A 56,537-nucleotide genomic window follows, 5' to 3' on the forward strand; every position below is an offset into this window, starting at 1 on the left:
GTCCGGCTGGGCGTCGGTGGACACCTGGTCCGGGCGGTACGGTCCGTACGCCCAGATCGGGTTGACCGTGGCGATCGCCGACATCACCGCGACCACGCCGAAGACCAGGAAGAAGAAACCGCCCGCCTTGGCCATGTAGACCGGCATCAGCGGCATGCCCACCACGTTCTGGTTGGTGCGGCCGGGCCCGGCGAACTGGGTGTGCTTGTGGTAGAAGACCAGGATCAGGTGCCCCGCGAGCAGGCCCAGCATGATGCCCGGGATCAGCAGCACGTGGACGGTGAACAGCCGGGGAATGATGTCGGTGCCCGGGAACTCGCCGCCGAAGATGAAGAACTGCAGGTACGACCCGACGATCGGGATGGCCAGGATGGCGCCCTCCATGAAGCGGATGCCCGTCCCGGAGAGCAGGTCGTCCGGCAGCGAGTAGCCCATGAAGCCGTCGAACATGCCGAGGATCAGCAGCATCGCGCCGAAGACCCAGTTGATCTCGCGCGGCTTGCGGAACGCGCCGGTGAAGAAGACGCGCATCATGTGGGTCAGCATCGAGGCGACGAAGACGATCGCCGCCCAGTGGTGGATCTGGCGCATCAGCAGGCCGCCGCGCACGTCGAAGCTGATCCTCAGGGTCGAGGAGTAGGCCTCGGACATCGGGATGCCCCGGAGGGGGACGTACGTCCCGTCGTAGACGACCTCGCCCATGCTCGGCGTGAAGAACATGGTCAGCCAGACGCCGGTGAGGATGATGATGACGAAGGTGTAGAGCGCGATCTCGCCCAGCATGAAGGACCAGTGGTCGGGAAAGATCTTGCGCAGATTGGACTTGGCCAGGGAGTAGATGCCGAGCCGGCCGTCGGTCCAGTCGGCCAGCGCCTCGGCCGCGTTGGCGGGGTTGGCGCGCGTGGTGGTCACCGGTCCCGGCTGCGACTGCTGGTCGGTTCTCACGACGGGCTCCCCGGCGTCCTCGGCGTGCCGTGCTGGAGACCCGCCGGCGGGAACCCCGGCCGGCGAAGTGTTGTGATCATGGGACCTCTCGATACGGGCCCGCCGGCCGGACCGGCGCGCGGACCAGGTGTTCCGCTGGACCCGTTGCTCAGGGTGATGGAGCGCTTACTCTGTCATGCTGTCGGCAGGGGGCCGACTGTGCACGTCCATCGGCCCGTCCGGCCGTGCGTGTCGGGCCGGACGGGGGGCCCTGACGCCCGATCGGCTGGCCGCCGCTCGGCCCAACGGGTGCCGATGCTGCGGTCGAGTGCCACTGAGACGTTTCGGCGCGCGCCGCGTCCGGGGGTCGCACGGTCCGGGGCCTACGCTGCGCCAATGGTGGATCACCGTGAACTCTTCGAGGACGTCACCGAGGCCCTGGCCCGCGCCGGGTTCGACCTCGGACCGGGTCCCTCACCGCTGTGGATCGACCGTCACCCCGAGGGTGTGGTGGTCGGCTGGACGCCGGGCGCGGAGCCGGGCGGGCCGCCCTCCCGGGAGGCGCTGGCGGCGCTGAGCGGCGCGGCCGCGGTCGTGCTGCGCGAGTGCGGCTATCTCGTCGCCGGGACGGAGGGGGGCGATCTGCTGGTGCGCTGCGCCGAACCGGTGACGGTGCCGGAGTCGTCCGAGCCGGAGCCCGTACCGGAGCAGTGGTGGGGGTGAGCGGCGGCGGGCCCGGTGTCGTACGCACCGGGCCCGGTGTAGCGCGGACCGGGCCCGATGCTTCGGGTGCCGGGCCCGTACGCGCGCTCAGCCGTCGAGGGTGAAGCCGATCACCGCGCCGCCGCCGTCCCGGTTGGCGGCGAAGGCCGTTCCGCCGTGGGAGCGGGCCACCTCGTCCACGATGGCCAGGCCCAGCCCGGAACCGGGCAGACTGCGGGCGGCGGTGGCCCGGTAGAAGCGGTCGAAGACCCGGTCGAGGTCGGCCGCGTCGATGCCCGGGCCGCGGTCGCGCACCTCCACCCGCGGGCCGCGCACCACCACCTCGATCGGGCCGGTCCCGGCCGGGTCGAACTTGGCGGCGTTGTCCAGCAGATTGCCCACCGCGCGGGCCAGGGCGTCCGGCCGGGCGGTGACGACGGTCCCGTCCGCGTCCACCAGGACCTCGCGGCCGCTGCGCCGCCGGGCCTGGGCGGCGGCCTCCCGGACCAGGTCGGCGAGTACCACCTCGGTCGGCTGCTCGGCCGCCCTGCTGTCCGCCGCGAGCGCCACCAGCTCCTCCACCAGCTGGGTCAACTCCCGTGCCTCCTCGGCCAGATCGGCCATCAGCGCGGTGCGTTCGGCGGGCGGCAGCCGGTCCAGGCTGGGCAGCACCGAGAGGTTGGTGCGCAGGCTGGTCAGGGGGGTGCGCAGCTCGTGCCCGGCGTCCTGGGCGAGTCGGCGCTGGTTCTCCCTGGCGGTGGCCAGCCGGACCAGCATCCGGTCGAAGGCCCGGCCGAGGCGGCCCACCTCGTCCGTCCCGGCGGCGGGCACCTGGACGTCCAGCCTCCCGCTGGAGGCGACCAGTTCGGCCGCGTCGGTGAGCCGGACCAGCCGACCGGTGATCCGCCGGGCCAGCAGTCGGCCGGCCCCGCCGGCGAGCACCGCGACGACCGCCACCAGGGCCACCGTGCGGGTCCGCAGGGTGGCCAGCAGCTCCTCGGCGGGCCCGACCTGCTGGATGATCTGGACCGCGCCGCGCCGGCCGCCGAGCGAGACCACGCCGACCCGGTAGCCCTCGTCGCGCTGGTGGCGCAGCCCGATCGAGGTGCGGCCCGGCTGGTCGGCGTGGGCGAGTTCCTGGTCGGACGGGCTCGGTGGCAGGTCGAGCCGGGCGGTGCCGGGCAGCACCGCGCCGGCGGGGTCGAGCGACTGGGTGGTCACCCGGATCGGGCGGACCAGATCGGCGCTCAGGCCGCTCGGCCCGGCGAAGTCGCCGGGGAAGAGGGCCTCGCGCTGGACCTGCCGGCCGACGGAGTCGACGGCGGCGCCGAAGTCGGCGGTCTCGTCGTCCCGGATCAGCCGGGCGGCGGCGTGGTAGCCGAGCGCGCCGATCAGCACCGCGACCAGCGCGGCGATCGCGGCGAAGGCCAGCGCGAGGGTGGTGCGCAGGCCGGGGCGCGGCAGGCGCGGCAGGCGTGGTGGGCCGGGGAGGCGGCGGGCCGGGCCGGTCACGGCTCGCGCAGCGTGTAGCCGACGCCGCGGACGGTGTGGATCAGCGGCGCCAGGCCGGGGCGGTCGAGCTTGCGGCGCAGGTAGCCGATGAACACCGCGAGGTTCTTCGACCCGGGGCCGAAGTCGTAGCCCCAGATCCGCTCGTAGAGCGTGGCCTGGTCGAGGACGGCGCCGGCGTGCCGGGCGAGCAGCTCCAGCAGGTCGAACTCGGTGCGGGAGAGTTCGAGCTCCTGGGCGGCGCGCCAGGCGCGTCGGGCGGGCGGCTCGATCCGCAGGTCGGCGACGGTCAGCACCTCGCCGGTGGGCGCGGGCGGGTGGCGGCGCAGCAGGGCGCGCAGGCGGGCGAACAGCTCGTCCACGTCGAAGGGCTTGACCAGGTAGTCGTCGGCGCCGGCGTCGAGGCCGGCGATCCGGTCCGGTACCTCGACCCGGGCGGTGAGCATCAGCACGGGGGTGCGGTCGCCGGCCGCGCGCAGCCGTCTGCAGACCTCCAGGCCGTCCGGCTCGGGCATCATCACGTCGAGCACCAGGACGTCCGGGCGCTGTTCGGCGAGGACGGCCAGGGTCTGGGTGCCGTCGGCGGCGACCCGTACCCGGTAGCCCTCCAGCATCAGGGCCCGGGCGAGCGAGTCGCGGATGGCCCGGTCGTCCTCGGCGATCAGCACGGTGTGCGTCATGGCGGAGATTCTCCCTGGCGTGTCCACGACGGTTCGCGGCGGGGTCGGGGTGTCCGGGCCCGCTCCCGGCCGGTCCGCGACGGCCGCCGCTTTTGCGTGGTGCTTCGCGGGCGTACGGTGGCCGTACGGTGGCGCGCCGCCGGGTGGGCCGCCGGGTCCGAGTCGGCACGCCCTGCCGGAGGCCGCGATGGCAGACCGGATGGCTCCTTTCACCACCCCGCGCGCGGAGCGGGCGCGGCGGGACGCTCGGGAGCGGCTGGAGGACTGGCGGGAGGTGTACCGGCCGGGGGCTCTGCTGCCGGTGGTGGGCGGACAGGCGGGGCGGTGCATGGACTGCGGGCTGCCGTTCTGCCACAGCGCCTGTCCGCTGGGGAACCTGGTGCCGGAGTGGAACCGGCTGGTGGCGGAGTCGGGGACGGGTGAGGAAGCGGGGGCGGGGGCGGCGGGAGCCGACTGGCGGGCGGCCGCGGCGCGGCTGCTGGCGACCAACAACTTCCCGGAGTTCACCGGGCGGCTCTGCCCCGCGCCCTGCGAGAGCGCCTGCGTGCTGGCGATCGACGGCGCCGCGGTGACGATCAAGAACGTGGAGCTGGCGATCGCCGACCGGGCCTGGGAAGCGGGCTGGGACGCGCCCCGGCCGCCCGACCGCCCCGAGCGGGCCGGTGGGCGGCGGGTCGCGGTGATCGGCTCCGGCCCGGCCGGGCTGGCCGCCGCCCAGCAGCTCACCAGGGTCGGGCACGCCACCACGGTGTACGAGCGGGCCGATCGCGCGGGCGGACTGCTGCGGTACGGCATCCCGTCGTTCCGGCTGGAGAAGCACCGGCTGGAGCGCCGGCTGGACCAGCTGCGGGCCGAGGGCACGGCCTTCCGCACCGGGGTGTGGGTCGGCCGGGACCTCCCGGGCGAGGAGCTGCGGGCCGAGTACGACGCGGTGGTGGTCGCGGTGGGCGCGACGGCCTGCCGGGACCTGCCGCTGCCCGGGCGGGACCTGCCCGGGGTGCACCAGGCCATCGAGTACCTGACCTGGGCGAACCGGGTGGACGAGGGTGACTGCCCGGTCTCGCCGCTGTCCGCCGAGGGGCGGCACGTGGTGATCGTCGGCGGTGGGGACACGGCGGCCGACTGCCTGGGGACGGCGCTGCGCCAGCGGGCCGCCTCGGTCACCCAACTGGACATCAACCCGCGGCCGCCGCAGGGCCGGGCCTCCGGGCAGCCCTGGCCGGTGCACCCCAAGGTGTACCGGGAGACCACCTCGCACGAGGAGTCCGGTGCCGCGGCCGCCGGGCCCCGGGTGTTTGCGGCGGTCACCGTGGCCTTCGAGCCCGGCCCGGACGGCCGGCTGGCCGCCGTCCGCATCGCCGAGGCCGAGCCCGCCGACCGCAGCCCGCGGGCGGGCACCGAGGGCAGGCTCCCGGCCCAACTGGTGCTGCTCGCGCTGGGCTTCACCGGGCCGGAGCCGGACGGGCGGCTGTTCGCCCAACTCGGCCTCGCCACCGGGCCGGAGTCCACGTTGGTCAGGGACGACGGCTTCGCGACGGAGGCGGAGGGCGTGTTCGTCGCGGGGGACGCCGGGCGCGGGCAGTCGCTGATCGTCTGGGCGATCGCCGAGGGGCGGGCGGTGGCGGCGGCGGTGGACCGGTACCTGCGGGGGTGGACGGAGCTGCCGGCGCCGATCCGGGCCTCGGCGCGAGCGCTCACGGCGTGAGGCGGGCAGCGGCCCCGGCGGGGTGGTCGTGCGCCGAGGTGGTCGTGCGCCGGTGATCGGTCCGTGGGGAGGGGCAGGGGAGCGGCAGGCGGTGGAAGCCGAACTCCCCGGCGGCCGGCCCGGGGTGAGCCGACCGCAGGGCGTGGCGGTCGGTCAGCGGGTGGGTGTGCGACCGGCGGAAGAGCGCGGACGGGTGAGTCGGGTACGTACGGCCTTTGCTACGATCCGGCGACGTGGGTGTCAGGAGTCGGGCGTACGGGGGTCGGAAGACGTGGGCGTGAGTGAGCGTGAGTGGGCGGTGACGTCGGTCGAGGTCCGCTACACCCCGACGGCCGCCGACTTCCGGGAGGCCTTCGCCGTGCTGGCCCGGCACACGGCGCCCGGGCGCCGGTCGCGGAGCGCCAGGCGCACGGTGTCCGCCGGTGCGGCGGCGGGTGCCGGGCTGCTCGCCCTGGTCGGCGGGGCGGCGCTGCTGCCGGCCGCGCTGCTGCTGGTGTGCGCACTGTGGGCGCTGTTCGCACCGAGCCGGATCCAGGCGCGCCGGGTGGTGCGGAAGGTGGCGGACAAGGGTGAGTTCCGGGTCCTGCTGGACGAGTGCGGGGTGGTCGTGAGCCACGAGGCTTCGGACACCCTGCTCGGCTGGCCGGAGCAGCGGTACTTCCTGGAGACGCGTGAGCTGTTCCTGCTGCTGGCCGGTGCGGAGGAGCCGGGGGTGGTGACCGTGCTGCCCAAGCGCGGGGTCGAGGACGTCCGGGGGTTGGGGCAGCTGATCGGCCGGCATGCCGAGGCGCTCGTCCCGGACTGAGATCCGTCCCGGACTGAGATCGTCCTGGACTGAGCTTGTCCTGGACCGAGCTCGTCCTGGACCGAGCGGCCGTTCGCGGGGTGGCGCGTACAGGCTTGTCACGGGGTCGACTCCGGCAGGGCGGGCTCGGTGCGGGGCGCTCGCCGGTCGTAGCGCCAGAGGGCGGGGAGCGCGGCGGACAGCGCGGCCGAGCTGCCGAGGCAGAGCAGCCCGCCGGTGCGCAGGGCCGCCCGGATGCCCTGCCGGGCGGTGAGCCCGCCGGCCCGCAGGTCGCCCAGGGCCGGCCCGGCGGAGCCGATCAGTATCTCCGATCCGGCCGCACGGCCCCGGAGTTCGTCCGGAATGGACTGGTTCCAGATGGCGCTGCGGAAGGTGTCGCCGATCCAGTGCGCGCCGCCCGCGACGGTCAGGCAGAGCAGGACGGCCCACAGGCTCGGGGCGAACGCTGCCGCGGCCGTTGCCGCTCCGACCAGGGCGGCGGAGAGCAGTACCAGCCGGCCGTGTCGGTGCACCCGCTCCGCCCACCCGCCGGTCGCGGCCGCGATCAGGGCGCCGACCGCGCCGGCCGAGTAGAGCAGCCCGAGCGCCCAGGTGGCGTCCAACTCCGCGGCCAGGAACGGGAAGAGCGCGGTGGGCAGGGCGAACACGGTGGCGGCGAGGTCGGCCAGGTAGGTGCCGATCAGGTCGGGCCGCCGGGCCGCGTATCGGGCGCCGTCGAGGAACTCGGCGAGCCGCGGCGCCTCGGCGTCCCGCGCCGAGGGGACCGGCCGGACCTGGGCCAGCAGGGCGATCGAGAGCAGGAAGGTGCCGAGGTCGACCAGGTAGGCCGCGGGGACGCCGGCGGTGGCGATCAGCAGGCCGGCCGCCGCCGGGGCGGCCACGCCGCCGATGCTCCAGCGCAGCGAGAGCAGGGCCCCGGCCGCCACCAGCTGGTCCTGGGGCACCAATCGGGGGACCATCGCCTCGACCGAGGGCTGCTGGATGCCCTGGAGTGCCGCCGCCAGTCCGGCGGCGACGTAGAGCGGCCAGACGGCGGGGGTGCCGAGCAGCGCGTTGACCAGCAGCAGGGCGCTGAGCGCGGCCAGTGCGATCTCGGTGACCAGTGCGACGGTGCGGCGGTCGGCACGGTCGGCGAGGACGCCGCCGTAGAGGCCGAACAGGAGGGTGGGCACGAGCTCGACCGCGCCGACCGCGCCCACGGCCAGTGGTGAGCCGGTGAGGTCGGCGATCTGGAGCGGGATCGCCGTCATGGTGAAGATCGAGCCGAGCAGGGTGACCGTGCCGGAGGTCCAGGTCAGCCGGAAGTCCCTGGAGGACCGCCAGGGTGCGGTGTTCGGCAGCAGTCGGGACCAGAAGCGGTCCGTTCCTTGGGGTCGGGTCCGTTCCGGGAGTCGGGTTCGGTCCTGGGGTCGGGTTCGGTCCGGAGGTCATGAGGGGTGGGTCCCTTCGTGGCCGTCGGCGTCGCGGCGGTCGTCCTTATCGCTGATAAATTCCAGCTCGGGAACTTATCGGCGATAAGGTGGCCTGGCAAGCGGATAACCCGGGAGGTCGATCGGATGGCGCTGCAGCGCGACGAGGTGGTGCGCACGGCGCTGCGCCTGCTGAACGAGGAGGGCATCGACGGGCTGACCACCCGCCGGCTCGCCCGCGAACTCGGCGTCCAGTCACCGGCGTTGTACTGGCACTTCAAGAGCAAGCGGGAACTGCTCGACCTGATGGCGGAGGCGATGCTCGCCGAGGCCCTCCCGCCCGACCGCGAACCCGACCCGGCGCACTGGCCCGAGTGGATCGCCGCCGACGCCCGCGCCAAGCGGAACGCCCTGCTCGCCTACCGCGACGGCGCCCGGGTGCACGCCGGCACCCTGCCCACCGAGGACGAACTCCCGGCGGTCGAAGCCCAGTTGGGTGCCCTGTGTGGAGCCGGGCTGCGCCCGCGCACGGCACTGCGGCTGCTGCTGACCGTCGACCGGTACATCATGGGCTGGGTCACCGAGGAGCAGGCCTGGCGGCAGGATGCCGCGGACCGTGAGCGGCCGCCGTTCCCCGACGAGGCGCTGCGCGAACTCCCGTTGCTGCGTGAGGCGGTCGACGTGCTGCGGATGACCGACCACGACGCCGACTTCGAGTACGGGCTGCGGGTGCTGATCGAGGGGTTCCGGGCGGAGATCGCGCGGGAGGCGGGAGCCTGACGTCCGATGGGCTAGCGTGACGCCCATGACGACCTTTGACCCTCGCGGCACGGCCCTGGTCCTGATCGACCTGATGGACCGGATCGTCGCCAACCCGCTCGCGCCGCGCACCGGTTCGGAGGTGGTGGAGGTCTCACTGGAGCTGGCCCGGCGGTTCCGGGCGGTCGGCGCGCTCGTGGTCGCGGTGCGGGTCGAGCGGCCGAACGTCACCGAGCAGCCGCCCGGGAGCGGGCTGGTCGCGGAGGTCGCGGCGGCGGCCGACGAGGTCGTGGTGAAGCGCACCATCGGGGCCTTCCAGGGCACCGGCCTGGACGAGCTGCTCCGGGCGAGGGGTGTGGAGACCCTGGTGTTCACCGGGATCGCGACCAACCTCGGCGTGGAGTCGAGCGCCCGCGCGGCCGGCGACCACGGGTACCGGCTGGTATTGGTCGAGGACGCGATGGCCGCGCTCACGGCGGAGGAGCACCGGGCGTCGGTGGAGCTGGACTTTCCGCGCCTCGGCGAGGTCGTCGCGGCGGCGGACGTGCGGGTGGGGTGAGTCGGTGGACGTGCGGTCGGCGTGAGGTAGCGGCCGGGCGTTTGCGGAGGGTGCTGCCGCGGCCGGTCGTGGCAGGAGGGACGCTGCTACGCCCGGGCGTGGCGGGAGGGGCGCTGCTACGGCCGGGTGTGGCGGAGGGCTTCGCGCAGCCGTCCGTCCGAGGACTTGAGCAGGCGGGCGGCGGTGGGGGCGTCCACGTCCGCGAGCAGGGACAGGATCGCGTCCTTGGCCCGGCCGCCGGTCGCGGTCAGGGCGCGGTCGATCGCCGCCTCGTCGGCACCGGTCGCCTCGGCGACGATCCGTCGGGCGCGGTCGCGCAGCTTGTCGTTGGTGGCGCGGAGGTCGACCATCAGATTTCCGTACGTCCGGCCTAGTCGGACCATTACGGCCGTGGACAGCAGGTTGAGCACCAGCTTCTGCGCCGTGCCCGCCTTGAGCCGGGTCGATCCGGCCAACACCTCGGGGCCGACCTCCACTTCGACGCCCAACTCGGCCGCCGCCGCGAGCGCCGACCCTCGGTTGCACGCCAGCCCGACGGTCAGCGCCCCGGCCGCCCGCGCCGCCCGGACGGCGGCCAGCGGGTAGGGCGTACGGCCCGAGGCGGAGATGCCGACCACGGTGTCGGCGGGGGTGAGGGCGAGCGCGGCCACGTCGGCCTCGGCGAGGTCCGTGCGGTCCTCGGCGCCCTCGGCGGCCGCCGTGACCGCCGGACTCCCGCCCGCGATCAGACCGACGACCAGTGCCGGATCGGTGCCGAAGGTCGGCGGACACTCGACGGCGTCCAACACGCCGAGCCGCCCGGCCGTCCCCGCGCCGGCGTAGACCAGCCGACCGCCACGAGCCATCCGGGCGGCCACGGCGTCGACCACGGCGGCGATCCGCTCCAGCTGCCCGGCGACGGCGACGGGCACCGTGCGGTCCTCGGCGTTCATCAGGCGGAGCAGCTCGACCGTGGGCAGCTCGTCGATCGCGGCCCAGTCGGGGCGGATGGTCTCGGTCGCGGGTACGGTGATGAATCGCTCGTTTCGCTCACTCATGCGCCCGCCTCGTTTCGCTCACTCATGCGGCGAGCCTCCCCGGGTGCGGGGCGCCCGAATCCGGGCAAGCGTGGAGGGAGGGAGGTGGTGGTCGTGGAACCGACCGTTGCCGAACTGCTGGACCGGTTCGGCCGCACCTACGCGGAGGAGGCCGGGATCGCGCTGCGCGACAAGCCCTCGCCGCTCTACCGTCTGCTCGTCCTGACCGTGCTGTGCTCGGTGCGGATCAACGCCGGCACCGCCACGGCCGCGGCCCGGGAGCTGTCGGCCGCCGGGCTGCGGACCCCGCGCGCCATGGCCGACGCCAGGCGCGGGACGCTCATCGCGGCCCTGGGCCGGGCCCACTACGTGCGCTACGACGAGAGCACCGCCACCGCACTCGGCCAGGGGGCCGAGCTGCTGCTCGACCGCTGGCACGGTGACCTGCGGCGGCTGCGGGAGGAGGCCGGCGGCGAGTCGGAGCGGATCGGCGAGCTGCTCCGGGAGTTCCCCCGGATCGGGCCGGTCGGCGCCGGGATCTTCCGGCGCGAGGCGCAGGCGGTCTGGCCCTCGCTGCGGCCGTACTTCGACGAGCGGGTGCTGGCGGAGGCGAGGACGCTCGGGCTGCCCGGTGAGCCGGAGGGGCTGGCGGCGCTGGTCGGGCCGGGGGAGCCGGCCCGGCTGGCGGCGGCGCTGACCAGGGCGAGCCTGGCGCACGTCGGGGCCGGGTGAGGGGCGGGTGGGTCGGTCGTCCCGGGGTGTTGGCAGCCCGCGCGGAGGCGGCGTGCGGGGTCAGGCCATCCAGAAGAAGACCGCCGTCATCCGCCGCTCGACCAGCTCGGTGCCGTAGTAGCCGGTGGCGCTGTGGATCAGGTTGGCGTGGTAGAGGAGCAGTTGGTTGTAGCGGTTGGGGACGCGGACGTCCTCGGTGAAGTGGTCGGCCGGCACCCGGCGGGTGCCGAGCGCCTCGACCAGGTTGTTGTGCGGGGCGTCGACCAGGTTGCCGCCGAGGCGGCCGCCGGGGAACTGCTGGCGGTAGAAGCTGGTGCCGGCGTCCTTGGGGGCGCCGGGGCCGAGGTAGAGGACGGCGGCGTAGCGGCAGAGCGCGCGGGAGTCGGTGTGCGGGCGGGACTCCGACTCGCCGGCGCCGACGACCTGGACGCAGTTGTGGTTGAGCGTGCCGCCGCCCGGGGTGCTCTGCACCCAGAGTCGGGAGGCGCCGGTGGCCTTGCGGACCAGCGACTCGACCCGGGCCAGCTCCTCGGGCTCCAGGCCCGGCATGGTGCGCAGTCCGGGCCAGGTCTCGGGGCGGTGGGGGTAGCCCTCCGTCCAGTCCCCGCGGGCCAGACAGCGCTCGCGGACGGCGTCCGGGTCGGGCAGCACGTTGTCCAGGACCCAGTAGTCCCGGCCCCGGGTGGGCTTGCGGTAGGGCAGGACCGGCAGGGCGGTGGGCCTGATGGGCTGTGAGGGCATGGGCCGACGATAGAGGCGGCGATCGTCAACCTTCTGCCGTGAGCAGGTCAACCTTTCGTCAAGGGTGCCTCGACCTGGGGCGGATCGCCGGGGCCCCTGGTGGGTGCAGGGTTCGAGTGCCGGGTTCCGGTGCGGCGCGGTGTTCGGGTGTCGCTTCAGGCCTCCCGTACGGCGAAAGTCCCGAGGGCGCCCTCCAGACGGTCGTAGGCCTGGACCGCGGAGGGGCGCACCGCGGCGGCGATCGCCGACTGCTTCTCGCCTGCCAGGGTGCGGCGGAACACCTCGGCGAACACCGCCCGGTCGACGGCGGCGAGCAGTGCGGCGGCGACCCGGCACTCGAAGCCGACGGGTCTCTCGTGCACCGCCTCGCCCAGTGCCTCGGCGAGCGCCGTCTCGCCCTGCTCGTGCAGCTCGCGCAGTCGGGCGGCCAGTGCCGGGCTGTCGAAGACGGTGCGGGCGAAGTCGGGGCCGGAGAAGCCGAGCCGGGCGTCGTGCCGGTCGAGGCCGGCGAGGCAGTCGCGGCGCAGCGCGGCGAGCGCGGACTCGCCCGGCGCGCGCCCGGCGACGGTTCCGGCGAGCCGGGCGACGAGCTCCTCGTGCAGGTCGAAGAAGAGGTCCTCCTTGCGCGGGAAGTGGTTGGTGACGGTCATCTTGGCGACGCCCGCGGCGGCCGCGACCTCGGCGATGGTCGTGCGGTCGAAGCCCCGCTCGACGAAGAGTCTGGTCGCGGCGTGCGAGATCGCCTCGCGGGTGCGGCGCTTGTTGAGCTCGCGCAGGTTCGGCGTGGTCCCGGATTCGGTCATGGGGGGAGCGTAGCGCAGTTCACTGGGTCGAGCACAGAAATTTGATTTGACCCAGTCGATGGGTCCGTCCTAAGTTCTCCTCAAGGCAGCCGGAGGGGCTGCCCGAGTGGGCGTCCGCGTTCGGGGGCGGCTCGCTCGAGGGCGACCAGGGGAGGGCGCATGAGCACATCCGTCACCGCGAAGGGCCGGCCGGGGGGAGTCCGGGGGGAGGCGCCGGAGCCGATTCCGCCGGGCCTGTGGAAGATGGGCGGGGTGCTCGCGCTGGGGCCGGTGCTCGCGCTGTTGGACAGCACGATCGTCAACGTCGGCATCGACTCCGTCGGCCGCGATCTGCACAGCTCGATCGCGGCGGTGCAGTGGGTGGCCACGGGGTACCTGCTGGCGATCTCGCTGACCATGCCGCTCTCGGGCTGGGCCGCCGGTCGCTTCGGTGGCCGGCGGGCGTGGCTCGCCTCGGTCGTCCTGTTCGTGCTCGGATCGGCGCTGTGCGGCCTGGCCTGGTCGACGGGCAGTCTGATCGCCTTCCGGGTGCTGCAGGGGATCGGCGGCGGGATGATTCAACCGCTCGGCCAGGCGATCATCATACAAGCGGCTGGGCCGTCCAGGGTCGGGCGGGTGATGGGCACGCTGATGCTGCCGATCAGTCTGGCCCCGGTCCTGGGGCCGATCCTCGGCGGGCTGGTGCTGGAGCACTTCGACTGGCGGTGGATGTTCCTGCTGAACGTGCCGGTCGGGCTGGTGATCCTGCTGCTCGCCGCCCGCTGGCTGCCGGCTGACGAGGTGTCGGACGCTCCGAAGCCCCGGCTGGACGTGATCGGTCTGGTGCTGCTCTCGCCCGGTCTGACCGGGCTGGTCTACGGGCTCGCGACGATCGGTGACGGTGCGACGGCCGGCAGGGTCGCCCTGGCGGCGGGCGTGGTGCTGGTGGCGCTCTACGGCTGGCACGCGCTGCGGGTGGGGCGCGGCGGTGTCCGGACGCCGCTGATCGACCTGCGGCTGTTCGCCCGGCGCGGCTTCTCCGTGGCGACGGCCAACAGCTTCCTCCAGGGCGCCGCGCTCTACAGCTCGATGTTCCTGGTGCCGCTCTACTACCAGCAGGTGAAGCACGCCGGTGCGGTGGAGGCCGGCCTGCTGCTGGCGCCGCAGGCCCTCGGTACGGCGGTCACCGCGATGCTCGCCGCCCGGATCACCGACCGCTTCGCGCCGCGTCCGCTGATCATGATCGGCATCGCCTGCTCCCTGGTCGGCACGGTCGCGTTCACCCAGCTGGGCAGCGGCTCCGAACCGGCCGACTGGCTGATCGCCGGCTCGCTGGCACTGCGCGGCGCGGGCATGGGGATCATCGCGATCCCGGGCCTGGCGGTGGTGTACGGGAGCGTCGAGAAGGACCAGGTGCCCGCGGCGGCGGGTGCGGTCAACGTGCTGAACCGGGTGGGCGGGGCGCTCGGCACTGCCGTGCTGACGCTGGCGCTCCAGCAGGCGCAGGGCGGGCACCCGGGCCAACCGGGTGCGGCCTTCGGCGAGACCTTCTGGTGGGTGCTGGCCCTGTCCGCGCTCGCCATCGCCCCGGCGCTGCTCTACCCGAACACCCGCCGGGCCGACTGACCGTCGGCCGCGTCCCGATCACCGGCCGGTTCCCGGCCACCCGGACCCTGGAGGTACCCGTGTTCACCCGTCACACCGACGGCCTGCGCCTGCTGAGCGTGCACGCGCACCCCGACGACGAGTCCAGCAAGGGCGCGGCCACGCTGGCCCGGTACGCGGCCGAGGGGGTGGACGTCCTGGTCGCCACCTGCACCGGCGGCGAGCGCGGCTCGGTCCTCAACCCGGCCATGGACCGGCCGGAGGTCCGGGCCGACCTCGCCCGCGTCCGGCGCGAGGAGATGGCGGCCGCCCGGGAGATCCTCGGTGTGCGCCAGCGGTTCCTCGGGTTCGTCGACTCCGGGATGCCCGGCCCGGACGAACCGCTCCCGGAGGGCTGCTTCGCGGCCGAGCCGGTGGAGCTCGCGGCGGCGCCGCTGGTCGCACTGATCCGGGAGTTCCGCCCACAGGTGGTGATCACCTACGACGAGACCGGCGGCTACCCGCACCCGGACCACGTGATGACCCACCGGGTCACCGTGGCGGCCGTCGAGGCCGCCGCCGGCCCGGAGCTCCACCCCGAGCTGGGCGAGCCCTGGCAGGTGTCCAAGCTCTACTACCACCTGGCGCTCTCCCGGGCCTGGTTCCAGGCCCTGCACGAGGGCATGACGGAACGGGGCGTGCCCTCGGAGATGGGGGAGCTGCTCGCCGGCTGGCCCGACACCCCGCCGGCCCTGGCCACCACCACCCGGATCGCGTGCGCCGAGCAGTTCGCCGTACGGGACGCGGCGATGCTGGCGCACGCCACCCAGGTCCAGCCGGGCGTGGCCTTCATGGCCCACCCGCGGGACATCGAGCGCGAGGTCTGGCCGACCGAGGACTACCACCTGGCCCGGAGCCTGGTGCCGGAGGCCGGCGCGGCGGCCGGGGTGGCCCGGGCAGGCGGGATCGAGACCGACCTGTTCGCCGGGCTCCGGGCGGGGGCGGAAGCGGGGGCGGGATGAGCCTTATGGCGGGCGTGGCGAGGCGGGCCGTCGCGGCGTTGCTCGGTGGCGCGCCGGCTGCCGCCCGTTCAGCACTGGCCGTCGGCGAGCACGTAGTAGCCCGGGCCGGTCTGCTTCAGGGTGTGGGTGACGAAGGTGTTCCAGAGCCCCATGCTCTGGCCCGAGCCGAGCGCGTAGGTCAGCCCACCGCTCTGGGTGGCGCGGCCGGCCAGGACCTGGTCGTAGTTGCTGGCGGTGAAGCACTGGGGCGTGCCCCCGCCCGGGGTGGTCGCCGTCACCGCCGCCGACCGGGCACCCGCCGCGCCGGACGCGTCGACCGCCGCCACGGTGTAGCTGTACGTGGTGCCGGCCGTGAGCCCGGTGTCGGTGAAGGCCGTGCCGCTCGCGCTGCCGACCTGGGTGCCGTTGCGGAAGACCTGGTACGAGGCCGCGCCGCTGACGGCCTGCCAGCCGAGGGCGACCGACCCGGCGGCCGCGGTCGCGGTCAGGCCGGTCGGGGCCGGCAGCCCCGGGTCGGTGGGGCCGGAGCCGCCGTCCAGCCCCCAGAACTGCGCGGTGTGGTAGGCGGAGCAGATCGTGTCGAGGAAGTAGGCGCCGGTCACCCCGCACTGGTCGGCCCCGGCCCCGGGGTGGACGGCCAGGCCGTGGCCCATCCCGCTGATCGTGAACAGGGCCACGGCGGGCTTTCCGCTCGCGTCGGCGTAGAGCTCCTGGGTGGTGCCGCCGGGGAGGCTCCGGGTGCTGCTCGGCTGACGGCCGATGCCCTGGACGTTCGTCCACTGGTCCCGCAGCTCGGTCGCGTTCACCGGCCTGACCACGGTGTCGGCGGTGCCCTGCCAGATCGCCACCCGGGGCCACGGCCCGGTGTAACCCGGGTACGCGGACCGGACTCTGTCGCCCCACTGGGCCGGGGTGAGCCCCTGGTCGGAGTTCTGGCAACCCGAGGCGGCGGCCTGGCTGGTGGCGCAGTGGGCGGGCAGTCCGGAATCGATCGCCCCGCCGGCGAACACGTCGGGGTAGTCGGCCAACAGGTCGGCGGCCATCCCGCCGCCGGCCGAGAGCCCGGTGACGAACACCCGGTGGGCGTCCGAGCCGTACAGGGACTCGGCCTTGGTGACCATCTCGACCACCGACCTGGCCTCGCCGACGCCCCGGGCGGCCTTGCTCGCGTCGAACCAACTGAAGCAGGAGAGGCTGTTGTTGGCACTGCCGGTCTGCGGGAACACCACCGCGAAGCCGTACTGGTCGGCGAACTTGGTCCAGCCGGAGTTGCGGTAGTAGTCGGTGGCGCTCTGGACGCAGCCGTGCAGCGCGACCACCAGGGGCGCGCCACTGGGCAGTCCGGCGGGCGTGTAGGTGTACATCGCGAGGTTTCCCGGGTTGGTGCCGAACCCGGTGACCTGCTGGAAGCTGCCGCCCGCGGCGCCGGGCGAGGGAGACGCGGCGGAGGCCGTCACGGGGGCCACGGCGGGGGAGGCCTCGGCCGTGCCGGGGGCGGCGGCACCGAGTGCGAGGGTGGCGGCGGTGAGCAGTGCCGCGGCGGTGGGGCGCAGTGGCATGGGGGCTCCTTGGTGGGGGAGGAGTGGGGGGCGGTCCCGTGCAGGGTGGCGCGCCCGGTGCCCCGGTGCCATGTGACGGTCATCCGGGGTCCGCCGCCCGGGCATGGCGCGGACCGCCATGGTCGTGCCGTCCCGCCGTCCTGCTGGAGTGGATCGCCGGACGGATCCCGGAGCCCTCGATCTGCAGCACCATGGACTTCCACCTGACCGAGGTGAAGCCCGGGGCGGCGGTGTTCCAGGGCGAGCCCGGAGACCACCTCCACAATCCGATGAACACCGTGCACGGCGGCTACCTCGCCACCCTGCTCGACTCGGCGCTCGGCTGCGCGGTGATGAGCAGGCTGCCGGCCGGGGTGGGCTACACCACCACCCAGCTCAACGTTCACATGCTGCGCCCGCTGTTCGCCGACTCGGGGCCGCTGCGCTGCGAGGGAGTGGTGCTGCACCTGGGCCGGACGATGGCCACGGCCGAGGCCAGGGTGGTGGGCGCGGAGAACGGCAGGCTCTACGCCCACGCCACCACCACCTGCGCGATCCTGACTCCCCGTCCGACTGCCTGACCGGGCCTCGTCGTCTCCGGGTCAGGCCTCGTCTCCGGAACGGGCCTCATCTCCGGAACGGCCTCGTCCCCGGAACGGGGGGGGGCCCCGGGGGCCGGCGGGCCCGGGGCCCCCCCCCCCCCGCGGCCGCCCCCCGCCCCGCGGGGCCGCGGGGGGGGGGGGGGGGGGGGGGGCCCCCCCCCCCCGAGCTCCCCCGCCGTCCGGGCCCCCACCCCCCCCCCCCCCCGGCCCCCCCGCCCCCCCCCCCCCCCCCCCCCCCCCCCCCCCCGGGGGGGGGGGCCCGGCGGCCGCCCCCCCCCCCCCCCCCCCCCCCGACGGGACTCCGCAGGCGCGCGAAGCCAGGGTCCCGTGGTGGTTCAGAGGGCCGCGAGCACCCCGCAGAGGGCGATGAAGCCGCAGATCCCGAAGTTGACCAGCTTGTGCGAGAGGAAGATCGCGGCGAACTCGCGGATGGTCGCGCTCGGCCAGTAGTACCGGGCGGTGGGTGAGCCGAAGACATGGCCGTTGACGCCGGTCTGACGGGCGAGCAGCGCGGCCCGGAAGGCGTGGAAGTTGTTGGTGACGACGACGCAGTGGTAGCCGGGCTTGGCCTGCTCCATGATGGCCTTGCTGAACAGCAGGTTCTCCTCGGTGGTGCGCGAGCGGTCCTCCCGCTCGATGTGCTCCTCGGGGAAGCCGCGTTCGACCAGGTAGTCGGCCATCGCGTGGGACTCCGGGAGCTTCTCGTCCGGCCCCTGGCCGCCCGAGGTGATCAGCACGGGCGGGTTGCCGCGGGCGGCCTGCTTCTCGTACACCTCGCGGCCCCGGTTCAGCCGGCTGGCCAGCAGCGGCGGGACGCGCTCGCCGCCGATCAGCCCGGAGCCGAGCACGACCACGAAGTCCACGTCCCGGCGCGGTCGGTGGCGGCTGTACAGGAAGGCGTAGCCGACGAAGCAGGTGAACAGGAAGGAGACGTAGCCGACGACCAGGACGGCGGCGCCGGCCAGGGCGGCCAGCTGCCGGGAGTGGAAGACGAGGGCCGCGACCAGCAGCCCGATGACCGCGAGGATGCCCAGCCCGGCGAGCAGTGACAGCAGGTTGGCCGGCCGCCTGCCCTCCTTGCGGATCATGGTCAGGCCGTTGGCGAGCAGGAACCAGACCAGGGCCGCCGTGCCGAGGGCGGGGAGGAGGACGATGACCGCCGCCGCGAGCGTGATCACCATGCTGGGCGCCTTGCGGAGTTCGGCGAGCAGGGCGAGGGAGAGCAGGGAGACGGCGATGCCGAGCAGGACGGCGTTGCTGAAGCGGCGGCGGTCGCGTAGTACCCCGATTCCGAACAACAGGAAGAACAGGGCGGCTGGGGCATAGGCGATCATGCGTCGTATGGTAGGGCTTACTCGGTCTGGACCATTCGCACGAACGGCCCAACCGTCCGGGGTGGCGCACGGCGGCTCGGCCGAAGCTCCCGGCGGCTCAGCCGAGGCGCGTGGCCGCTCAGGCGAAGCGCTCGACCGCCGCCAGGACCGCCTCCCCCATCCGCGGGCTTCCGGTGTGCCCGGCTTCGTCGATGACCGTCAGTCGGGCGTCCGGCCAGGCCTTGGCCAGCTGCCAGGCGGTGTCGAGCGGCCCGCCGAGGTCCAGCCTGCCGTGGATCAGTTCGCCGGGGATTCCGGCCAGCCGCCCGGCGTCGCGCAGCAGCCGGCCGTCCTCGAGGAAGGCCTGGTGCGAGAAGTAGTGCGCGGTGATCCGGGTGAAGGCCATCAGCGCGTCGGAGGGGCGGTCGGTGTACGCGTTCGGCTTGCCCAGCGTCTCGTGCGAGATGACCGCGTCCTCCCAGGTGGCCCAGGCGTTGGCGGCTGCCCGCCGGACCGACTCGTCGGTGCTGTCGAGCAGCCGGCTGTAGGCCGCGAGCAGTTCGGCGGTGTCCCCGTCGCGGTCGGCGGGCGGAAGGAAGTCCCGGAACGCCTCCCAGGGGCCGGGCAGGAAGCGGCCCACGCCCCGGTAGAGCCAGTCGGTCTCCTCGGGGCGGGTCATGGTGACCCCGCAGATCACGATCGCGGAGACCCGTTCCGGGTGGGCCTGGGCGTACGCGAGGATCAGCGTGGAGCCCCACGAGCCGCCGTACAGCAGCCACTTGTCGATGCCGAGGTGCTCGCGCAGCCGCTCCATGTCGGCGATCAGGTGCGCGGTGGTGTTGTGCTCCAGGCTGGTCGAGGGGTCGGCGGCGGACGGGAGGCTGAGCCCGCAGCCGCGCTGGTCGAACTGGACCAGGCGGTAGCGCTCCGGGTCGAAGTACCGCCGGGAGCCCGGGCTGTGGCCGGAGCCGGGCCCGCCGTGCACCACCACGGCCGGCCTGCCCGCCGGGTTCCCGGAGGTGTTCCAGTGGATCCGCTGCCCGTCGCCGACGTCCAACAGGCCTTGCGCGTACGGCTCGTAGAGGGGGTAGGGCTCGGCCATGGGTGACTCCTCCGTCGTCGTACGGGCGGGCCCGGCGAGCCTACCCCGGCGTCGGGTCAGCGCCGCTCCGGTGGCAGCAGGGCCGCGAGGCCGTCGAGGATCCGCTGGACGCCGAACTCGAAGCGGGCGTCCATGTTCGGGGCGGTGAGGTCGTCGGCGAGGTCGACCAGGTTGGGGAAGGTCTCGGCGGGCAGGGCGCGGAACAGGTCTCCGGCGGCGTCGGCGATGTCCCGGCGGCTGGTGCCGAGGACCTCGGAGGCCGAGATCGGGGACTGCTCCTGGAGCACGAAGCCCTGGACGAAGGCGCCCAGCAGGTAGTTGGCCATGGCGGCGTCGGCGTCGGAGAAGCCGGCCGCGCGGAGCCGGTCCAGCTGGTCCTCCATCAGCCCGAGCAGGTTGGGCCCGGGGGCGAGCCGGCCGGCGACGACCTTGGCCGCGTCCCGGGTGTCGAGCAGCAGCCGGCGGTAGCGCCGGCAGTACTCGTGGAACTGTTCGCGCCAGCCGCCCTCGCGCGGCGGGGGCTCGGCGGATCCCATCACCGCGTCGGTGAGCAGGTCGAGCAGCTCCTGCTTGTTGCGGACGTGCCAGTACAGCGAGGCGGCCTTGACGCCGACCTCGGCGGCGACCTTGCGCATGGACAGTCCGGTCAGGCCGTCCCGTTCCAGCACTCGCAGTGCGGCCTGGGCGAGGGCCTCCCTGGTCACGGCGGGTGTCGTGCCGTCGGTTCCGGGTGTGTCGGTGTGGTTCTGCGGCATGGCTGTGCGGACGCCTCCGGCTGCGTGGTGGATTCCCGCGGTGGATTCCCGTTTGCAATCTAACACCGTTAGGTGCACGCTGTGGCTGCCATATCGACCCCTAACACTGTTAGGGACTCATGACCGGGAGGGAATCCATGGACGAGTCGAGCGCCCGCCGCCGACGGCTCGCGCTGCTCACGCTCTGCGTCACCATGTTCATGTCCATGCTGGACAACGTCATCGTCAACAACGCCCTGCCCCGCATCGGCCGGGACCTGGACGCCGGAATCAGCGGCCTGCAGTGGGTCGCGGAGGGCTACAGCCTGGTCTACGCGGCCTTCGTGCTGACCGGCGGCGCGCTCGGCGACCGGTACGGCCGCACCCGCGTGTTCCGGCTCGGCCTCGCCCTCTTCACGCTCGGTTCGGCCGGGGCCGCGCTCGCCGGGACGATCGGCGTGCTGGTCGGCGCCCGGATGCTCCAGGGCGTCGGCGCCGCGCTGCTCACCCCCGGCAGCCTCGCCCTGCTGCGGCACGTCTTCACCGACGAGCAGGAGCGGGCCAAGGCCATCGCCACCTGGTCCGGGGTCTCCGCGCTCGGCCTCTCGGTCGGCCCGGTGGTCGGCGGCCCGATGGTCGAACACCTCGGCTGGGCCAGCGTGTTCTGGATCAACGTGCCGATAGGCGTCGCCGGACTGCTGCTGGCCGTCCGGGTGCTCCCCGACATCCCGCCGCGCGCCCGCCGGATCGACCTCGGCGGTCTCGCCCTGTCCGCCGCCGGACTGGGCCTGCTGGTCTACGCGCTGATCGAGGGCCCGAACCGGGGCTGGACCGATCCCCGGGTGCTCGGCTGCGGTGTGGCCGCCGCCGTGCTGCTGCTCGCCTTCCTGCTGCTCGAACTGCGCCTCGCCGAACCGATGCTGGAGCTGCGGCTGTTCCGTGACGGGATGCTGGGCGGCGCGCTGCTCAGCGGGTTCATGGTCAGCTTCGGGATGTTCGGCGCGCTGTTCTTCCTGCCGCTGATGATGCAGGGCACCCTCGGCTGGTCCCCGGCCGCCGCGGGCTACGCCGGGCTGCCGATGACCGCGATGCTGGTGGTCGCCGCACCTCTGTCCGGCCGGCTGACCGCCCGCCACGGGCCGCGGCCGCCGCTGGTGCTCGGCCTCGTCCTCTGTGCGGCCGGCCTCGGCGGACTGTCGCTCTACGGGGACCACGCCCGCTACCCGGAGTACCTGTGGACGCTGTTCGCGATGGGCCTCGGGATGGGGCTCACCTTCACCCCGGTGTCGATCGGGGTGATGCAGCGGGTCGCCCCGGCGCAGACCGGGATGGCCTCGGCGGCCATCAACACCCTGCGCGAACTCGGCGGCGTGCTGGGGATCGCGGTGCTGGGCGCCGTCCTGACCAACCGGCTGACCGACTCCCTGACGGCCGCGCTGCACCGGCTCGGCCTCCCGCCGGAGGCCGTCGGCCCGGTCGCGGACGCCCCCACCGGTGCGGTGCACGGCGGTGGCGGCGCGGCGGCCCTGCCAGGGCCGCTCCAGGAGGCGGTGGACGGCGCCTTCGTCGACGGCATCCACCTCGCCGCGCGCTGCGGGGCGCTCGCGCTCCTGGCCACGGCCGTCCTGGTCGCCGTCCTGCTCGGCCGGTCCCGTCCGATCGCGCCGTCGGACCCCGTCCGTCCGCGACCGGCGGAGCCGGCCGGGGCCCGCTCCACCTGACCTGCCGCGCACACTGCCGCCGTGACCCGCCGCCACACCTTGCCGCCACACCTTGCCGCCGCGACCTGTCGCCGCGACCGGCGACCGGAACCGGCCGACCACGACCGGCGGTCTCACCGGTGTCCCGTCAGCGGATGTCTTCGATCGCCGCCTGTGCCCTGCGGGCCAGCTCGCGCCGGGCGCCCGCCCGGCTGGGCTGCGGGCCCGGCGGCGGTATCGGCGGCAGGAAGGTCACGTCGGCGACCAGCCCGCGGGCCGCGACCACCCGGGCGAGCGAGGTGAGCAGCCCGTCGTCCCCGATGAACGCGGGCACGCTGGTCGGCCGCCCGTCCGCCAGCCGGTAGCGGATCGTCACCGGCTGGACGTCGGCCCCCGCCTCCACCGCCGCCTGGAACAGCGCGGGCCGGAACCGGCCGCTCTCCCGCCCGCACCAGGTCGACCCCTCCGGGAAGACGATCACCGGCTGCCCGGAGCGCAGCACCCCGGCCACCGCCGCCACGGTGTCCGGCAGCGTCCGCAGCCGGTCGCGGTCCAGGAAGACGGTGCCGCAGTGGGCGATCAGCGGGCCGAGCACCGGCCACTGCCGGACCTCGGTCTTGGCCAGCGACCGGCCCGGCCGCCCGGCGGCGAGCAACGGTATGTCCAGCCAGGACACGTGGTTGGCCACCACGAGCACCCCGCCGCCCGAGCCGGCAGCCGACCCACCGGAGCCAGGCCCGCCGGAGCCAGACCCGCCGAGACCGGGCCGACCGCAGCCAGGCCCGCCGGAGCCAGACCCGCCGAGACCGGGCCGACCGGAGCCGGGCCCGCCGGAACCCGGTCCGCCGGGCCCGGCGAGGTGGACGGTCACCCCGAGGCTGCGCAGCACGACCCGCGCCCAGAACCGGACCAGCCGGATCCGGGCGCCGTACGGGACCAGCCGGGCCGGCGGGATGAGCACGATCCCCGCCAGCAGCGCCGCCAGACAGGCCGTCAGCCGCAGCGCCCGCCGGGGGTGGGACACCTCCGGCGAGGCGTCGGCCAGGCAGGTCTCGGGCCGGCAGGTCGCGGTGGGCAGCCAGACGCTCATGACGAGGCGCCCGAGGCGGGTACGCCGGACAGGAAGTGCCGCAGGTAGCGCGGGTCGGTGCGCTCCAGCGACAGCAGCACGTACAGGTCGGCGCAGTCGAAGTCCGGGTCGTACGCGGGCTCGCCGCAGACCCAGGCGCCCAGCCGCAGGTAGCCGCGGAGCAGGGCCGGCAGCGCGCCCCGCTCGGCGCGCGCCACCCCGGTGGCGTCCCAGCGCCGGTGCGGGGTGACCCGGTACTCCTCGGGCGCCAGGTACTTGGCGCTGACGGTGTCCCAGACGCGGGCCGCGGTGGCGCCGCCGTCCGCCAGTTCGATCGAGCAGCAGCCGCCGACCCAGGTGTTGCCGGTGTCGGCCAGGTAGCGCGCGATGCCGCCCCACATCAGGTTGATGACGGCGCCGTTGCCCCGGTGGTCCGGGTGGATGCAGGAACGCCCGAGCTCGACCAGGCCCGGGCGGACGGGCGCGAGCGCGGAGAGGTCGAACTCGCCGTCGGAGTACAGCCGGCCGGCCCGGCGGGCGGCCTCGGGCCGCAGCAGCCGGTAGGTGCCGATGACGGTGCCCTGCTCGCCCTCGCGGACCAGCAGGTGGTCGCAGTACTCGTCGAACGGGTCGACGTCCAGGCCCGCGACCGGGCTGTGCAGCACGGCGCCGAGTTCGGCGCCGAAGACCTGGTGGCGCAGCCGCTGGGCGGCGCGAACGTCGTCCTCGTCGCGGGCGAGGGAGACGGTGTACGCGGCCGGGGCGGCGGGCTGGGGGCGAGGCGCGGGGACCGCCGGGGCGTCGTGGGTGGTGGTGACTGCGGACGGAGCGTACGTGGGGACGGTGGTCATGGCGGACCCTCCAGGGCAGCACGATCGGCGGTGCCGTGGATCGCCAGGGCACCGTCCCGGTCCGCAGGCGGTTGGGCATGGACGCGAACCGGTCCCCGTATGTCTCTCCGAATCGGTTGGCATTTATGTTGCGGCCCGGAGGAGCGCAGATGTGCACCTGTTGAATGGGAACACCCGTGGCCCGGTGGTCACTTGACCGGCATCGGGCGCTCGCCTGCCGGGGGTGGACAACACCTGCCGCGGGGGCGTACGGCCGCACCGTACGCCCCCGCTGTCACGTCTCCGCCGTCACGCCCGGCTGTCACGCCCGGCCGTCACGCCCAGCCTCACGTCGTCGGCACGCCGTGGCCGTCACGGTCGCGACGCGCGGCTCAGAACACCCGCCAGCCCTCCGGGTCGACCCCGCCCGGGACGGCGCCGGCCGGGCCGTACGGCTCGCGGGTGTAGACGAAGGAGCCGACGTCGAGGTGGCTGACGGCGCCGTCGGGGTGGCGGACCACCCGCAGGGTCTCGCCCGCGTAGTAGTTCTCGACACCCGTCCAGGTGCCGTCCGCCTCGGGCCGGAAGCGCGAGCCCCGGCCGGCGCCGGTGAACGGGGTGAGCTCCAGGACCCGACCGGGCCGCAGTCGCAGGGCGGCCGGCATGGCGCCCCAGTACCAGGGGCCGGTGAGCTCCAGCAGCTCCGCGTCCACCTCGGCCAGCGGGCGCCACGGCTGGGGCAGCCGGGGCTCGAGTTCGGCGGTGAGCGCGAGCAGCTGGGCGGCCAGCGCGGCGGCGCTGGCGCCGCTGGTCACGTTGGAGAGGGCGTACGCGGCCAGGCCGTCGGACTCGCTGATCCACAGGCCCGCCGTGAAGCCGGGCATCGAGCCGGTGTGCCCGTACAGCAACCGGCCCTCGTGGCGGCGCAGTTGCAGACCGAGGCCGTAGCCGCCGATCCACTCGGCGTCGTCCGGGGCGACGGCCGGTCGGCGCATCTCGGCGACGGTGTCGGCGGACAGCACCTTGTCGTCACCGGCGGACAGGAAGGCCGCCCAGCGGGCCAGGTCGGCGATGGTGGACCAGAGCTGGCCGGCCGGGCCCATCAGTCCGGTGTCGGTGAGCGGCTCGGGCAGCAGGACGTCGGCCCAGGGGTGGACGGCGAAGCCCCCGGCGTGCGGGTGCTCGGGCAGCAGCGTGGTGCGCTCCATCCCGAGCGGGGCGAGCACCTCGCGGCGCAGCACCTCGCCCCAGGGCTCGCCGCGGAGCTTCGCCACCAGCGCGCCGAGCAGCGCGTAGCCGGGGTTGGAGTAGTGGTACACCCGCCCGGCCGGGTGCTTCAGCGGCCGCTCGGCCTCCAGGATGTCGTCGAGGCCGGGCCGCAGCGCGCCGTCGGTCCGTTCCCACCAGGGGCCCGGGGTCTCCGCGGTCAGGCCCGAGGAGTGCGAGAGCAGCTGGGCGATGGTCGCGTCGTCGGCGGGGGTGCCGGGCAGGTGGCGGGAGAGCGGGTCGGCGAGGTCGAGCAGGCCCTCGTCGCGCAGCCGGAGCACCAGCACGGCGACGAAGGTCTTGGTGAGCGAGCCGATCCGGTACTGGACGTCGGGGGTCGGCGCGTGCCCGTCGATCATGCTGCGGGCGCCGCTCCACACCGGCCGTCCGTCGCGCAGCACCCCGGCGACCATCGAGGGCGTGCGCCCCTCGGCCTGGGCGACGGCGAGCCGGTGAAGCAGCGCGCGGCGGGTGGCGGGCAGCAGCTCGGCGGGCAGGTCGGTCATGTGGGCTTCTGGACTCATCGACATGTGAACGGACAGTAGTCCAGCCCGGACGCGGGGCCGACCGAATTACCCCGGCATGCCCGGCTCCGGCCCCGTTCCACCCGCCCCGAGCCCCCTCCCGAGCCACCCGCCCCGATCGACCGCCCCACCAACCCGATCGGCCGGGACGGTCAGTCCGGCAGCGGCGGCAGTTCCGGCCGCTCCAGCCAGGCCTCGAAGAGCGGGCCGAGCGGGGCGGTGGTGTACCGGGCGGCGTGGGCGCGCAGGTCGTCGGTGGAGACCACGCCGTGCCGGTTGGCGCTCGTCCAGTCCCGCAGCATCGCGAAGAACGCGTCGTCGCCGAGCACCCGCCGCAGCGCGTGCACCACCAGTCCGCCGCGCTGGTACAGCCGGTCGTCGAACATCAGCTTCCGGCTCGGGTCGCCGAGCCGCAGGTCCTGCGGCAGCCCGGCCAGCAGCCGGTGCGCGGCGGCGGCGTGCACGGCCGCGCCCGGGCCGCCGGCGTGCTCGGACCAGAGCCACTCCGCGTACTTGGCGAAGCCCTCGTTGAGCCATATGTGCCGCCAGTCGGCGATCGTGACGCTGTTGCCGAACCACTGGTGGGCCAGCTCGTGGGCGATCAGCCGCTCGCGCTCCCAGCCGCCGCCGAGGTGGTTGGTGCCGAAGGTGGCGACGCCCTGCGCCTCCACCGGGACGTCCAGCTCCTCGTCGGCGACGACCACCGCGTACTCGCCGAACGGGTACGGGCCGAAGACCTCGCCGAAGTAGGCCGCCATCTCCGGCTGCCGGGCGAAGTCCCGGGCGAAGGCGGCGGTCAGCCGCTCCGGCACGTAGCCGGTCTGCGGCACCGCCGGGCGCACCGCCAGCGGCACCGGCCGGTAGTGCCCGATCGACACCGTCACCAGGTACGTCGGGGTGGGCGCGCTCTGCTCGTACACCCAGGTGGTGCTGGACGCCTTGGTGGTGCGGGCCAGCAGCCGGCCGCTCGCCACCACGGTGAACGGGGACGCCGTGGTGATCGCGATCTGGTACGTCGCCTTGTCGGCGGGCCGGTCGTTGCACGGGAACCAGGACGGCGCGCCGACCGGCTGGCTCGCCACCAGCGCGCCCTCCGTCAGCTCCTCCCAGCCCAGGCCGCCCCACGGGCTGCGCACCGGGCGCGGGTTGCCGGTGTAGTGCACCTCGACGGTGAACGCCGCGCCCGGCGCGAGCGCCTTGGCGGGGCGGATCCGCAGCTTGCCGCCGCGGTGGGTGTAGCGGGCGGCCCGGCCGTCGACCAGTACCCGGCCGATCCGGAACTCGGCCAGGTCGAGCGCGAACTCCGCCAGCGCCGCGTCCGCGACCGCGCTCAGCCGGGCCGAGCCGGCCAGCCGGTTGGGCCCGGGCTGGTAGTCCAGCGCCAGCTCGTAGCGGTGCACCCGGTAGCGGTGGTCGCCGCTGGTCGGGAAGTACGGGTCCGGGGCACCGGCGGCCGCGGGGACGTGCTTGGGCTTCACGGGGGCGTGCGCTTCCTGCGGGCCGGGACGGGGGGACGGGGAGGTGGTCACGGCGCGGTCTGCCACGCCTCGATCGGGTTGCCCAGCCACCGCGTGTCGGCGGGGACGGACTCGGCGCGCATCACCAGCGAGGCCGGGCCCAGCGTGCTGCGCGCGCCCACCGTGCTGCCGGGCAGCACGATGCCGCCCGGGCCCAGGGTGGCGCCCTCGCGGAGGACCACAGTATCCATCCGCATGATCCGGTCGTGGAAGAGGTGCGTCTGTACCACGCAGCCCCGGTTGATGGTGACCCCGTCACCCAGGGTGACCAGGTCCGCCTCGGGCAGCCAGTAGCTCTCGCACCAGACCCCGTGCCCGACGTGCGCGCCGAGCGAGCGCAGCCACAGGTTCAGCACCGGGGTGCCGGGCACCGCACCGACCAGCCACGGCACCGCCAGCATCTCCACGAAGGTGTCCGCCAGCTCGTTGCGCCACACGAAGCCGCTCCACAGCGGGTGCTCCACCGCCCGGAACCGTCCGACCAGCAGCCACTTGGCCGCCACCGCGACCACGCAGGCCAGCACACCGGCCGCCGGCAGCACCAGGCCCGACAGCAGCGCGGCGGTCAGCGGCGAGCCGGCCGCCAGCCAGCACAGCGCCGCCACGGTCAGCATGCCCAGCGCCCCCGAAGCCAGCACCGGCACCAGCCGGCCCACCTCGACCAGCCCGCGCGCCCACAGCAGCCGGGCCGGGGGCTCGTACGTCAGGCTCTGGTCGGCCTGGTCCGCCGAGCGCGGCAGCCGCATCGGCGGCATGCCCAGGTACGAGCCGCCCTTCTTCGCCTTCGCCGGCGTCGCGGACAGCACGCCCACCAGGCCGCGCTTGGGCACCGAGCGGCCCGGCGCGGTCATCCCCGAGTTCCCGAGGAACGCCCGCTCGCCGACCTTCGCCTCGCCGAGCCGCACCCAGCCGCCGCCCAGCTCGTACGGGGCGATCAGGGTGTCGTCGGCCAGGAACGCGCCGTCGCCGACCGTGGTCAGACTGGGCAGCGCCAGCACCGTGGACACCTCCGCGCCACGGCCGACCCGCATCCCGAGGGCGCGCAGCCACAGCGGCGTGACCAGCCCGGCGTAGAGCGGGAACAGCACCTCGCGGGCCCGGTCCATCAGCTGGGTGACGGTCCACGCCTGCCAGCCGACCCGGCCGTGCAGCGGGTGTGTCCCGGGGACCAGGGCGGTGCTCAGCAGCCGGACCAGCACCACCAGCTGCGCCGCGTACACCGCGCCGAACGCCAGCGTGGCGGGCAGCAGCCCGAGCAGCGCGCCGCCGAGCGCCGGGCCGAGGGCCGCGCCCTGGTCGACGAACCGGGACAGCACGGCCAGCGCGGCGAGCGCGGGCAGCACCGGGAGCAGGCTGAGCACGGCACCGCTGGCGCCGTACAGCGAGGCCCAGCCGGCCCGGCGGACCGGGCGCTCCTTGGGCCAGGCGCGCTCGGCGCGGCCCAGCTTGACGGCGGGCGCGCCGCCCCAGCGCTGGCCGGTCGGCACGTGGCCGGTGACGCTGGAGCCGGCCGCCACCTGGGCGCGCTTGCCGACCCGGGCACCGGGCAGCAGCGTCGAGCGGGTGCCGACCACGGCACCGGAACCGATCTTGACCTGGCCGATCAGCAGCCGGTCGCCGTCCAGCCAGTAGCCGCACAGGTCGACCTCGGCCTCGACCGCGCAGCCGCGGCCCAGCTTCAGCATCCCGGTGACGGGCGGCAGCGAGTGCAGGTCCACCTCGGGCGCGACCTTGGCGCCCAGCGCCCGGGCGTAGCGCACCAGCCAGGCGCCGGACAGCGAGTCCGCGCCGCTCAGCTCGGCGAGCCGCTCGGCGGTCCACAGCCGCAGGTGGACGGAGCCACCGCGCGGGTGGCTGCCCGGGCGCAGGCCGCGCAGCAGCAGCCGGGCGCCGCCGGCCGCGATGGCCAGCCGCCCCGGCGGGGTGTACAGCGCGAGCGCGCCCGCGCCGACCCACCACCAGGAGGCGGTGGGTGCCCACGGGTAGTCGCCGAGGTGGGTGAGCAGGTTCCCGGCGGCCAGCAGGGCGACCGTCCAGCGCAGGCCGACCACGGTGAACAGTGGGATCAGCAGGAGCAGCTGGAGCAGCTTGGCCCTGGTCGGGACCAGGGCGATCGTCCTGGCCTCGGTGCTGTCGCCGGCGGTGCGCTCCAGGTGCCGGGCGAGCTTGCGCAGCGTCGGGTTCTGGTAGATGTCCAGTACGGCCGCGCTCGGGTAGCGGGTGCGCAGCAGGGTGGTCAGCCGGGCGGCGGCCAGGCTGCCGCCGCCGATCGCGAAGAAGTCGTCGCGCGGGCCGCCGACCTTGATGCCCAGGATCTCCGCCCACTGTTCGGCCAGCCAGGCCTCGGTGCCGTACAGCTCCTCGCTCGGGCCGGCGGTCTCCAGCTCGGGCAGCGGCCAGGGCAGGGCGTTGCGGTCGACCTTGCCGGAGGTCCTGGTGGGCAGGGTCTCGACGGTCGCCAGCAGCGGTACCAGGGCGGCGGGCAGCTCGGCGCGCAGCCGCTCGACGGCCAGCTCGCGGTCGAAGCCGTCCTGGACCACCAGGTAGCCGACCAGCAGCTGGTTGCCGCCGCGCGCGGTCCGCACCGCGGCCGCCGCGCCCGCCACGCCGGGCAGGGCCTGCAGGGCCGCGTCGACCTCGCCCAGCTCGATCCGGCGGCCGCCCAGCTTGATCTGCTCGTCGGTGCGGCCGAGGAACAGCAGGCCGGCCGGGTCGGCCTGGACCAGGTCGCCGCTGCGGTAGGCGCGCTCCCAGCCCAGCGAGGGCAGCGGGGCGTACTTCTCGGCGTCCTTCTCCGGGTCGAGGTAGCGGGCCAGGCCCACTCCGCCGATCACCAGCTGCCCGGTGCCGCCGGGGGCGACCGGCACACCGGCCTCGTCCACCACGGCGAGGTCCCAGCCGTCCAGCGGCAGGCCGATCCGCACCGGGCCGTCGCCGGTCAGCAGGGCGGCGCAGGCGACCACGGTGGCCTCGGTGGGGCCGTAGGTGTTCCACACCTCGCGGCCCTCGGTGACCAGGCGCTGCACCAGCTCGGGCGGGCAGGCCTCGCCGCCGAAGATCAGCAGCCGCACCTCGTTGAGCGCCTCGGCCGGCCACAGCGCGGCCAGGGTCGGGACGGTGGAGACCACGGTGATCTCCTGCTCGGCCAGCCAGGGGCCGAGGTCGGCGCCGCTGCGCACCTGGGAGCGGGGGACCGGTACCAGGCAGGCGCCGTGCCGCCAGGCCAGCCACATCTCCTCGCAGGAGGCGTCGAAGGCCACCGAGAGGCCGGCCATCACCCGGTCGCCGGGGCCGATCGGCTCCTCCTGGAGGAAGAGCGCGGCCTCGGCGTCCACGAAGGCGGCGGCGTTGTGGTGGGTGACGGCCACACCCTTGGGCTTGCCGGTCGACCCGGAGGTGAAGATGATCCAGGCGTCGTCGGCCGGGGTGGGGCGGCGCTCCAGCGCGGGCGCGCGCTCACCGGTGGTCGCCAGGCCGTGCCCGGCGCCGAGCACGGCGGCGACGGCGGCCTCGCCGAAGACCAGCTCGGCGCGCTCGTCCGGGTCCTCGGCGTCCACCGGGACGTAGGCGGCCCCGGCGGCGAGCACCGCGAGGATCGAGACGTAGAGGTCGTTGGTGCCGGAGGGGACGCGCACGCCGACCCGGTCGCCGGCGCCGATCCCGGCGGCGGCCAGCCGGCGGCGCAGCCGGTCGACCTCGGCGGCCAGCGCGCGGTAGCTGAGCACGGTGTGCCCGTCGTCCAGGGCGGGCTCGTCGGGGTGGGCGCGCACGGTGGCGTCCAGCACGTCGACCAGGGTGCGCGGGGCGGCGGCGGGGCGGCCGGGGAACAGGGCGAGCGCCTGCTCGGGCTGGGCGGGTGCGGCCTGCGGGGCCTGCGCGGCCTGCGGGGCCGGCTCCTGCGGGGCCGGTTCCTGTGCCGTCGGTTCCTGCGCCGTCGGCTCCTGCGGTGGCGTGGCGTACTGCTCCGGGTGGCTCGGTTCAGCTGTCATGGCAGCCGTTCGCTCCTCGTCCTCGCCCCGTTCCGACCGATGCCCGGCCCCTGGGGCGGTGGGAACACCGCCTGACCGGGTGATCCCACTCCGGGGCCGGAGCGGACAACCCGACTGATGGTAGCCCCGGCACGGCGACCGGGCAGGACCGGAAACTCGGGCCAACTGGCGTCGGAACGGCCGAATCTGACAGTTCGTCAGCCAATAACTGAGCCTTCTTGTCATTGATGTGACGGGACGTCAGTCGAATTGACGGATCGTCAGGTCGATTTTTCGACCGTGATCCACACCACAGCGAATGCTGCTCCCTTCGGGAGGCGGAAGCGGCGGGTCGGGCTCTTCCGGGCCGGAAACCCCGGGTTCGGGCCCGGCCCGCCACCGTGCCCGACGGTCAGTGGAACCGGTGCAGGTTCTCGCCGAGGAAGGCTTCCAGGGTACGCGGAGCGTGTCCGGCGAGGCGGAGGAAGGTGTCGTCCGGCGTCTCCTTGCGGACCACCGCGAGCTGCTGGATCTCCACAACGTGGGTGGCCAGCCAGTCCGGCATCCCGGCCCGGCCGACCAGGTGGGCGTGCAGCTCGGACGGGCTCAGGTCGAGGTAGCGGACCGGCCGGCCGAGCAGCTCGCCCAGCAGCGCGGCGAGCTCGGGGTGGCTGTAGGCCCGTCCGCCGGTGAGCGGATAGGTGCCGCCCGCCAGCTCGGGGCGGGTGAGCACCTCGGCGGCGGCCTCCCCGATGTCCCGGACGTCCACGTAGTTGCACCGTGCCTGCCCCATCGCGCCGTGCACCAGCCCGGCGACGGCGATGCCGGGCGCCAGGAGCAGCAGCTTCTGCATGAACGCGTACGGTCGCAGGACGGTGGTGGTGATGCCGGAGGACCGCAGTCGCTCCTCGATCAGGTGGTGGCCGCGGGAGACGGCGACGGGGGAGCCCGGCTCGGCGGCGGGTGCGGAGACCTTGACGACGTGCTCCACGCCGCAGTCGACCGCCGCCTCGATCGCGTTCAGCTCGTACCGGACCTGCTGGGGGCCGTTGGCCATGGTGAGGAAGAGGTGGTGCGCCCCGCGGAAGGCCGTGCGCAGGGAGAGGGGGTCGGCGGCGTCGGCCGGGAGGACGGTGGTCCGGGCGAGCGTGCGCTCGTCGAGGGTGGCGGCCAGCCGGGCGGGGTCGCGGCTGAGGGCGCGGCTCGGTGCGCCGAGGGCGGCGAGGCTGCGCAGGGTGGCGCCGCCGGTGGCGCCGGCGGCGCCCATGATGACGATCATGACGTCTGCCTTTCGGGTTGGGGTGTGGCGAGGAGTCGGTGCTGCGCGGCACGGGTCGGGCGGCTGCCGCGCCAGCGCCAGGTGGTGATGGTGGCGGCGATCGCCGAGGAGACCGGCAGGTCGATCGGCAGTCGCTTCGGCCACGGGCTGTCGGTGAGCGCCGGGAGCTGCGGCAGCCAGCGGGCGGCGGCGAGGCCGACCGCCAGACCGAGCGCGGCGGCGGCCAGGCCGAGGGCGGCGGCCGCGAGCACGCGCGGGGTCCGGGCGGGCCGGGTGCGGACGGGGCGGCGGCGCAGCGTGGCGCCGAGGGTGGCGGCCACCAGTGCGGAGGTGCCGCCGATGGTGGTGAGCGCGGCGGCCACCAGCTGCGGCTGGCCGGTGACGGCTCCGCCGGCCCCGGCGGTGACGGCGGGCATGGCGTAGGCGACCAGGACCTCGCGCCACAGGACGAAGGGCGGGGGAGCGCCGGGGGCTTTCTTGCTCATGGGTCGGTTCTTCCTTTCGCTCGTGGGCAGTCGGGCCCGGCTGAGGCCGGCTGCGCCAGGCATCATGGTTAGGTGCCTAAGCATTTGCTTGTACTTAGGTGCCTAACTATTGGGGCTGAAGGGAGGCGGGCCGCCGGATTGCGGCCCGCCCCGGGGTGGGTCAGTCCTCGGTGAGTGCGTCCATGCCCGCGACCACCCGGGCCAGCAGGTCCAGGAAGGTGCCGCGCTCCTCGACGGTCAGGCCTCCGACCAGTGCCTGCATCCGGGCGAAGTGCTCGGGTGCCAGCTCCCGCAGGCGGTCGGCGCCGCGCGCGGTGAGGATCACCACGTTGCCGCGGCCGTCCTCGGTGGACGGCCGCCGGGCCACCAGGCCCTCCCGCTCCAGGCCGTCGACCAGGCCGGTCACGGTCGCCCGGGAGACGCCCAGGCTCGCCGCGAGCTGGGAGGGGGACTTCTCTCCGCCGTGGTCCTCCAGGTCCGCCAGCAGTCGGTAGCGTCCGGTGGAGAGGCCGAAGCGGCCGAAGTGCACCTCGCCGGCCTGGCCGAGCCGGGCGCCCGCCGCCATCAGCCGGGTCGCGACCAGGATCGCCTGCGGATCGGCCGTGAGGCCGTAGCGGGCGATCTGGCGGCGCGCCTGGTCGAGGCTGGGGGCGGCCGAGCCGCTCTCGGGGTGCTGGGTCACGAGAAGTAATATGGCGCCTAACCTGATTCCCGGTCAAGTGTGGGCGCGGGCTCTTGCCTAGGCGGCACGGGGAGCGATCCGAGGCGGCGTCCAGTCGGCGTGCCGCAGGACGGTCCGGACCATCGCGCCGGGCGGGGTGAGCCGGATCGCGGCGTTGCGCAGGCCGACCGCCAGGGGGTGGGCGAGCTGCTGGCCCATCCGGCCGGCCCGGCGGGCGTCGCGGGCCACGGTCTGGCTGCGCGGGCGGCGGACCGCGTCGTACCGGGCGAGCGCGCCCTCGACCGTCCGGGTCTCGGTGAGCGCCGCCGCCAGGGTCACCGCGTCCTCCAGGGCCTGACAGGCGCCCTGGCCGAGGTGGGGCGTCATGGCGTGCGCCGCGTCGCCGAGCAGGGCGATCCGGCCCGAGACGTAGGACGGCAGCGGGGTGGCCAGCTCGTTGACGTCGTGGTGCAGGACCGCCTCCGGCCGGGTCGCGGCCAGCAGTGCGGGGATCGGCTCGTGCCAGCGCGCGAAGCGGCGGCGGACCTCGGTCAACGGGTCCGGGTAGCGGACCCCGGCCGGGGCGTTCAGGACCGCGTGCCACTCGGCGGTGCCGTCCGGGAAGGCGATGTGGCCGAACTCCGCGCCGTGGCCCCAGGTCAGCTCGAAGTCCGCCTTCAGGCCGTCGATCGGGCGCTCGGTGATCGCGCGCAGCACCGTCGAGCCGCTGTAGGCCGGCCCGGGGTGGTCGGGGAAGAGGTGGCGCCGGAGGCGGCTGTTGATGCCGTCGGCCGCCACCAGGAGGTCGGCCTCCAGGTGGCCTGCCGCCAGGTGGCCCGGCTGTGGGCGGTTCGTCTTCGGGTGGCCCGCCTCCGGGGTGGTGCCGCCGAGGTCGACCCGGACCCGGAACGGCTGGGTGGTGTCCACCCCGGTCATCTCGGCGCCGACGACAAGGGACTCGGCGGGCAGCGCCTCGCGCAGGACGCGGTGCAGGGCCGCGCGGGGGATCCCGACGATCGGGGCGCCCAGCTCGCGTTCCAGCGCCGCGCCGTCCATGGCGGCGAGCCTGCGGCCGCCCGGGGTCCGGGTGCCGCCGGTGTACTGGCGGCGGGCGGCCGCCTCGACCGCCTCGCCGACTCCGAGGGCGGCGAGCGCGCGCATCCCGTTGGCGGCCAGGGAGATGCCGGCCCCGGCGTCGTCCAGGACGGCCGCCCGCTCGACCACGGTGACCGCCCACCCCGCCAGCCGGAGTCCGATCGCGGCCGCCAGTCCGCCGATCCCGCCCCCGACCACCACCGCGCTGTTGTTGCTCATGCCCGGTCCCTCCTGTGTCGCCTCGCTGCTTTCTACAGCTGTAGAAGGAGCGTACTACGGGGCCGTCGGCGGGCGAGCGGGGGTGCGTCGGGCTCGGCGGCCGTGGGCCGTGGGCCGTGGGCCGGTCCGGCCCGAGGGGGTGCGCGACGGGCGCGGCGGGCCCGGTAGAAAGGGGGGATGCGGCGAAACGAGGACCAGAAGCGGGACGATGCGGGGCGGCCGGACCGGCGGACGGTGTTGGCCGACGCCGCGATCGGGGTGCTGGCGGACCTCGGCGTGCGCGGACTCACCCACCGGGCGGTCGACGCGGCGGCCGGGCTGCCGGTCGGAACCACCTCGGCCTACCTGCGGACCAGGCAGGCGCTGCTCGCCGCGCTGGTGCGGCGGCTGGTGGAGCTGGACCAGGGCGAGCTGCACACCATGGGGGAGCGGGTGCCGGTCCGGTCGGAGGCGGAACTGGCCGACGGGATCGCCGAGTTGATGCGGCAAAGGTTGTCCGGCGACGGTCGGCGGCGCTCGCTCGCCCGGTACGCCTGCGCGGTGGAGAGCGTGCGCGACCCCGAACTGCGCGAGATCCTCGTCCCGCGCGAGAACGCCGGGCGCGCCGCCGTCCGCGCCTTCCTCGCCGCCCGGGGCGTGGTCGACCCCGACGGGCGGACCGCCACGCTGCTGGCCTGCGTCGACGGCCTGGTCTTCGAGCACCTGGTGGGCGGCGGAGAGCCCGGTGCCGACGCGATCCAGGGGCTGGTGGCGGCCGCCCTGCGGGGAGCGCCCGCGAGCTGAGTGCCGGGCGGCACCGGCGCGGCTCGACCGCGAACTCCCGGACGGCCACACAAAAGTGGTGCTCCCGGGGGGCGGGGCGCGCGGGGAATCGCCCAGGGCGGCCCTGCCTGCCTGCCTGCCTTCGCCGAACCCGGACGGTCGACGGCCGATCGGTGACTCCGGATGACCAGGCATCAGGTCAATCAACCGTCAAGTTGGTTCATTCACAGAATGTTTCGTGATGTGTTGCCTCTCGATTAGATGAATTACGCCGCCCGCAGGTCTTCCCACGGAGATCTCCGGCTGACAGGCTGGGGCCGCCCTTTTCAGTACCGAGGAGGTTCCTTGTCCCGCATATCCACGTTGGCCGGAGCAGTCACCTGCGCCCTCGCACTTGTCACCGGCACCGCCGTCGCCGCGTCGGCCGCGCCCATCGACCAGGCCCCCGGCCTGGCCGAGGCGAAGGTCGACCCCGTCGCCTGGACGCCGTGCAACCCCGACCCGAGCAAGCCGGACCCCGGCATCTACGACTGCGCCGTCTACCCCGTGCCGCTGGACTACGACAACCCCTCGGGTGAGAAGGTCGGCATCGCCATGATGCGGCGGCGGGCGAGCGACCCGTCGAAGCGGATCGGTTCGCTGTTCCTCAACCCCGGTGGCCCGGGCGGCAGTGGCTACCTGTGGGCGACGACCACCCGCTTCGGCGCCGAGGTGCAGTCCAAGTTCGACCTGGTCGGCTTCGACCCGCGCGGCGTGGCCAGGAGCAACCCGCTCAAGTGCTTCAAGACCCAGGAGGACGCCGACGCGGTCAACAACCGCATGATCGGCGTGCCCGTCACCAAGGCCGAGATCAACGAGACGCTGGACGCGGACCAGGACTACAGCGACGCGTGCAGCAAGAACGCCGGTCCGCTGATCGAGCACATGTCGACCATCAACGTGGTGCGCGACCTCGACCGGATGCGCCGCGCCGTCGGTGACTCCCAGCTCACCTTCGCCGGGTTCTCCTACGGCACCCTGATCGGGTCGACGTACGCCAACATGTACCCGAACAAGGTCCGCGCGATCATCGTCGACGGCAACGTCGACCCGGACCTGCGCCTGCACAACGGCATGGAGTACGACCGCCAGCGGGCGAACGGCTTCGAGATCGCCCTGGACGAGTTCCTCAAGCGCTGCCAGGCCGCCGGCGCCCCGCGCTGCGCTTTCGGCGACGGCGACACCCGGGCCAAGTTCGACCAGCTCCGCGACCACCTGCGGACCAGCCCGATCACGCTGCCGGGCGGCTCCAAGGTGACGCTGAGCAGCTTCACCGGCGAGGTGGCCAGCGCCCTGTACTCGCAGGCCAAGCTGGCCCCGCTGGCCAAGTCGCTCCAGGCGACCTACCAGCAGTTCCAGAAGCCGGCCGCGGCCGCGCTGCTGGCCCCGCAGGCGAACGTCTCGGACGAGGACGCCAAGCTGCTCTCGGTGGAGGTCCCGCGGACGGCGCTGCGGGAGGCCCCGGTGGACTCCGAGTACACCGCGGACGACTCCTACCTGGCCGTCAACTGCCAGGACAAGCCGTACCCCTCCAACGACCGGGTGTTCGCGACCGCGGCCAAGGCGTGGGAGAAGGACATGCCGACCTTCGGCCGCTACCAGGCCTTCGACGCGCCGGCGTGCGCGAGCTGGCCGGCCCCGGCCCGGGACGCCGAGCGCTTCTCCGGCCCGTGGAACAAGAAGACCTCCAACACCGTGATGGTGATCGGCAATCTCTACGACCCGGCCACCCAGTACAAGTTCGCCCAGCGGATGCAGCAGGAGCTGGGCAACGCCGTGCTGGTCAGTGTCGACTCGATCGAGCACTGCGCCGTGGGCCGCAGCAAGGCGCTGAACCAGCTCGTCACCCGCTACCTGGTGGACGGCACCGCGCCGGCCGCCGGCCAGCTGCTGAAGCCGGACGCGGAGATCTTCCCGGCGGTCTGACGGAACGGCCCCCGGTGACCGTGGGGGCGGCTTGACGGTCGTGGTGGTCGGCGGTGCTGCCGGCCACCACGACCTTGCTTTTCCGGTGATTTCCCGGAACGCGTGGAAGGCCCGCAGAATGCGGTGGTGAATCGTCATCGAACCTCTGGCGGAGCGGATTCCCGTGAGTCGTCGATGACCGTAGCCCATGCCACTGACAATGGCGTTCCGCTGTGGTGTCGAAGGTCAAGACCGCGATTGACCAGTAGGAATGACGTTCAGTCGCACCGAATTTCCATCGATCCGGCCGGGTGTGGGGACGCACCCCGCATCCCCGCACCCGTGCCCGTGGCCCCGTGACCCGCCGGGGCCGAACTGCCCGCTGCGCTAGGCCGCCTGCTCCGCCCCCTCCTCGACGACCCGTCCGTCCCGGACCTCGATCACCCGGTCGGCGAGCCCCATCAGCGTCGGGTCGTGGGTGGCGACCAGCACCGTGACGCCCTCGCTGCGCACCACCGCGCGCAGCAGCTCCATGATCGCGCGGCCGGTCTCCGAGTCCAGCTGTCCGGTCGGCTCGTCGGCGATGATCAGGCTGGGCTCGTTGGCCAGTGCGCGGGCGATGGCGACGCGCTGCTGCTGGCCGCCGGAGAGTTCGCCGGGGCGCTGGTTGGCGTGGTCGGCCAGGCCGACCAGGGCGAGCAGGGTGTGCGCGCGCTCCTCGCGCTCGGCGGCGGGGGTCTTGCGCAGCCGCATGGGCACACCGACGTTCTCGGCGGCGGTGAGCATCGGTATCAGCCCGAAGGACTGGAAGATGAAGCCGATCCGCTCCCGCCGCAGGGCGAGCCGGCCGTCCTCGTCCAGCCCGGCGAGGTCGATGCCGTCCAGTGCGATGCTGCCGCCGGTCGGTGTGTCCAGGCCGCCGACCAGGTTGAGCAGGGTGGTCTTGCCGGAGCCCGACCGGCCCTTGAGCGCGGTGAGTTCGCCGCGGCCGACGGTGAACGAGACGCCCCGCAGGGCGTGCACGGCCCGCTCGCCGGTGCCGAAGCTCCGGCGGAGGTCGGTCACGGCCACCATCGGCTGGGTGGCGGTGTCGGCGGTGGCGGCCTGGTGGTGCGTCATGCGGCGTCCCCCTGTGGGCGTGGCGGCCCGGTCGCGTCCGGGTCCCGTCCGGTTCTACGGATATGGCTGTTTCCGGCGTTCACGTTCCGGGCGGCGAATCCGGGAAGCCGGTGTCCCGGGTCGAAGAGCGCGCCGAGGCCGGATTTGTGAAGTGTGCATGGCATTCAACCGGGGGTATCCCCGGCCGGGATGCTACCAATGAACGGAATTTGCTCACTTCAAACTTGATTCGCGCAAGTCCTTCCGTTCCTGGATCGAATCTGACAGCATCGTCCGCTATCCGGCGACCCATTGCCGGTGGTCAATGCGCCGGTGTGCTCGTGAAGTGTCCATCTGTGGCCGATTTGTACTCGGACCGGATCGATGGGCGGAGCCCGGAGGTGCAACCGGGGATGTGAATCCGGGGGAGGAACTTGATGCTCGGCTTCGTCGTGCGCCGACTGCGCGGGCGACTGCCGTTGGCTGCCGCCGTCCTGCTGGCGGTGCTGATCACCACGTCCGTGCTGACCGCCTTGGTGGCCTTCAACAGCAGCGTCGGTGAGGCAGGCCTGCGGCAGGCGCTCCAGGGGGCCGGTCACGCCCGGACGACGGTGGCGGTCACCGGTGAGCACGGCCTGGACCAGCGGGCGAAGGACGAGGCGGCGCTCGCCGCCTACCGGCAGAAGCTCTTCGGTGACCTGCCCGTGCACACCGACAGCGTGACGCGCAGCCGGTCCTACGGCCTGCCGGGCTCCGGCACCGCGGCGAACAGCAACCCGGCGAACGGCACCGCATCCGGCAGCCCCGCGTCCGGCGCCCCCGGCGCCCAGCTCGACCTCACGGTCCTCGCCGACCTCGACCGCGGCCGGGTCCAACTGCTGGCCGGCGCCTGGCCGGGCGCCGCCACCGGCCCGGTCCGGTCCGCCGCGCCGGAGGTCGCCGTCCCGCAGAGCCTGCTGCACCGGTTCGGCCTGGCCGAGCAGGCCCTGCCCGCCGAGGTCCGGCTCGTCGACCGGGCCGACAGCACGCCGCTGACCGTCCGGGTCACCGGCGTCTACCGGGCCACCGACCCGACCGCCCCGTACTGGCGGATCGACCCGGTCGGCGGCCACGAGATCGAGGTCGGCGGCTTCACGACCTACGGCCCGATGATGGTCGACCAGAGCGCCTTCACCACGGCCGGCCTGGTCCAGAGCGGCCGCAGCTGGTCGCTGGACGCCGACTTCTCCGGCATCGACCGGGCCGCCGCGCAGGCCCTCGGCGACCGCGCCCAGAGCCTCGGCGGGGAGCTGCGGACCACCGCCTCCCTCGGCGCGAAGACCGAACTTCCCGACATCATGCACGAGTTGTCCGACAGCATGGTGGTCGCCCGGTCCACCCTGCTGATCGGCGCCCTCCAACTGGCGGTGCTCGCCGCGGCGGCCCTGCTGCTGGTCGTCCACCTGATCTCCGCGCGGCAGGAGTCCGAGAACGAGGTGCTCGCCGCGCGCGGCGCCTCGGCCCTGAGGCTCGGCTCCTTCACCGCCCTGGAGTCGCTGCTGCTGGCCCTGCCCGCGGCCGCGTTCGCGCCGCTGCTCACCCCGGCCCTGGTCCGCGCGCTGGGCGGCCTCGGCAGCTCCCACCAGGTCGCCCTGGACACCGGCATCAGCTGGTCGCTCTGGCCGGTGGCCGCGGCCTGCGCGTTCGCCTGCATCCTGCTGGCCACCGTGCCCAGCGTGGTGCGTGGCGTCGGTGCCGCCCTGCGCCGCCGGGCCGGCCGCCGTCAGGCCGTGGTCTCCGGCGTCGCCCGCAACGGCGGCGACCTCGCCGTGCTGGCCCTGGCCGTACTCGCCTACCAGCAGCTCGACCAGTACGGCGGCGGGCTGTCCGCCGACTCCAGCGGCCGGCTCGACGTGGACCTGCTGCTGGTCGCCACCCCGACGCTCGCCCTGTGCGCCGGCACCCTCGTGGTGCTGCGGCTGCTCCCGTTCGTCGCCCGGTTCGGCGCCCGCGCGGCGGCCCGGGGCAAGGGCCTCGGCCCCGCCATGGTCGGCTGGCAGCTGGCCCGCCGGCCCGGCCGCGCCACCGGCCCCGTCCTGCTGCTCGTGATGGCCGTGGCCACCGGCGTGCTGGCGCTCGGTCAGCACGCCACCTGGACCGCCTCCCAGCGCGACCAGGCCGTCTTCGCCACGTCGGGCGGACTGCGCATCTCCGGCTCGCACAACGCCCAGATGGGCCAGGGCGGCCGCTACGGCAGCCTGCCCGGCGGCGACCGGCTGGTCCCGGTGGTGCGCGACGAGCAGCCGATGCAGGGCGGCGCCGGCGAGCTGCTGGCCGTGGACTCCGCGGCCTTCGCCGCACGCGTCCCGCTCCGCTCCGACCTGCTCGACGGCCACAGCGGCACGGAGGTCTTCGGCGCGCTCGCCACTCCCACCCCCGCCTCCGCCATCCCGCTGCCCGGCCACCCGCTGCGGATCGACGCCGACATCGCGGTGAACCAGCCGGACCTGGGGCCCTCCTGGTCCGGCAGCCCGGTCCACCCCGAGGTCCGGCTGCTGCTGCGCGACCGTTTCGGCCTGGTCCACAAGGTCCCGTTCGGCGAGCTCCCGCTGAACGGCCAGGTCCGCGCCTCGATCCCGCTCGGCGCGCTGGTCGACGCCCCGGTGGGCTCGGTCGCTGCCCCGCTGACCGTGGTCGGCGCGACCGTCGGCTTCGGCGACCGCAGCACGGGCGAGGTCGCCGTACGGAACCTGGCCGTCTCGGAGACGACCGACGGACCGTCGACCGCCGTCCCGGTGCCGGCCGGTACCGGGTGGAACCTCAAGCCCCCGGCGCCCCGCCCCGGCGTCAACAGCTCCCCGAAGGCCGAGCTCGCCTCCGAAGCGGCCACCGCCGACAGCCTGTTCACGGTCCGTTACCAGTCCGGCCGCGGCATCGGCGACTCCGTGCGCGCCGTGCTGAGCCCGGCCGGGGCCGCCCTGCCCGCCGCCCTCAACGGCGTCGCCACCCGTGACTACCTGAAGGCCCTCGGGGCCTCGGTCGGCGACACCCTCCAGGTCCCGTTCAGCGGGGTCGTCGTCCCGGTCAAGGTGACCGGCGCCGTCGAGGCCGTGCCGGTGGCCGGCCGCCGGGCGCTGGTGCTGGACCTCGACTCGGTCGCCCGGACGCTGTCCGCCCAGGACCGCAACCTGCCGACCCGCACCGAGTGGTGGCTGCCCGCCGCCGGGCCGGGCGACCGCGCCCCGGCCGAGGCCGCCGCCGCCCTGCGCGGCGCCCCCGGCAGCCAGGACCTCGCGCTCTACGACGAGGTCTCCGAGGGCCTCCTCGGCGACCCGGTCGGCGCCGCGCCGCAGAGCGCGCTGATGGCCATCGCGATCGCCACCGCCGTGCTCGCCGCGATCGGCTTCGCCGCCGCCGTGGCCGGCTCCGCCCACGAGCGCTCCCGCGACTCCGCGCTGCTGCTCGCCCTGGGGGCCCCGCGCAAGCAGGTCGCCCGCACCGCCGCCATCGAGAACGCGGTGCTGGTCGGCCTCGGCGGCATCGTCGGACTCGCCCTGGGCGCCCTGCTCGTCCGGCTGATCGTGCCCTTCGTGGTGCTGACCCCGGCCGCCCGCCGCCCGGTGCCCGAGGCCGTGGTCGAGCTGCCGTACGGTCAGGCGCTGCTGTTCGCGGCCGCGATCGCCGTCGTCCCGCTGCTGTCGGCCTTCCTGATCGGGCGCCGGCGTCGAGACGTGGCCGCCCGGCTGCGCCACGTGGAGGAGATGTGACCCCCAAGGCCGGTACCACCGTGCCCACCCCCGCGCCGGCGCCCGCGCCCGCGCGGGCTCCCCGGCCCGCGCCCTGGGTCCGCACCCGGCTGCGCGCGATGCCGCTGGCCGCGCTGCTCACCGCGGCCCTCGCCTTCGTCACCGTCTTCCTGGCGGCCGCGTTCCCGCGCCTCGCGGACCGGGGCGCGGACACCGCGCTCCAGCAGTTCACGCGCAGCCTGGGCGCCAACGTGACCAACCTGGAAGTCACCTCGGGCACGGCCCCCGGCGACACCGCCACCGAGCTGGAGACCCTGCAGCAGAAGCTCGACGCCCAGATCGGACAGCGGTTGCCGCTGAGCCCGGTCGGCCGGGTCTTCGGCACCCGGGTGAAGAACGAACGCTCGATCTTCAACCCCGGGTACACCCGGTTCTCCCCGAACGCCAGCCCGATGCTCGGCCTGTTCTACCTGCACGGCCTCACCGACCGGGTGACCCTGACCGCGGGCACCTGGCCGGGCCCCGCCCCGGCCGACGGCCCGCTGCCGATCGTGCTGAGCCAGCAGGCCGCCGAGGCCATCGGCATCAAGATCGGCGACGTCATCGAGAGCGGCACCGACGGACCCGTCCCGCTGCGCAGCACCGTGACCGGCCTCTACCGGGTCAACGACCCCCAGGACCCGTTCTGGGAGGGGCTCGGCTGCCCGGCCAGGGCCTGCCTGGGCCTCAAGGGCGACGAAGCGTGGTATTCGACCAGCGGCTTCGTCGACGGCGGCAGCCTGACCGCGCTGAGCCGCTGGGGTTCGGTCGGCCAGAACTTCTGGCGGCTGCCCGTCGACGCCGGCTCGCTGCGCGCCGACCAGATCGACCGGACCCGTCAGGCCATCGGCTCGTACACGGCCGGCCCCGGCATGACCAGCCTGATCGACACCACCCTCCGGGCCGACCTGCACGCCACCTCGCTGATGCCGGACGTCCTCTCCCGGGCCGCCGACCGCTACCAGGCCGCGGCCCCGCTGGGCGCCATCGGGCCGGCCGGCGTCGCCGGCGTCGCGGTCGTGGTGCTCTGTCTGGCCGCGGCGCTCAGCACCGACCGGCGCACCGCCGAGCTCCGGCTGCTCCAGGCCCGCGGCGGCTCGCGCAGCGGAGTGCTGCTGCGGCTGCTCGGCGAGGGCACGGTGACCGTCCTGCCCGCCGCCGTGCTCGGGACGGTCCTCGCGCTGGTGCTGCTGCCGACCCCGCGGTGGGTCGACCCGGTGCTGGTGGCGCTCGCCGTGACCCTGCTCGCGATCCTGGCCTTCCCGGCCCGGGCCGCGCTGCTCTGGCGCCGCCCGCGGGCCGCCGGCGGCCGGCGCCGGGTGGTCGGTGAGCTCGCCGTGCTCGCCGTCACCGCCGCGGCCGTGGCCGAGGTCCGCCGTCGCGGTGTCGGTCACCCGGGCGGCGGGGTGGACCCGCTGCTGGTGGCCGCCCCGCTGCTGCTCGCCGTCTCCGGCGGCCTGCTGCTGGCCCGGATCGAGCCGGTCGTGGTCGGCTGGCTGGCCGCACTCGCCGCCCGTGGCCGCGGACTGGTCGGATTCCTCGGCCTGGTCCGGGCCGCCCGCGACGACTCGGGCCGGCGCCGGCCCTCCGTACTGCCCCTGCTCGCCCTGCTGATCGCCGTCACCGCCACCGGGTTCGGCGCCACCGTGCTCGACACGGTGGACCACTCCCGGACGCGTGCCGGGCGGATCGCCACCGGCGGCGACGTGTCCGTCGGCATCCCGGTCTACGCCAACCTGCCGGAGGCCTTCACCAAGGAGGCCGGCGAACTGCCCGGCGTCCGCGCCGCCACCGGCGCCTGGATCGAGGAGCGGGCCACCTTCATCGGCGGCGACCGGGACACCACCGACGCCATCCTGGTGGTGGTCGAGCCCGGCGCCTACGCGGAGATCTCCCGCACCGTCGGGGTCGGCGGGTACGACCCGGCCAAGCTGGCCGCCGCCCCGGGCGGCAAGGACGCCCCGGTACCCGCGCTGTTCAGCCAGGACCTGGCCAAACGCCTGACGGGGGGCGCGCCGCAGGTGCGCACGCCCAGCGGCAGCCAGATGACCACCACCGTCGCCGGGATCGTCACCGCCACCCCCGCCCTGCCGGACCCCGGCAAGCCCTTCGTCGTGGTGCCGGCCGGCCCCGCCACCGAGCACCTGCCGGAGCTCAAGCGGGCGACCAGGGTGAACAAGTGGTTCGCTGTCGGCGACGTCGACCCGGACCGGGTGCGCGCCCTGCTGCGGGAGCGCGGCATCGGCAGCAGCACCCAGGTGTCGGGCATCGCCAAGCTGATCAACGACGAGGCCACGGCGGCGGGAAGGACCAGCTCCGGCCTGCCCCCCGGCTACGTGGTGCACAGCAGCCGGGAGAAGACCGCCGCGCTGGCCGACGACCCGGTGCAGCTCGCCGCCGGACGGCTGTTCTGGTACGCGGGCCTCGCCGCCGCCGGGTTCGCCCTGCTGGCCGTGCTGCTGACGCTGCTGCGGGCCGCACCGGACCGTACGGCGGTGCTCGCCCGGCTGCGCACCATGGGCCTGCGACCCCGGCAGGGCCTGGCGCTGATCATCGCCGAGGCGCTGCCGCAGACCCTGGCGGCGGCCGTCGGCGGCGGCCTGATCGCCGTCGCGGCGGTCGCCCTGCTCGGGGGCGCCTTCGACCTCTCGGCGCTGGTCGGCGCCACGGTCGGCGAGACCCTGACTCCGGCGCTGCTGCCGGTGCTGCTGCCCACCGCCGGACTGACCCTGGTGGTCTGCCTCGGGGTGGTGCTGGAGACGCTGGTCGCCGGCCGGCGCCAGATCGCCTCCGAACTGCGGGCGGGGGAGCGGCAGTGAGGCCGGGAGCGGCGGTGAGGTCGGGAACGGCGGCGCGGTCGGGAACGGCTGTGGCCGGCGGCGCGGCGGGAAGGCCGCGACCGGTGGCCGGGAGCGGTGCACGGGCCGTGACGGCGGCGCCGGCCGCCCGGGCAGTGGAGAACGGTGCGATGAAGCGGACAGTCGAGACAGGAGACGAGCGGTGATGAGCACTCCCCAGGAGCGGACGGTCGCCGAGACCCCCAGCCTCCAGGAGCTCCAGCAGCGGGCCCTGGCCGCCGCCGCGCCCAAGGCGCACGGCGAGGGCGCGGCCATCGTCTGCGACCGGCTGGTGCGGATCTTCAGCGCGGAGGGGGTCGAGGTCCAGGCGCTCCAGGGCCTGGAACTGACCATCCGGCAGGGCGACCTGGTCGCCCTGGTCGGCGCCTCGGGCAGCGGCAAGTCCACCCTGCTGACCATCCTCGCCGGCTTGGACGTGCCGACCGCCGGCACCGCCACGGTGGCCGGCTGCGACCTGCTGGAGATGTCCGTCAAGGAGCGGCTGCGCTACCGGCGAGAGGTGGTCGGCTTCATCTGGCAGCAGACCGCCCGCAACCTGCTGCCCTTCCTCACCGCCGCCGAGAACATCGCCCTGCCGATGCAGCTGCGCGGCCGCCGCTCGGGCGCCGGCGGGGCCAGGCAGCAGGCGGCCCGGGTCGCGGAGCTGCTGGAGGCGCTGGAGATCGGGGACCTCGCCCACCGCAGGCCCAACGAACTCTCCGGCGGCCAGCAGCAGCGGGTCGCGATCGCGGTGGCGATGGCCAACAACCCGCCGGTGCTGCTCGCCGACGAGCCCACCGGCGAGCTGGACTCGGAGACCGCGGGGGTGATCTTCGAGTCCTTCCGCACCGTCAACCGGGAACTCGGCGCCACCGTCGTGATCGTCACCCACGACCCGATGGTCGCGGGCGAGGTCCGCCGCACGGTCGCGATCCGGGACGGGCGGACCGCCAGCGAGGTGCTGCGCCGCACGGTGACGGACGAGCACGGCGAGGAGTCGGTGAACGAGCGCGAGTACGTGATGCTGGATCGCAGCGGCCGGGTGCAGCTGCCGGTCAAGTTCCTGGAGTCGCTCGGCATGGAGCACCGGGTGGCCGTGGACCTCGCGGCCGACCACATCGAGGTCCGGCCGGACGACCTCGCCGGGCACTGAGCCGTACGGCGCGGTGCCCGGGGACGGGTCTTCGGGAGACGCACTGCCCGGGAGGTGCGGTGTCCGGGAGGCGGTGGCCGCCGCCTCCCGGGGCGGTCAGCCGTCGCCGCCCATCCGTTGGAAGAGGCCGCTGCCCTCGGCGTCCGTACGGAGGTCGGGCGGTGCCTCCTGCGCGGCGCGCTCGCCGCGGGAGGTGGCGGTGCAGAGCGCGAAGACGATCAGGGCACTGGCCGCCACGGCGAGGATGCCCAGTGCGGTCAGGACGCGGAGCCAGGTCAAGGAGTGCCTCCCGGGGGATGGTGCGGCCCACACCGACGTGCGCGACGCTCGCCGGGGAGGTATCGGCAGGTCGGGCCGCACGGTCGAGTGCCCACGGACGGTTCTTCCCGCCGGGTGGCGCACGAGAGGCCGCACACGTGGGCGCTCGATGCACTCGCAGGGCGCGTCACGCCATGTCGCGCGCCCCAGTGGTGGCGGCCGCCCGTCCCGTCCCGCCGTCCACCTGCGCCCGCAGGGCGCCGAGGTCCGGCTTCCCGAGGCCGTTCAGCGGGATCGCGGGCAGCAGCAGGAGCGTGTCCGGGGTGCTCCGGCCGAAGCCGTGCGCGCGCCCCCACCGGTGCAGCTGCTCGGCCGTCAGCCGCGAGCCGGGCGCGAGCGCGACGGCGGCGTGCACCCGCTCCAGGCGGTCCGGGTCGGTGGTCGTGAACATCACCGCCTCCCGGACCTCGGGGTGGGCGCGCAGCGGCTCCTCGATCTCGCGGGGGAAGACGTGGCGCCCCTCGACGATCGCCATCGGGTCGCGCCGCCCGGCCACCGTCAGATAGCCGGCCGCGTCCAGGCTGCCCAGGTCGCCGGTGCGCAGCCAGCCGTCCCTGAGCACCCGCTCGGTCAGCTCCGGGTCACGCCAGTAGCCGGCCATCGCGGTCGGCGTCCGCACGCAGATCTCCCCCGTGCGGTCCGGCGGCAGTTCGACGCCGTCCTCGTCCAGGATGCGCAGCCCGGTGTCCGGGTACGGGCGGCCGGCGGTGGTCAGCAGACGCGGTGCCAGGTGCTCGTCCGGGCTCAGCCGGGTGACCGGCCCGCACTCCGTCAGGCTGTAGGTCTGGTGCAGCACCCGGCCCAGCCGCCGGGTCGCCTCGGCCAGGCGCCGCGGCGCGGGCGCGCAGCCGGTGTAGCCGACCCGGCGCAGGCTCCCCGTGTCGGTCGTGGGCAGCAGCGGGTGGTCCAGCAGCCGGTACAGCAGGTGCGGGGGCAGGAACATCCGGGACACCCGGTGCCGCTCCACCGCGGCCAGTACGGCCCCGGCGTCGAACCCCTCCTGCATCACCACGGTGCCGCCCGAGGCCAGCGCCAGGTCCGCGGTGGTGCCGCCGCCGTGGCAGAGCGGGGTGCACAGCAGGAACACCGAGCCGGACAGCAGCCGCGGGCGCGGCGGGCGCGCGAAGCGGCGCAGCACCCCCTTCGGGCGCCCGGTGGTGCCGCCGGTGAACTTCACCGCCATCACGTCCTCGGGCCGGTAACGGGGTTCCAGCGGGGCGGGGGAGCAGACCGCGGCGAGGTCCAGCAGGTCCGTGCCGAGCCCGAGCGGCGAGGGCCCCAGGGCGAGCACGGCGGCCGAGGGCACGGCCCGCGCGATCCCGTCGGCCGCCGCCGCGCACCGGACCGGGTCGAAGACCAGTGCGGAGGTTCCGACGAACTCCGCCTGCGCCACCTGCTCCGCGACCGGCCAGTCCGGGAACGGCATCGCGACCCGGCAACCCAGCAGGTTCGCGGCCAGCCGCACCAGCAGCGCCTCCGGCCGGTTCCCGGCCAGCACCGTCACGCCGTCCCCGCGCCCGAGCCCGGCCCGCTCCAGGGCCCGGGCGGCGCGGTGCACCAGGTCCAGGCAGCGCTGCGCGCTCCACGCCTCGTCCCCGTACCGGATCGCCACCCGGCCGGGATCGCCCGCGAGCCCGTCCAGCACCAGTGCGGTGTACGTCGGAGCCGCCTCGGCCATGGCCCCTCCTCCTGTATGACGGGGCGTCAGCCTAGTGGATGGCCGGTCCCACGGATGCACTGCGGCGACCGGGGCCCCACCGGCACCGGCGGGCGCGCGCGGGCGGGGGTCAGCGGTGTCGGCGGTTGTTGTTAGGGTTCCCGGTCGGACGTGAAAAGGGGCTCGGGCTGGTGGGCGGCGGGGTGGATGCGGTCGTGGTGCCGCGCGGCGTGGTCGATCTGCGGGGCGAGGACGGGGCGGGGTTCGTCACCGTCTACCCGGCCGACGCCGTCGTGGTGGTGTCCGGGCTGCCCGGGGCCGGGAAGAGCACGCTGCTGCGGCGCTGGTCCGGGGCGGCCGTCCGGGCCGTGGACCCGCGGACGGTGCACGAGGCCTGCGAGGCCGTGATGCCCGCCGCCCTGCCGTACGCGGTGTACCGGCCCTGGGCCCGGCTGGAGCACTTCCGGCTGCTGCGCTCCTCGGTGCGCGGCGGCGGTCCGCTGCTGGTGCACGACTGCGGCAGTCGCGCCTGGATGCGGCGCTGGCTCGCCCGGGAGGCGAGCCGACGGGGCCGCGAACTGCACCTGGTACTGCTCGACGTCGGCGCCGCCACCGCGCTGGACGGCCAGCAGGCCCGCGGCCGGCACGCCTCCACCCGGGTCTTCGCCCGCCACCGCCGGGGCCTGGAGAGGCTGCTGGCCGCCTTCACCCGTCACGTGCGCTCCGGCGGCCCGATGCCGACGCCCGAGGCCTCGTCCGTGCTGCTGCTGGACGCCGTCTCCCGCTCCCGCGCCGAGGCGGTGCGCTTCGGGCCCGCCGGCTGACCACCGGCCACGGGCGGGGCCGCCACGGGCGAGAACCGGCCTACCCGGGGTCCATGATCGCCGGTTGGCCCCGCGGCGGCGCCCGGCACTGCCAGACTGGGGCCGGCAGAGTTCGACACCGAGAGAGGCCACACCCCGCATGTCCAGCAGCGCCGTCGTCGAGAATCCGTGGTTCCGCAGGTTCAACCCGTCCGACTCCGCGCCCGCCCGGATCGTGATCTTCCCGCACGCGGGCGGCTCGGCCAGCTACTACCTGGAGTACGCCAACGCGCTGGCGCCGCACGCCGACGTGCTCGCGGTCCAGTACCCGGGCCGGCAGAACCGCATCTCCGAGCCGACGATCCGCTCGGTGGCCGGGCTCGCCGAGGAACTCGCCCGGGAACTGCGGGAGTGGGCGGACCGGCCGCTCGCCTTCTTCGGGCACAGCATGGGCGCGGCCGTGGCCTTCGAGACCGCCCGCTGCTTCGAGCGTGACGGTGTGAAGGGCCCCGACCGGCTGTTCGTCTCGGCCTGCCGCGCGCCCCTGCTGGCCCGGACGAGCAGGATCCACCAGCTCCCGGACGACGAACTGCTCGCCGAGATCTCCGCGCTCGGCGGCACGGACGAGCGGGTCCTCGCCATCCCCGCCCTGCGGGAGCTGATCCTGCCGAGCCTGCGGGCCGACTACACGGCGATCGAGACCTACCACAGCTCCCCGGAGGCGACCGTGTCGCTGCCGATCACCGCCCTGGCCGGGGAGTCCGACCCGAACGCCGACGTCGACCAGGTCGGCGAGTGGGAGCGGCACACCACCGGCGCATTCGACCTGCGGGTCTTCCCCGGCGGGCACTTCTACCTGGCCGACCGGACCGCGGACGTGGTGGAGGTGCTCACCGCGCACCTGCGCGGCTGAGCCGGCCCGGGCGGGTACACCCGGGGCGCTCGGGCGGCGGCGGCAGCGGCAGCCGGCGGTGCGGATCGGACATCGCTCCGGCTCCCGCGCCGGACATTGCTCCGGACATCGCTCCGACTTTCGAACCGGTGTGCCCGTACCGGTGACCGGAGCGTGCCCGCTCGACTACTGTGCCTGCTTGACGGGCCATCAGTGGATCACCGGGAGGAAACCGTGCGCCGGATCGCCGTTGTCGGAGCGGGCCAGGCAGGCCTCCAGCTCGCGCTCGGGCTGGTGGCGGACGGGTACCGGGTGACGCTGGTCGCCGAGCGCACCCCGGAGCAGCTGCGCGGCGGCCGGGTGCTGTCCACCCAGGCGATGTTCGGCCCGGCGCTGCGGATCGAGGCGGCGGCCGGGCTGGACCTCTGGGCCGAGCAGGCGCCGGCCGTCTCCTCGGTGCAGGCCGTGCTGGCGGCGCCCCCCGGCGTGCGGGCGCTGGAGTACACCATGACACTGGACGAACCCGCCCAGTCGGTGGACCAGCGGCTCAAGCTGGCCGCCTGGCTGGAACTGCTGGCCGAACGCGGCGGCGAGATCGAGTACCGCACGCTGGACCGCGCCGGACTGCAGGAACTGGCCCTGCGGCACGAGCTGACCGTGGTCGCGGCCGGGCGCGGCGCCCTGTCCGGGATCTTCGAGCGCGACGCCGTCCGCTCGCCCTTCGACCGGCCGCAGCGGGCACTGTCCTGCCTGTACGCCCACGGCGTCGGCTCGCCGGACCCGGCCGCCGGACCGAGGGCCCGGATGAACGCCCTGCCCGGCCTCGGGGAGCTGTACCTGCAGCCGGCGCTGACCCTCTCCGGCCCCTGCGACATCCTGCTCTGGGAGGCGCTGCCCGGCAGCCCGCTGGACGCCTTCGGCGACGCCCCGCCGCCGGACGTCCAACTGGCCCGGATCCGCGAGCTGTTGAGCGAGTACCTGCCCTGGGAGGCGGAACTCTGGACGGAGGCCGAGCCGACCGACGCGGGGGCCGGACTGTTCGGCGCGGTCACCCCGGTGGTCCGCCGCCCGGTCGCCGAACTCGGCTCGGGCGTCGACGCCGTCCACGTGCTCGGCCTCGGCGACGCGGTGGTGGTGACCGACCCCATCACCGGACAGGGCGCCAACAACGCCGCCCGCGCGGCCGAGGCCTACCGCCAGGCCGTCGTCGAGCACGGCGACGCCCCGTACACCGCCGACTGGATGTGCCGCACCGCCGAGCGGTTCTGGCAGCAACAGGCCCGCCACAGCGTGGAGTTCACAGCCGCCATGCTGACCGTGCCGGACCACCTCCAGGACGTGTTCGCGGCCGCCGCCGAACACCCGGAAGTCGGCCGCCGGCTCGCCAACACCTACGCCGAACCCAGCGACCACGCCGCCTGGCTGGCCACCCCCGACCTGGCCGCCGCCTACCTCGCCACGCTCGGCTAGCACCGCGGATCCCCAGGCCCGCGACTGCGGGCTCCCGCCGGCATGCGGCCGAGAGCCCCGTCCTAGCCTGGAGCCGTGATGACCATCTCGTCGATCCTCGGGCAGTTCGATCTCTGTGCGGACAAGGCGGAGTTCCCGGACCTGGACAACGGCTACTACTACCCGGTCGACGCGCGGATCCGCCTGTTCGGCGACAGCACGCACTGGGCAGTAGTCGCCGAGCTGCTGGGCTACAACCCGCGCGGGGGCAACCTCATCGACGTCGTCCACAGCTTCGGCAACTGCCTGACACATGGCGAGCCCGGCTTCAGCGGCTTCCTGCCCCGGGTGGACAACATGGCGGAGATCGATCCCGACGGCACCGAGGTCTATGCGGGAGAGGTCCCGGTCGTCGTCCGCGGCACCGCGCTGGCAGTCGACGCCGCCGCAGGCACCCCACTGCAGGACGTGTTCCGTCGGCTGGCGCCCGCGAACAGGGGGCTTCTGCTGGCCGACGAGACGGAACTGCGGGCCGCCGTTCCCTCCGACCTGCCGGCGCTGCTGCGGCTCGATGAGTGGAACCAACCGGAGGACTTCTGGGACGTCAAGCCCAGCGCGCACGAGACCTTCCGGATGATCGCCGAAGTCCTCGACTCCGGGGACCCGGCCCGCTACCGGCCCACGCTCCCGGCGAACACCCACTGGTCCCACTGGCCGGACGCCGGAAGCCTGTGACGTCCACCCCCACGTGCCCGCGGCTCCCCGCCACCTTCGTGCAGGACTGTGCGACATCCCGTGAGTTCTCCTGACGCCCGCTGAGTGACCAAGGCTGTGGCCAGGGGCTTCTTCCTCCTTCGAGTGCTCTGTTGGACTGTGACGTAACTTCGGGATTCCTGAAGCGCTCTCAGCGAACCACGGGCACCTCAGTCGGTATCAGTCGCGGCGAGCACGGCCAAGCGCCGCCGGCCTGAGGAAAGCGCGGCCAGACCGATGTCCCAGGCCACCTGCTCGAACCACTTCGTCTCGGCGCCGAAGCCGTGCCAGACGCAGTCCAGTACTTGTGCTTCGACCTCAGCGGCGGTGGAGCCCTCCGGGCTTCCGGCCAGCTCGGCCAGGGATTGCCAGGTTGCCAACCGGCCGTAGGCGCCGTAGGAACCGGAGTTGTATGCCCCTCCCGTCGACGCCGCCGAGAAGAGCACTCGCCATGCCTGGGCCGGCGGACGGATAGCTACCGACAGAGGGGCCTTCTTCCCCGCTCCGTGCAGACACTCCAGCCCCAGCGTCAGGAGCGCGGTCGGGACCGACTCGGCGTCCAGGGGTTCCGCGAGGTCGAACACGCGCGCCTCGATACGCCCGTTGGACTCTTCGGCCCAGTTCGCCACGGCCCTGCCCATCGCCGTGGCAGCGGCCGGTGTTGTCGCCTCCTCCGCCGACGGGACGCGTGCGTCGGCGATCACCGCCAGTTCGCGACTCTCCGATGGTCCGTACGGCATCGAGTGGCTGCTGCCGCGGATGCTGTAGCTCGGCAGATCCGCATTTCCCTCCACGTCGGACAGAGTCAGGGGCAGCCAGCCCAGCGGGTGATGACTCCAATGCGGCGACGTCGCCCAACCCACGATCCCTGGCGTGTCCTCGACGACCACGCCCCTGAGAACCAGCTCATGGACCAGGCAGGCCCGAAGTTCCTCCGAAGCGCGGCCGGTGAACGCCGCAGCCAGGTCAGTCGCCTCGTGACTGGACGCCAGCAACGAAGCTGTGTAGCGATCCAGCTTCCTGCTGGCGACCTCATCCGAGGAGACCAGCCGCAACGCCTGGGTGACATTCTCGGGATCAGCGGTGGTGGCCAACAGCCGAAGCAGATGGTCGAAGACGCTTCGGTACTGCCACATCTGCCCCCCGGTGCCGTAAGTCCTGGTGAGAGCGATGCCAAGGTCCGCGGCAAAGGCAGCATCCCCCTGCGCGACCCGGCCATCGACCACCGCCCATATACCGGTGACGTTCTTCAGGTCCGGCAGCCCCGTTACGATCTTCTGTATCTGATCAGCCACGGCCCTGAGCCTACGCATTCGACGGCCCCAACTCATCTCATAAACGACCCGACCCCGCCACCACCTGGACCGGCAGCTGGGTCGCCCGACTCGCCGCACCCTCCGCCGAACGCGTCGGCGCCGGCGACCAGCAGATCCTCATCGATCATTCCACCGGCTCTCCGGGCACCCAACCCGACGGGGCCACGACGGACGGACCGTCACCCACGGCGGACCGCTGCGCCTGTGGGACCAGGTCGAGGACGCCGTCGAAGCCTGGCAGGCGGCCGGCGCACCGCACCAGGAGCACTTCGGCATCACCGTCACCGGCGACGGGCAGCGGGTCTGGCTCGGCAGCGAGGACGGGTCCGGCCGGCGCCTGCCCGTGTGACCAGCGGCTCCGGGATGCGAACCGGGCCCGTCGCTCGTGATGCCAGCATGTCGGGGTGTCCGGATCAGCGGCTGCAGAAGCAACGGGTATGGCTGACCTGGGGCGATGCGTTGGTCACCCCACGGGCGGGGTCGGGTGGGGTAGTTCGGGGGTGCTCCTCGCCTCGGCGAGCACGACGCGACCGCCCATCAGCGCCGGGGTGTCATGGCCCCTCTTGCCCGCACCTTGGCTGGACCCCTCGATTTAGGCCCCGCGGAACATCGCCTGAGCGAGATCAACATCATGACGGGGCTCTGGCTGGGCTGAGGGCATGGCGGTGCTGCTGCTGATCGTGCTCCGACGCTGGCAGGGCAAGATGCGGCTTCGCACGGGCTTCCACCGTTCGTTGCTGTAACCCATCCAGGATCATCCTGTGGCGGCTTCGGGCTCACCTTGGCTGGACTCCGCCAAGGGCCGGCGCCAAGCTGAACCGCCGTGACCGACCTCCGCCATTCGAGGGAGCCCGAGCCCAGCTCAAGCCGAGGTCTGGATGACGCGCCACCAGGTCGGACCCTGCGTCCATACAGCCCTACACTCGATCACTTATCGCACAAGGTAAATCACAATAAGTGATTGATCGGCTATGACCTGCCGCGCTGCCGCACGGCGGAAAAGGCTTCACCCAAGCCAGGAAGTCAGGACACATCGTGATCAGACATCACGCCCCACAACAACCGCCCTCCGGAGTGGAGGTGAGACGAGGCCAAGCCCGCAGGGGCGTCGGCGCTCGTGAGCAGTGGCGGCGGGCGGGGGTGGTAGCGGGACTGTGCGTGGCTCTGTCCGGCGCCGGACCGACCCCCGCGATCGCCGCACAGGTGGGGGCCACTCCGGCCACCGTCCCGGTGCAGGCGCGAGGGGCTGACCCATCGTTCACCTTCGGCTTCACCGGGACCCCGCAGACCCTCACCGTCCCCGCGAACGCGGTCGTCACCATCACCGCGGACGGCGCAGGCGGTGCCGACAACACCGGCACCGCCTGCGGCTTCACCGGGAGCGGGGGGACGGGGGTGCGCGTCGTCACCACACTGCCGGTGACCAGCGCCCCGGTGATCTACACCGTCAACGTCGGCGGCACCGGCACCGCCGGCTGCAACGGAACCGGCACCGGCGGATACAACGGCGGCGGCGCGGGCGGTACCTCAAGCCAACCCACGGGTCAGTTTCGGAGAGGTTCCGGAGGAGGCGGGGCGTCCAGCGTCAGCACCGGCACCGATCTCCTCGTCGTCGCCGGCGGCGGCGGTGCCGACGGCGGAGCCCCCTTCGCCGGCACGGTCGCGGGGGGAAACGGGGGCAACGGCGGCACACCGGACGCCACCGCCGGCACCACCGGAGCATCCGACAGCGGCGGTTCGCCGGGATCCGGCGGACAAGGCGGCAGCACCAGCACCACGACGGGCGGCGCCGGCGGAGCGGCGGCCACCCCCACCGGAGGCTGCACGCCCGCCGCAGGTAGCCCAGGAAGCGGCTTCACCGGCACCACGGTCGGCACCGGCGGCGTCGGCGGCAACAACACCGGTGGCAACTGCGTAGCCGCCGGAGCCGGGGGAGGCGGAGGCGGAGGCTACTTCGGGGGTGGCGGAGGCGGCTCCGCCACCCCCGGCAGCAGCGGTCTCGGCCGCGCGGGTGGTGGCGGTGGTGGCGGAGGCAGCAGCTTCGCCACTCCGACGGGCGTCGGGACGGCCTATGCGGCCTCGACGATCGGGACGGCGAACCAGAACGGTCAGGTGATCATCTCCTACACGGTGGCCCCGTCCTTGACCATCACCAAGACCCACACCGGGAAGTTCGTCCAAGGCCGGGACGGCGAGTACACCATCACCGTCGGCAACGCCGGACCCGGGGCAACCGACGGTACCACCGTCACCGTCACCGACACCCTCCCCGCAGGGCTCAGGGCCGACAGCATCAGCGGCACGGGCTGGACCTGCGACCGCGACACCCTCACCTGCACCCGCAGTGACGTCCTGCCCGCCGGGAGCAGCTACCCGCCCATCACGCTGCAGGTCGATGTCTCCTGCAAGGCCGACGACGAGGTCACCAACACCGCGACCGTCACCGGAGGCGGCGACACCACCATCCACACCGCCACCGATCCCACCGCGATCAAGCACCACAAGCACCACAAGCACGACAAACACGACATGCGCTGCGACCGCCACGAACACTGGTAGGCCAACCGGCTCCGACGACCACCTCCATGCGGACCCGCCGTCCTCGCCCGGCTCAAGCCGAGCTCGGCGAGGACGGCGCCCGCACTGTCGCTGACCGCCCCCTGCGGGAACGCCTCCGAGGATTCGGCTGACGGTGCCACACGACCCGTTGGGCGCTGCGAAGGCCTCAGCGGCGGTCTTCGCCGACATCGCGTGGCCATGCCTGCTGACGCGAGCGGCCACCGCGGCGAGGCCTTCCAGTCTGATATCTCCAGGCACCGCTCACCGGGTCTTCGTGGACTCCTTGCGGAGGAGTTCCTCAGCGGTGCACCCATGGGGGCCGGGCCTGTCAAGCGCGTGTGGCTGTCTGGCCTCGGGGTTTTGTCTTGTTGCTTCCGGGGCGGGGTGGTCTGCATGGCTTC

At 74.3% G+C, this 56,537-nt stretch carries 44 protein-coding genes (1 of these 44 only partly in view); 20 read left to right on the plus strand and 24 right to left on the minus strand.

Annotated elements, in window-relative coordinates; translation table 11 throughout:
* A protein-coding gene (locus ACGF0D_RS21390; RefSeq protein WP_392918443.1) for a cytochrome bc complex cytochrome b subunit crosses the window boundary here: on the minus strand, window positions 1-945 show its 5' portion. Its footprint begins 711 nt before the window's first position; only the first 945 of its 1,656 coding nucleotides appear in the window; its start codon is at window positions 943-945; its stop codon lies beyond the left edge, outside the window.
* Window positions 946-1,320: 375 nt separating this feature from the next.
* On the opposite strand from ACGF0D_RS21390, the gene ACGF0D_RS21395 reads away from it, so the two are divergent.
* On the plus strand, window positions 1,321-1,647 hold the full coding sequence (locus tag ACGF0D_RS21395; RefSeq protein ID WP_392883528.1) for a hypothetical protein: 327 nt from the start codon (window positions 1,321-1,323) through the stop codon (window positions 1,645-1,647).
* An 87-nt stretch (window positions 1,648-1,734) separates the two neighbouring features.
* On the opposite strand, the gene ACGF0D_RS21400 is transcribed toward ACGF0D_RS21395, so the two are convergent.
* Window positions 1,735-3,138, minus strand: a complete 1,404-nt coding sequence (locus ACGF0D_RS21400) for an ATP-binding protein (RefSeq protein ID WP_392883527.1) — start codon at window positions 3,136-3,138, stop codon at window positions 1,735-1,737.
* Window positions 3,135-3,815 (minus strand): response regulator transcription factor, encoded by a 681-nt coding sequence (locus ACGF0D_RS21405; RefSeq protein WP_392883525.1) that lies wholly within the window; start codon window positions 3,813-3,815, stop codon window positions 3,135-3,137. Before ACGF0D_RS21405 ends, ACGF0D_RS21400 begins: the two co-directional genes overlap by 4 nt.
* A 187-nt stretch (window positions 3,816-4,002) precedes the next feature.
* On the opposite strand from ACGF0D_RS21405, the gene ACGF0D_RS21410 reads away from it, so the two are divergent.
* Complete coding sequence (locus ACGF0D_RS21410) at window positions 4,003-5,520, plus strand: glutamate synthase subunit beta (RefSeq protein WP_392918444.1); 1,518 nt, start codon at window positions 4,003-4,005, stop codon at window positions 5,518-5,520.
* Window positions 5,521-5,797: 277 nt separating this feature from the next.
* A complete protein-coding gene (locus ACGF0D_RS21415; protein WP_392883522.1) occupies window positions 5,798-6,325 on the plus strand; it encodes a hypothetical protein in 528 nt (175 codons plus the stop codon).
* 98 nt (window positions 6,326-6,423) lie between these two features.
* Here ACGF0D_RS21415 and ACGF0D_RS21420 read toward each other — a convergent pair whose 3' ends face one another.
* Window positions 6,424-7,668, minus strand: coding sequence for an MFS transporter (locus ACGF0D_RS21420; protein ID WP_392918523.1), 1,245 nt, complete (start codon window positions 7,666-7,668; stop codon window positions 6,424-6,426).
* A 213-nt stretch (window positions 7,669-7,881) separates the two neighbouring features.
* On the opposite strand from ACGF0D_RS21420, the gene ACGF0D_RS21425 reads away from it, so the two are divergent.
* Both ACGF0D_RS21425 and ACGF0D_RS21430 read left to right on the plus strand, forming a co-directional pair.
* Window positions 7,882-8,514, plus strand: a complete 633-nt coding sequence (locus tag ACGF0D_RS21425) for a TetR/AcrR family transcriptional regulator C-terminal domain-containing protein (protein WP_392918446.1) — start codon at window positions 7,882-7,884, stop codon at window positions 8,512-8,514.
* A 25-nt stretch (window positions 8,515-8,539) separates the two neighbouring features.
* Window positions 8,540-9,052 carry an isochorismatase family protein gene (locus ACGF0D_RS21430; RefSeq protein WP_392918448.1) on the plus strand — a complete coding sequence of 171 codons (513 nt, stop codon included), beginning with the start codon at window positions 8,540-8,542 and terminating at the stop codon, window positions 9,050-9,052.
* 116 nt (window positions 9,053-9,168) lie between these two features.
* On the opposite strand, the gene murQ is transcribed toward ACGF0D_RS21430, so the two are convergent.
* Complete coding sequence (gene murQ, locus ACGF0D_RS21435; protein ID WP_392918451.1) at window positions 9,169-10,089, minus strand: N-acetylmuramic acid 6-phosphate etherase; 921 nt, start codon at window positions 10,087-10,089, stop codon at window positions 9,169-9,171.
* A gap of 93 nt (window positions 10,090-10,182) precedes the next feature.
* On the opposite strand from murQ, the gene ACGF0D_RS21440 reads away from it, so the two are divergent.
* Window positions 10,183-10,800, plus strand: coding sequence for an endonuclease (locus ACGF0D_RS21440; protein ID WP_392883515.1), 618 nt, complete (start codon window positions 10,183-10,185; stop codon window positions 10,798-10,800).
* 60 nt (window positions 10,801-10,860) lie between these two features.
* Here ACGF0D_RS21440 and ACGF0D_RS21445 read toward each other — a convergent pair whose 3' ends face one another.
* Together ACGF0D_RS21445 and ACGF0D_RS21450 are read right to left on the minus strand one after the other, a co-directional pair.
* Window positions 10,861-11,541 carry a DUF6445 family protein gene (locus ACGF0D_RS21445; RefSeq protein WP_392918453.1) on the minus strand — a complete coding sequence of 227 codons (681 nt, stop codon included), beginning with the start codon at window positions 11,539-11,541 and terminating at the stop codon, window positions 10,861-10,863.
* Window positions 11,542-11,696: 155 nt separating this feature from the next.
* A complete protein-coding gene (locus ACGF0D_RS21450; RefSeq protein ID WP_392918456.1) occupies window positions 11,697-12,344 on the minus strand; it encodes a TetR/AcrR family transcriptional regulator in 648 nt (215 codons plus the stop codon).
* 159 nt (window positions 12,345-12,503) lie between these two features.
* Between ACGF0D_RS21450 and ACGF0D_RS21455 the strand changes: the two genes are divergently transcribed.
* Window positions 12,504-13,949 carry an MDR family MFS transporter gene (locus ACGF0D_RS21455; protein WP_392918459.1) on the plus strand — a complete coding sequence of 482 codons (1,446 nt, stop codon included), beginning with the start codon at window positions 12,504-12,506 and terminating at the stop codon, window positions 13,947-13,949.
* Window positions 13,950-14,008: 59 nt separating this feature from the next.
* On the plus strand, window positions 14,009-14,929 hold the full coding sequence (gene mca, locus ACGF0D_RS21460) for a mycothiol conjugate amidase Mca (protein ID WP_392918461.1): 921 nt from the start codon (window positions 14,009-14,011) through the stop codon (window positions 14,927-14,929).
* A 68-nt stretch (window positions 14,930-14,997) separates the two neighbouring features.
* Here the strand turns inward: mca and ACGF0D_RS21465 are convergent, their stop codons facing one another.
* A complete protein-coding gene (locus tag ACGF0D_RS21465; RefSeq protein WP_392918463.1) occupies window positions 14,998-16,488 on the minus strand; it encodes a PHB depolymerase family esterase in 1,491 nt (496 codons plus the stop codon).
* 191 nt (window positions 16,489-16,679) lie between these two features.
* On the opposite strand from ACGF0D_RS21465, the gene ACGF0D_RS21470 reads away from it, so the two are divergent.
* The gene (locus ACGF0D_RS21470; RefSeq protein WP_392918466.1) at window positions 16,680-17,048 is read left to right on the plus strand and encodes a PaaI family thioesterase; all 369 of its coding nucleotides are present in this window, start codon (window positions 16,680-16,682) and stop codon (window positions 17,046-17,048) included.
* A 356-nt stretch (window positions 17,049-17,404) separates the two neighbouring features.
* Here ACGF0D_RS21470 and ACGF0D_RS21475 read toward each other — a convergent pair whose 3' ends face one another.
* From ACGF0D_RS21475 to ACGF0D_RS21485, 3 genes are all read right to left on the minus strand, one after another.
* Window positions 17,405-18,403: a YdcF family protein gene (locus ACGF0D_RS21475; protein ID WP_392918469.1), complete on the minus strand. Its 999-nt coding sequence runs from the start codon at window positions 18,401-18,403 to the stop codon at window positions 17,405-17,407.
* A 118-nt stretch (window positions 18,404-18,521) separates the two neighbouring features.
* On the minus strand, window positions 18,522-19,484 hold the full coding sequence (gene pip, locus ACGF0D_RS21480; RefSeq protein ID WP_392883503.1) for a prolyl aminopeptidase: 963 nt from the start codon (window positions 19,482-19,484) through the stop codon (window positions 18,522-18,524).
* A 56-nt stretch (window positions 19,485-19,540) separates the two neighbouring features.
* Window positions 19,541-20,239: a TetR/AcrR family transcriptional regulator gene (locus tag ACGF0D_RS21485; RefSeq protein WP_392883502.1), complete on the minus strand. Its 699-nt coding sequence runs from the start codon at window positions 20,237-20,239 to the stop codon at window positions 19,541-19,543.
* Between the two features lie 137 nt (window positions 20,240-20,376).
* On the opposite strand from ACGF0D_RS21485, the gene ACGF0D_RS21490 reads away from it, so the two are divergent.
* Window positions 20,377-21,939, plus strand: coding sequence for an MFS transporter (locus ACGF0D_RS21490; protein WP_392918472.1), 1,563 nt, complete (start codon window positions 20,377-20,379; stop codon window positions 21,937-21,939).
* A 127-nt stretch (window positions 21,940-22,066) separates the two neighbouring features.
* On the opposite strand, the gene ACGF0D_RS21495 is transcribed toward ACGF0D_RS21490, so the two are convergent.
* From ACGF0D_RS21495 to ACGF0D_RS21535, 9 genes are all read right to left on the minus strand, one after another.
* Entirely contained in the window at window positions 22,067-23,008 is a 942-nt protein-coding gene (locus ACGF0D_RS21495) for a lysophospholipid acyltransferase family protein (RefSeq protein ID WP_392918475.1), read from the minus strand.
* Complete coding sequence (locus ACGF0D_RS21500; RefSeq protein WP_392918477.1) at window positions 23,005-23,838, minus strand: GNAT family N-acetyltransferase; 834 nt, start codon at window positions 23,836-23,838, stop codon at window positions 23,005-23,007. Before ACGF0D_RS21500 ends, ACGF0D_RS21495 begins: the two co-directional genes overlap by 4 nt.
* Before the next feature lie 371 nt (window positions 23,839-24,209).
* On the minus strand, window positions 24,210-25,589 hold the full coding sequence (locus ACGF0D_RS21505; protein WP_392883496.1) for a serine hydrolase domain-containing protein: 1,380 nt from the start codon (window positions 25,587-25,589) through the stop codon (window positions 24,210-24,212).
* A gap of 170 nt (window positions 25,590-25,759) precedes the next feature.
* A complete protein-coding gene (locus ACGF0D_RS21510; RefSeq protein ID WP_392918480.1) occupies window positions 25,760-27,085 on the minus strand; it encodes a M1 family metallopeptidase in 1,326 nt (441 codons plus the stop codon).
* A gap of 47 nt (window positions 27,086-27,132) precedes the next feature.
* Complete coding sequence (locus ACGF0D_RS21515) at window positions 27,133-31,113, minus strand: Pls/PosA family non-ribosomal peptide synthetase (protein WP_392918483.1); 3,981 nt, start codon at window positions 31,111-31,113, stop codon at window positions 27,133-27,135.
* A gap of 391 nt (window positions 31,114-31,504) precedes the next feature.
* A complete protein-coding gene (locus ACGF0D_RS21520) occupies window positions 31,505-32,371 on the minus strand; it encodes an NmrA family NAD(P)-binding protein (RefSeq protein ID WP_392918486.1) in 867 nt (288 codons plus the stop codon).
* Entirely contained in the window at window positions 32,368-32,856 is a 489-nt protein-coding gene (locus ACGF0D_RS21525) for a hypothetical protein (RefSeq protein ID WP_392918489.1), read from the minus strand. The genes ACGF0D_RS21520 and ACGF0D_RS21525 overlap by 4 nt, the downstream gene beginning before the upstream one ends.
* A 160-nt stretch (window positions 32,857-33,016) precedes the next feature.
* The gene (locus tag ACGF0D_RS21530; RefSeq protein WP_392883489.1) at window positions 33,017-33,538 is read right to left on the minus strand and encodes a MarR family winged helix-turn-helix transcriptional regulator; all 522 of its coding nucleotides are present in this window, start codon (window positions 33,536-33,538) and stop codon (window positions 33,017-33,019) included.
* 57 nt (window positions 33,539-33,595) lie between these two features.
* Complete coding sequence (locus ACGF0D_RS21535; protein WP_392918491.1) at window positions 33,596-34,831, minus strand: FAD-dependent monooxygenase; 1,236 nt, start codon at window positions 34,829-34,831, stop codon at window positions 33,596-33,598.
* 177 nt (window positions 34,832-35,008) lie between these two features.
* On the opposite strand from ACGF0D_RS21535, the gene ACGF0D_RS21540 reads away from it, so the two are divergent.
* On the plus strand, window positions 35,009-35,614 hold the full coding sequence (locus ACGF0D_RS21540; RefSeq protein ID WP_392918494.1) for a TetR/AcrR family transcriptional regulator: 606 nt from the start codon (window positions 35,009-35,011) through the stop codon (window positions 35,612-35,614).
* A gap of 324 nt (window positions 35,615-35,938) precedes the next feature.
* Complete coding sequence (locus ACGF0D_RS21545; protein ID WP_392918497.1) at window positions 35,939-37,558, plus strand: alpha/beta hydrolase; 1,620 nt, start codon at window positions 35,939-35,941, stop codon at window positions 37,556-37,558.
* Window positions 37,559-37,924: 366 nt separating this feature from the next.
* On the opposite strand, the gene ACGF0D_RS21550 is transcribed toward ACGF0D_RS21545, so the two are convergent.
* Window positions 37,925-38,656: an ABC transporter ATP-binding protein gene (locus ACGF0D_RS21550; protein WP_392883484.1), complete on the minus strand. Its 732-nt coding sequence runs from the start codon at window positions 38,654-38,656 to the stop codon at window positions 37,925-37,927.
* Window positions 38,657-39,072: 416 nt separating this feature from the next.
* On the opposite strand from ACGF0D_RS21550, the gene ACGF0D_RS21555 reads away from it, so the two are divergent.
* The 3 genes from ACGF0D_RS21555 to ACGF0D_RS21565 all read left to right on the plus strand — a co-directional run bounded on the left by ACGF0D_RS21555 (window position 39,073) and on the right by ACGF0D_RS21565 (window position 46,389).
* Complete coding sequence (locus ACGF0D_RS21555; RefSeq protein WP_392918500.1) at window positions 39,073-42,381, plus strand: FtsX-like permease family protein; 3,309 nt, start codon at window positions 39,073-39,075, stop codon at window positions 42,379-42,381.
* Entirely contained in the window at window positions 42,378-45,218 is a 2,841-nt protein-coding gene (locus tag ACGF0D_RS21560) for a hypothetical protein (RefSeq protein WP_392918503.1), read from the plus strand. The genes ACGF0D_RS21555 and ACGF0D_RS21560 overlap by 4 nt, the downstream gene beginning before the upstream one ends.
* Window positions 45,219-45,402: 184 nt before the next feature.
* Entirely contained in the window at window positions 45,403-46,389 is a 987-nt protein-coding gene (locus ACGF0D_RS21565; RefSeq protein WP_392883479.1) for an ABC transporter ATP-binding protein, read from the plus strand.
* 96 nt (window positions 46,390-46,485) lie between these two features.
* Here the strand turns inward: ACGF0D_RS21565 and ACGF0D_RS21570 are convergent, their stop codons facing one another.
* Together ACGF0D_RS21570 and ACGF0D_RS21575 are read right to left on the minus strand one after the other, a co-directional pair.
* Complete coding sequence (locus tag ACGF0D_RS21570) at window positions 46,486-46,668, minus strand: hypothetical protein (protein WP_392883477.1); 183 nt, start codon at window positions 46,666-46,668, stop codon at window positions 46,486-46,488.
* Between the two features lie 166 nt (window positions 46,669-46,834).
* Window positions 46,835-48,385: an AMP-binding protein gene (locus tag ACGF0D_RS21575; protein ID WP_392918506.1), complete on the minus strand. Its 1,551-nt coding sequence runs from the start codon at window positions 48,383-48,385 to the stop codon at window positions 46,835-46,837.
* A gap of 182 nt (window positions 48,386-48,567) precedes the next feature.
* Between ACGF0D_RS21575 and ACGF0D_RS21580 the strand changes: the two genes are divergently transcribed.
* The 4 genes from ACGF0D_RS21580 to ACGF0D_RS21595 all read left to right on the plus strand — a co-directional run bounded on the left by ACGF0D_RS21580 (window position 48,568) and on the right by ACGF0D_RS21595 (window position 52,243).
* Window positions 48,568-49,188, plus strand: coding sequence for an AAA family ATPase (locus tag ACGF0D_RS21580; protein WP_392918509.1), 621 nt, complete (start codon window positions 48,568-48,570; stop codon window positions 49,186-49,188).
* Between the two features lie 139 nt (window positions 49,189-49,327).
* A complete protein-coding gene (locus ACGF0D_RS21585; RefSeq protein WP_392918511.1) occupies window positions 49,328-50,080 on the plus strand; it encodes a thioesterase II family protein in 753 nt (250 codons plus the stop codon).
* A gap of 213 nt (window positions 50,081-50,293) precedes the next feature.
* Entirely contained in the window at window positions 50,294-51,529 is a 1,236-nt protein-coding gene (locus ACGF0D_RS21590) for a styrene monooxygenase/indole monooxygenase family protein (protein WP_392918513.1), read from the plus strand.
* A 78-nt stretch (window positions 51,530-51,607) separates the two neighbouring features.
* Window positions 51,608-52,243, plus strand: coding sequence for a DUF7003 family protein (locus tag ACGF0D_RS21595; RefSeq protein WP_392918526.1), 636 nt, complete (start codon window positions 51,608-51,610; stop codon window positions 52,241-52,243).
* Between the two features lie 188 nt (window positions 52,244-52,431).
* Here ACGF0D_RS21595 and ACGF0D_RS21600 read toward each other — a convergent pair whose 3' ends face one another.
* Window positions 52,432-53,556, minus strand: coding sequence for a DUF6183 family protein (locus tag ACGF0D_RS21600; protein ID WP_392918515.1), 1,125 nt, complete (start codon window positions 53,554-53,556; stop codon window positions 52,432-52,434).
* Between the two features lie 1,179 nt (window positions 53,557-54,735).
* On the opposite strand from ACGF0D_RS21600, the gene ACGF0D_RS21605 reads away from it, so the two are divergent.
* Window positions 54,736-56,136, plus strand: coding sequence for a hypothetical protein (locus ACGF0D_RS21605; protein ID WP_392918517.1), 1,401 nt, complete (start codon window positions 54,736-54,738; stop codon window positions 56,134-56,136).
* Window positions 56,137-56,537: the final 401 nt, after the last annotated feature.

Origin of the sequence: Kitasatospora sp. NPDC048298 (assembly GCF_043201465.1) — a bacterium.
Taxonomy (GTDB): Bacteria; Actinomycetota; Actinomycetes; order Streptomycetales; family Streptomycetaceae; genus Kitasatospora.

Excerpts from the sequence above, each read along its gene's own strand:
- ACGF0D_RS21455 (WP_392918459.1), top strand. The coding sequence starts at position 12,504 with ATGAGCACATCCGTCACCGCGAAGGGCCGGCCGGGGGGAGTCCGGGGG.
- ACGF0D_RS21540 (WP_392918494.1), top strand. The coding sequence starts at position 35,009 with ATGCGGCGAAACGAGGACCAGAAGCGGGACGATGCGGGGCGGCCGGAC.
- ACGF0D_RS21485 (WP_392883502.1), bottom strand. The coding sequence starts at position 20,239 with ATGCCGCAGAACCACACCGACACACCCGGAACCGACGGCACGACACCC.
- ACGF0D_RS21575 (WP_392918506.1), bottom strand. The coding sequence starts at position 48,385 with ATGGCCGAGGCGGCTCCGACGTACACCGCACTGGTGCTGGACGGGCTC.
- ACGF0D_RS21425 (WP_392918446.1), top strand. The coding sequence starts at position 7,882 with ATGGCGCTGCAGCGCGACGAGGTGGTGCGCACGGCGCTGCGCCTGCTG.
- murQ (WP_392918451.1), bottom strand. The coding sequence starts at position 10,089 with ATGAGTGAGCGAAACGAGCGATTCATCACCGTACCCGCGACCGAGACC.
- ACGF0D_RS21525 (WP_392918489.1), bottom strand. The coding sequence starts at position 32,856 with ATGAGCAAGAAAGCCCCCGGCGCTCCCCCGCCCTTCGTCCTGTGGCGC.
- ACGF0D_RS21595 (WP_392918526.1), top strand. The coding sequence starts at position 51,608 with ATGACCATCTCGTCGATCCTCGGGCAGTTCGATCTCTGTGCGGACAAG.
- ACGF0D_RS21470 (WP_392918466.1), top strand. The coding sequence starts at position 16,680 with ATGGACTTCCACCTGACCGAGGTGAAGCCCGGGGCGGCGGTGTTCCAG.
- ACGF0D_RS21565 (WP_392883479.1), top strand. The coding sequence starts at position 45,403 with ATGAGCACTCCCCAGGAGCGGACGGTCGCCGAGACCCCCAGCCTCCAG.
- ACGF0D_RS21490 (WP_392918472.1), top strand. The coding sequence starts at position 20,377 with ATGGACGAGTCGAGCGCCCGCCGCCGACGGCTCGCGCTGCTCACGCTC.
- pip (WP_392883503.1), bottom strand. The coding sequence starts at position 19,484 with ATGGCCGAGCCCTACCCCCTCTACGAGCCGTACGCGCAAGGCCTGTTG.
- ACGF0D_RS21405 (WP_392883525.1), bottom strand. The coding sequence starts at position 3,815 with ATGACGCACACCGTGCTGATCGCCGAGGACGACCGGGCCATCCGCGAC.
- ACGF0D_RS21410 (WP_392918444.1), top strand. The coding sequence starts at position 4,003 with ATGGCAGACCGGATGGCTCCTTTCACCACCCCGCGCGCGGAGCGGGCG.
- ACGF0D_RS21465 (WP_392918463.1), bottom strand. The coding sequence starts at position 16,488 with ATGCCACTGCGCCCCACCGCCGCGGCACTGCTCACCGCCGCCACCCTC.
- ACGF0D_RS21520 (WP_392918486.1), bottom strand. The coding sequence starts at position 32,371 with ATGATCGTCATCATGGGCGCCGCCGGCGCCACCGGCGGCGCCACCCTG.
- ACGF0D_RS21450 (WP_392918456.1), bottom strand. The coding sequence starts at position 12,344 with ATGACCGAATCCGGGACCACGCCGAACCTGCGCGAGCTCAACAAGCGC.
- ACGF0D_RS21445 (WP_392918453.1), bottom strand. The coding sequence starts at position 11,541 with ATGCCCTCACAGCCCATCAGGCCCACCGCCCTGCCGGTCCTGCCCTAC.
- ACGF0D_RS21395 (WP_392883528.1), top strand. The coding sequence starts at position 1,321 with ATGGTGGATCACCGTGAACTCTTCGAGGACGTCACCGAGGCCCTGGCC.
- ACGF0D_RS21475 (WP_392918469.1), bottom strand. The coding sequence starts at position 18,403 with ATGATCGCCTATGCCCCAGCCGCCCTGTTCTTCCTGTTGTTCGGAATC.
- ACGF0D_RS21550 (WP_392883484.1), bottom strand. The coding sequence starts at position 38,656 with ATGACGCACCACCAGGCCGCCACCGCCGACACCGCCACCCAGCCGATG.
- ACGF0D_RS21430 (WP_392918448.1), top strand. The coding sequence starts at position 8,540 with ATGACGACCTTTGACCCTCGCGGCACGGCCCTGGTCCTGATCGACCTG.
- ACGF0D_RS21585 (WP_392918511.1), top strand. The coding sequence starts at position 49,328 with ATGTCCAGCAGCGCCGTCGTCGAGAATCCGTGGTTCCGCAGGTTCAAC.
- ACGF0D_RS21535 (WP_392918491.1), bottom strand. The coding sequence starts at position 34,831 with ATGAGCAACAACAGCGCGGTGGTGGTCGGGGGCGGGATCGGCGGACTG.
- ACGF0D_RS21505 (WP_392883496.1), bottom strand. The coding sequence starts at position 25,589 with ATGACCGACCTGCCCGCCGAGCTGCTGCCCGCCACCCGCCGCGCGCTG.
- ACGF0D_RS21515 (WP_392918483.1), bottom strand. The coding sequence starts at position 31,113 with ATGACAGCTGAACCGAGCCACCCGGAGCAGTACGCCACGCCACCGCAG.
- ACGF0D_RS21495 (WP_392918475.1), bottom strand. The coding sequence starts at position 23,008 with ATGAGCGTCTGGCTGCCCACCGCGACCTGCCGGCCCGAGACCTGCCTG.
- ACGF0D_RS21555 (WP_392918500.1), top strand. The coding sequence starts at position 39,073 with ATGCTCGGCTTCGTCGTGCGCCGACTGCGCGGGCGACTGCCGTTGGCT.
- ACGF0D_RS21500 (WP_392918477.1), bottom strand. The coding sequence starts at position 23,838 with ATGACCACCGTCCCCACGTACGCTCCGTCCGCAGTCACCACCACCCAC.